The sequence below is a fragment of the Massilibacillus massiliensis genome (assembly GCF_900086705.1).
GTDB classification, from domain to species: domain Bacteria; phylum Bacillota; class Negativicutes; order FLKF01; family FLKF01; genus Massilibacillus; species Massilibacillus massiliensis.
This window is the reverse complement of record NZ_LT575483.1, coordinates 3145872-3203542: the sequence shown is the minus strand read 5'-3', so window position 1 is coordinate 3203542 and position 57671 is coordinate 3145872. Positions and strand designations below refer to the sequence as shown.

53 protein-coding genes and 1 riboswitch (2 of these 54 cut by a window edge) are annotated in these 57671 nt (G+C 38.5%); of the genes, 13 read left to right on the top strand and 40 right to left on the bottom strand.

Translation table 11 applies throughout. From position 1 onward, the window contains the following. From nifH to BN6559_RS15235, 16 genes are all read right to left on the bottom strand, one after another. Positions 1 to 233 carry the beginning of a nitrogenase iron protein gene (nifH, locus tag BN6559_RS15310; protein ID WP_199884226.1) on the bottom strand. It extends 607 nt beyond the left edge of the window, so the window shows 233 of its 840 coding nt (coding positions 1-233); its start codon is at positions 231 to 233; the stop codon falls past the left edge of the window. A 21-nt stretch (positions 234 to 254) separates the two neighbouring features. Continuing rightward, complete coding sequence (locus BN6559_RS15305; RefSeq protein WP_110955535.1) at positions 255 to 635, bottom strand: NifB/NifX family molybdenum-iron cluster-binding protein; 381 nt, start codon at positions 633 to 635, stop codon at positions 255 to 257. A gap of 18 nt (positions 636 to 653) precedes the next feature. Beyond that, on the bottom strand, positions 654 to 1925 hold the full coding sequence (locus BN6559_RS15300) for a nitrogenase component 1 (protein ID WP_234407941.1): 1272 nt from the start codon (positions 1923 to 1925) through the stop codon (positions 654 to 656). 82 nt (positions 1926 to 2007) lie between these two features. Continuing rightward, a complete protein-coding gene (locus BN6559_RS15295; RefSeq protein WP_110955534.1) occupies positions 2008 to 3477 on the bottom strand; it encodes a nitrogenase component 1 in 1470 nt (489 codons plus the stop codon). Positions 3478 to 3513: 36 nt separating this feature from the next. Continuing rightward, positions 3514 to 4458: an ABC transporter permease gene (locus tag BN6559_RS15290; RefSeq protein WP_110955533.1), complete on the bottom strand. Its 945-nt coding sequence runs from the start codon at positions 4456 to 4458 to the stop codon at positions 3514 to 3516. Then, positions 4455 to 5255: an ABC transporter ATP-binding protein gene (locus BN6559_RS15285; protein ID WP_110955532.1), complete on the bottom strand. Its 801-nt coding sequence runs from the start codon at positions 5253 to 5255 to the stop codon at positions 4455 to 4457. Before BN6559_RS15285 ends, BN6559_RS15290 begins: the two co-directional genes overlap by 4 nt. 33 nt (positions 5256 to 5288) lie before the next feature. Continuing rightward, positions 5289 to 6356 (bottom strand): ABC transporter substrate-binding protein, encoded by a 1068-nt coding sequence (locus tag BN6559_RS15280; protein WP_110955531.1) that lies wholly within the window; start codon positions 6354 to 6356, stop codon positions 5289 to 5291. Between the two features lie 68 nt (positions 6357 to 6424). Then, positions 6425 to 7789 (bottom strand): nitrogenase component 1, encoded by a 1365-nt coding sequence (locus BN6559_RS15275; RefSeq protein WP_110955530.1) that lies wholly within the window; start codon positions 7787 to 7789, stop codon positions 6425 to 6427. Positions 7790 to 7802: 13 nt separating this feature from the next. Continuing rightward, positions 7803 to 9335, bottom strand: a complete 1533-nt coding sequence (locus BN6559_RS15270) for a nitrogenase component 1 (RefSeq protein WP_110955529.1) — start codon at positions 9333 to 9335, stop codon at positions 7803 to 7805. Positions 9336 to 9383: 48 nt separating this feature from the next. Beyond that, entirely contained in the window at positions 9384 to 10253 is an 870-nt protein-coding gene (locus BN6559_RS15265) for a radical SAM protein (protein WP_110955528.1), read from the bottom strand. Position 10254: 1 nt separating this feature from the next. Further along, positions 10255 to 10638, bottom strand: coding sequence for a NifB/NifX family molybdenum-iron cluster-binding protein (locus BN6559_RS15260; protein WP_110955527.1), 384 nt, complete (start codon positions 10636 to 10638; stop codon positions 10255 to 10257). 159 nt (positions 10639 to 10797) lie between these two features. Further along, complete coding sequence (locus BN6559_RS15255; protein ID WP_110955526.1) at positions 10798 to 12081, bottom strand: homocysteine synthase; 1284 nt, start codon at positions 12079 to 12081, stop codon at positions 10798 to 10800. A 228-nt stretch (positions 12082 to 12309) separates the two neighbouring features. Continuing rightward, positions 12310 to 14124 carry a DUF342 domain-containing protein gene (locus BN6559_RS15250; RefSeq protein WP_199884057.1) on the bottom strand — a complete coding sequence of 605 codons (1815 nt, stop codon included), beginning with the start codon at positions 14122 to 14124 and terminating at the stop codon, positions 12310 to 12312. 544 nt (positions 14125 to 14668) lie between these two features. After that, positions 14669 to 15565, bottom strand: coding sequence for a dihydrodipicolinate synthase family protein (locus BN6559_RS15245; protein WP_110955524.1), 897 nt, complete (start codon positions 15563 to 15565; stop codon positions 14669 to 14671). Positions 15566 to 15648: 83 nt separating this feature from the next. After that, entirely contained in the window at positions 15649 to 17376 is a 1728-nt protein-coding gene (gene ilvD / locus BN6559_RS15240) for a dihydroxy-acid dehydratase (protein ID WP_110955523.1), read from the bottom strand. Between the two features lie 255 nt (positions 17377 to 17631). Continuing rightward, complete coding sequence (locus tag BN6559_RS15235) at positions 17632 to 18402, bottom strand: IclR family transcriptional regulator (protein ID WP_110955522.1); 771 nt, start codon at positions 18400 to 18402, stop codon at positions 17632 to 17634. 521 nt (positions 18403 to 18923) lie between these two features. Between BN6559_RS15235 and BN6559_RS15230 the strand changes: the two genes are divergently transcribed. Continuing rightward, a complete protein-coding gene (locus BN6559_RS15230; RefSeq protein WP_110955521.1) occupies positions 18924 to 20492 on the top strand; it encodes a ClC family H(+)/Cl(-) exchange transporter in 1569 nt (522 codons plus the stop codon). 69 nt (positions 20493 to 20561) lie between these two features. Here BN6559_RS15230 and BN6559_RS15225 read toward each other — a convergent pair whose 3' ends face one another. The 3 genes from BN6559_RS15225 to BN6559_RS15215 all read right to left on the bottom strand — a co-directional run bounded on the left by BN6559_RS15225 (position 20562) and on the right by BN6559_RS15215 (position 24296). Next, positions 20562 to 21863 carry a pyrimidine-nucleoside phosphorylase gene (locus BN6559_RS15225; RefSeq protein ID WP_110955520.1) on the bottom strand — a complete coding sequence of 434 codons (1302 nt, stop codon included), beginning with the start codon at positions 21861 to 21863 and terminating at the stop codon, positions 20562 to 20564. 18 nt (positions 21864 to 21881) lie between these two features. Next, entirely contained in the window at positions 21882 to 23066 is a 1185-nt protein-coding gene (gene deoB / locus BN6559_RS15220; protein ID WP_110955519.1) for a phosphopentomutase, read from the bottom strand. Between the two features lie 276 nt (positions 23067 to 23342). Next, positions 23343 to 24296 carry an AEC family transporter gene (locus BN6559_RS15215; protein WP_110955518.1) on the bottom strand — a complete coding sequence of 318 codons (954 nt, stop codon included), beginning with the start codon at positions 24294 to 24296 and terminating at the stop codon, positions 23343 to 23345. Between the two features lie 258 nt (positions 24297 to 24554). Here BN6559_RS15215 and BN6559_RS15210 point away from each other — a divergent pair, with 258 nt between their 5' ends. Genes BN6559_RS15210 through BN6559_RS15195 form a run of 4 tightly spaced genes read left to right on the top strand, consistent with a single transcriptional unit; the run spans position 24555 to position 28708 of the window. Further along, positions 24555 to 26180 (top strand): spore germination protein, encoded by a 1626-nt coding sequence (locus BN6559_RS15210; protein ID WP_110955517.1) that lies wholly within the window; start codon positions 24555 to 24557, stop codon positions 26178 to 26180. A gap of 48 nt (positions 26181 to 26228) precedes the next feature. Beyond that, positions 26229 to 27332, top strand: a complete 1104-nt coding sequence (locus BN6559_RS15205; protein WP_110955516.1) for a GerAB/ArcD/ProY family transporter — start codon at positions 26229 to 26231, stop codon at positions 27330 to 27332. Then, positions 27305 to 28480 (top strand): Ger(x)C family spore germination protein, encoded by a 1176-nt coding sequence (locus tag BN6559_RS15200; RefSeq protein WP_110955515.1) that lies wholly within the window; start codon positions 27305 to 27307, stop codon positions 28478 to 28480. Before BN6559_RS15205 ends, BN6559_RS15200 begins: the two co-directional genes overlap by 28 nt. Before the next feature lie 21 nt (positions 28481 to 28501). Next, complete coding sequence (locus BN6559_RS15195; RefSeq protein WP_110955514.1) at positions 28502 to 28708, top strand: hypothetical protein; 207 nt, start codon at positions 28502 to 28504, stop codon at positions 28706 to 28708. 34 nt (positions 28709 to 28742) lie between these two features. Here BN6559_RS15195 and BN6559_RS15190 read toward each other — a convergent pair whose 3' ends face one another. Beyond that, a complete protein-coding gene (locus BN6559_RS15190; protein ID WP_110955513.1) occupies positions 28743 to 29504 on the bottom strand; it encodes a DeoR/GlpR family DNA-binding transcription regulator in 762 nt (253 codons plus the stop codon). A 246-nt stretch (positions 29505 to 29750) separates the two neighbouring features. On the opposite strand from BN6559_RS15190, the gene BN6559_RS15185 reads away from it, so the two are divergent. The 3 genes from BN6559_RS15185 (at position 29751) to BN6559_RS15175 (ending at position 32070) form a co-directional block, all read left to right on the top strand. Further along, positions 29751 to 30140 carry a PTS sugar transporter subunit IIA gene (locus BN6559_RS15185; RefSeq protein WP_110955512.1) on the top strand — a complete coding sequence of 130 codons (390 nt, stop codon included), beginning with the start codon at positions 29751 to 29753 and terminating at the stop codon, positions 30138 to 30140. Between the two features lie 110 nt (positions 30141 to 30250). Beyond that, positions 30251 to 31348 (top strand): MGDG synthase family glycosyltransferase, encoded by a 1098-nt coding sequence (locus BN6559_RS15180; protein ID WP_199884055.1) that lies wholly within the window; start codon positions 30251 to 30253, stop codon positions 31346 to 31348. Then, entirely contained in the window at positions 31345 to 32070 is a 726-nt protein-coding gene (locus BN6559_RS15175) for a zinc dependent phospholipase C family protein (RefSeq protein WP_110955510.1), read from the top strand. Before BN6559_RS15180 ends, BN6559_RS15175 begins: the two co-directional genes overlap by 4 nt. Before the next feature lie 24 nt (positions 32071 to 32094). On the opposite strand, the gene BN6559_RS15170 is transcribed toward BN6559_RS15175, so the two are convergent. The 4 genes from BN6559_RS15170 to BN6559_RS15155 form a co-directional block, all read right to left on the bottom strand. Beyond that, the gene (locus BN6559_RS15170; protein ID WP_110955509.1) at positions 32095 to 33420 is read right to left on the bottom strand and encodes a dicarboxylate/amino acid:cation symporter; all 1326 of its coding nucleotides are present in this window, start codon (positions 33418 to 33420) and stop codon (positions 32095 to 32097) included. A 414-nt stretch (positions 33421 to 33834) separates the two neighbouring features. Further along, positions 33835 to 35961, bottom strand: a complete 2127-nt coding sequence (gene cooS, locus BN6559_RS15165) for an anaerobic carbon-monoxide dehydrogenase catalytic subunit (RefSeq protein ID WP_110955508.1) — start codon at positions 35959 to 35961, stop codon at positions 33835 to 33837. Between the two features lie 207 nt (positions 35962 to 36168). After that, positions 36169 to 36504 (bottom strand): L,D-transpeptidase, encoded by a 336-nt coding sequence (locus BN6559_RS15160; RefSeq protein ID WP_110955507.1) that lies wholly within the window; start codon positions 36502 to 36504, stop codon positions 36169 to 36171. A 90-nt stretch (positions 36505 to 36594) separates the two neighbouring features. Next, positions 36595 to 37635 (bottom strand): MFS transporter, encoded by a 1041-nt coding sequence (locus tag BN6559_RS15155; RefSeq protein WP_110955506.1) that lies wholly within the window; start codon positions 37633 to 37635, stop codon positions 36595 to 36597. Between the two features lie 209 nt (positions 37636 to 37844). Here BN6559_RS15155 and BN6559_RS15150 point away from each other — a divergent pair, with 209 nt between their 5' ends. Further along, positions 37845 to 39065: an IS110 family RNA-guided transposase gene (locus tag BN6559_RS15150; protein ID WP_110953917.1), complete on the top strand. Its 1221-nt coding sequence runs from the start codon at positions 37845 to 37847 to the stop codon at positions 39063 to 39065. An 80-nt stretch (positions 39066 to 39145) separates the two neighbouring features. Here the strand turns inward: BN6559_RS15150 and BN6559_RS15145 are convergent, their stop codons facing one another. Continuing rightward, a complete protein-coding gene (locus BN6559_RS15145) occupies positions 39146 to 39352 on the bottom strand; it encodes a hypothetical protein (RefSeq protein WP_110955505.1) in 207 nt (68 codons plus the stop codon). A gap of 132 nt (positions 39353 to 39484) precedes the next feature. On the opposite strand from BN6559_RS15145, the gene BN6559_RS15140 reads away from it, so the two are divergent. After that, complete coding sequence (locus BN6559_RS15140; RefSeq protein WP_110955504.1) at positions 39485 to 40360, top strand: LysR family transcriptional regulator; 876 nt, start codon at positions 39485 to 39487, stop codon at positions 40358 to 40360. A 100-nt stretch (positions 40361 to 40460) separates the two neighbouring features. Here the strand turns inward: BN6559_RS15140 and BN6559_RS15135 are convergent, their stop codons facing one another. The 3 genes from BN6559_RS15135 to BN6559_RS15125 all read right to left on the bottom strand — a co-directional run bounded on the left by BN6559_RS15135 (position 40461) and on the right by BN6559_RS15125 (position 44592). Continuing rightward, positions 40461 to 41750 carry a lactate racemase domain-containing protein gene (locus tag BN6559_RS15135; protein WP_110955503.1) on the bottom strand — a complete coding sequence of 430 codons (1290 nt, stop codon included), beginning with the start codon at positions 41748 to 41750 and terminating at the stop codon, positions 40461 to 40463. A gap of 25 nt (positions 41751 to 41775) precedes the next feature. After that, entirely contained in the window at positions 41776 to 42741 is a 966-nt protein-coding gene (locus BN6559_RS15130; protein ID WP_199884054.1) for a bile acid:sodium symporter family protein, read from the bottom strand. 471 nt (positions 42742 to 43212) lie between these two features. Then, complete coding sequence (locus tag BN6559_RS15125) at positions 43213 to 44592, bottom strand: amino acid permease (protein WP_110955501.1); 1380 nt, start codon at positions 44590 to 44592, stop codon at positions 43213 to 43215. Positions 44593 to 45073: 481 nt separating this feature from the next. Next, a riboswitch (cyclic di-AMP (ydaO/yuaA leader) is annotated at positions 45074 to 45210 on the top strand. Between the two features lie 6 nt (positions 45211 to 45216). Between BN6559_RS15125 and BN6559_RS15120 the strand changes: the two genes are divergently transcribed. After that, entirely contained in the window at positions 45217 to 45987 is a 771-nt protein-coding gene (locus tag BN6559_RS15120; RefSeq protein ID WP_110955500.1) for a 4-hydroxy-tetrahydrodipicolinate reductase, read from the top strand. 41 nt (positions 45988 to 46028) lie between these two features. Here the strand turns inward: BN6559_RS15120 and BN6559_RS15115 are convergent, their stop codons facing one another. Next, positions 46029 to 46805: a hypothetical protein gene (locus BN6559_RS15115; protein WP_110955499.1), complete on the bottom strand. Its 777-nt coding sequence runs from the start codon at positions 46803 to 46805 to the stop codon at positions 46029 to 46031. 265 nt (positions 46806 to 47070) lie between these two features. Here BN6559_RS15115 and BN6559_RS15110 point away from each other — a divergent pair, with 265 nt between their 5' ends. Then, positions 47071 to 47652 carry a DJ-1/PfpI family protein gene (locus BN6559_RS15110; RefSeq protein ID WP_110955498.1) on the top strand — a complete coding sequence of 194 codons (582 nt, stop codon included), beginning with the start codon at positions 47071 to 47073 and terminating at the stop codon, positions 47650 to 47652. A 134-nt stretch (positions 47653 to 47786) separates the two neighbouring features. Here the strand turns inward: BN6559_RS15110 and pdxR are convergent, their stop codons facing one another. Together pdxR and BN6559_RS15100 are read right to left on the bottom strand one after the other, a co-directional pair. After that, positions 47787 to 49193, bottom strand: coding sequence for a MocR-like pyridoxine biosynthesis transcription factor PdxR (gene pdxR, locus BN6559_RS15105; protein ID WP_110955497.1), 1407 nt, complete (start codon positions 49191 to 49193; stop codon positions 47787 to 47789). A gap of 130 nt (positions 49194 to 49323) precedes the next feature. Beyond that, positions 49324 to 49521 carry a hypothetical protein gene (locus BN6559_RS15100; RefSeq protein ID WP_110955496.1) on the bottom strand — a complete coding sequence of 66 codons (198 nt, stop codon included), beginning with the start codon at positions 49519 to 49521 and terminating at the stop codon, positions 49324 to 49326. Positions 49522 to 50013: 492 nt separating this feature from the next. On the opposite strand from BN6559_RS15100, the gene BN6559_RS15095 reads away from it, so the two are divergent. Continuing rightward, positions 50014 to 50499 (top strand): hypothetical protein, encoded by a 486-nt coding sequence (locus BN6559_RS15095; RefSeq protein ID WP_110955495.1) that lies wholly within the window; start codon positions 50014 to 50016, stop codon positions 50497 to 50499. 168 nt (positions 50500 to 50667) lie between these two features. Here BN6559_RS15095 and BN6559_RS15090 read toward each other — a convergent pair whose 3' ends face one another. From BN6559_RS15090 to BN6559_RS15055, 9 genes are all read right to left on the bottom strand, one after another. Further along, entirely contained in the window at positions 50668 to 51330 is a 663-nt protein-coding gene (locus BN6559_RS15090) for an ABC transporter ATP-binding protein (RefSeq protein WP_199884053.1), read from the bottom strand. 13 nt (positions 51331 to 51343) lie between these two features. Beyond that, positions 51344 to 52543, bottom strand: a complete 1200-nt coding sequence (locus tag BN6559_RS15085) for an ABC transporter permease (protein WP_199884052.1) — start codon at positions 52541 to 52543, stop codon at positions 51344 to 51346. A gap of 4 nt (positions 52544 to 52547) precedes the next feature. Further along, complete coding sequence (locus BN6559_RS15080) at positions 52548 to 52946, bottom strand: DUF4418 family protein (RefSeq protein ID WP_199884051.1); 399 nt, start codon at positions 52944 to 52946, stop codon at positions 52548 to 52550. A gap of 20 nt (positions 52947 to 52966) precedes the next feature. Further along, positions 52967 to 53119 carry a hypothetical protein gene (locus BN6559_RS19325; protein WP_199884050.1) on the bottom strand — a complete coding sequence of 51 codons (153 nt, stop codon included), beginning with the start codon at positions 53117 to 53119 and terminating at the stop codon, positions 52967 to 52969. A 256-nt stretch (positions 53120 to 53375) separates the two neighbouring features. After that, positions 53376 to 54377 carry an ABC transporter substrate-binding protein gene (locus BN6559_RS15075; RefSeq protein ID WP_110955491.1) on the bottom strand — a complete coding sequence of 334 codons (1002 nt, stop codon included), beginning with the start codon at positions 54375 to 54377 and terminating at the stop codon, positions 53376 to 53378. A 13-nt stretch (positions 54378 to 54390) separates the two neighbouring features. Next, positions 54391 to 55170, bottom strand: a complete 780-nt coding sequence (locus BN6559_RS15070) for an ABC transporter ATP-binding protein (protein WP_110955490.1) — start codon at positions 55168 to 55170, stop codon at positions 54391 to 54393. Further along, positions 55164 to 56114 (bottom strand): ABC transporter permease, encoded by a 951-nt coding sequence (locus BN6559_RS15065; protein WP_199884049.1) that lies wholly within the window; start codon positions 56112 to 56114, stop codon positions 55164 to 55166. The genes BN6559_RS15070 and BN6559_RS15065 overlap by 7 nt, the downstream gene beginning before the upstream one ends. A gap of 455 nt (positions 56115 to 56569) precedes the next feature. Then, positions 56570 to 57391, bottom strand: coding sequence for a TonB family protein (locus BN6559_RS15060; RefSeq protein WP_110955488.1), 822 nt, complete (start codon positions 57389 to 57391; stop codon positions 56570 to 56572). A 9-nt stretch (positions 57392 to 57400) separates the two neighbouring features. Continuing rightward, positions 57401 to 57671: the 3' portion of an ExbD/TolR family protein gene (locus tag BN6559_RS15055; protein ID WP_110955487.1), read on the bottom strand. 134 nt of this gene lie beyond the right edge of the window; the window shows 271 of its 405 coding nt (coding positions 135-405); the start codon falls outside the window, past its right edge — the gene reads right to left on this strand; it ends in the stop codon at positions 57401 to 57403.

The window sequence follows — 57671 nt, the reverse complement described above, 5'->3', positions numbered from 1 at the left end:
TTATAACCTGGTTTCATAATTTTATCTAATTCAACATCTTCACCTTGCTCACGGAGGGTATCAAGCACAGTCTTTTGTGCCAATCCCCCTAAAAGAAGCCTTGTCGAATCGGCTTTGGGATCACAACCTACAACCATAATATGCTTACCTAATTCACTTAAACCAGCTGTTAGATTCTGTGTCGTCGTAGATTTACCGATACCACCTTTACCGTAAATTGCAATTTGTCTCAATTTATGTTCTGCCATAGATTTTCATCTTCCTTTTCTTATCAAATTTTTATGATATTGATTGAGTTTTTCAATTGCCGCGGGGAGATCAAACGATACTTCCAGCGGTGTAATGCCTGCCCTTTTTAATGCAGCATACGGATGTTTTCCTATTTTACCAGTTAAAAGATACGTACAATCCGCAAGCAGATTGACCGATTCTTCAATCGAATTATGCTTATGCCCGCTGCAAGAGGAAGCACATAGAACGAGAATATTTTTATCGACCGTGGCACTTCTTGTGTCGATTTTTTTCCAAGCATTCTTTTGTTCATCAATTTCAATGATTGTAAATTGCTCAGCTTGCCCAAAATGCTGGTCAATCGCTTCTCCATCCGATGAAGTAACTGCAATTCTATAAGTCATAGAAAAATCTCCTAACAATTAATTTGTAAATAACTGCGTTCTTGAGGTCGTTGTTTTTCGCTTAAATAAGCTGGAATAAAGATCTTCAATTAAGCGTAACCCACCCGTATATCCCGCATAGGAACGATTTAAAATTACCGTTTCATTTAATGGCAAACTCAAATAACAATACAAATTATTCGTCTCTTCTGCTAAGAATTTTTCCCATGAGCTGCCAAGTATGATCGCTTTTCTGGAGCCCCCTAACCTTTGACGAATATCGGCTTCTATGAGTCCACCATCCGCCTCAATTTTAAATGTATTTTTAAACATATCACTGCGTGAAAAAATAAAACTCTGCAACATTGGCTGCATAGATTCCGCAGGATCATCAATCACATAAATTCCTTTAGGAATAAAACCAAGTTCATTCACAAGAAAACTACTTACGCCAATCGCATATGTGCTGTCAGCAACCGTATAAAGCTCAACTGGCAGATTATTTCTATATTCAGAAATAAAGTCAGAAATTGAAATAAAGTACTCATAGAAGCGTTTCTCTTCCCGTTCAATGACAAGTTCCACTTTCTTTTTTTCAAGTGAAGCAAATGACGCCACTTCCCGCAAAAAACGACTCGACTCCTGTGCGCCAACAGGAAATACAGGATAATGCAAAAACGGGGTATTATATTTTTGCTCCAATAACTTTACCGTACTTAATCCAACCCACGGAGAAAGAAGCAAATTAAACCTCGCATGCGGAATTTGCAGCCATTCATCAATCCCCGCTGAAGATTCGCCAAACAAAATATTAACCTTCAGACCTATTTTTTCTAACAAATTTTTGATTTCTTCCAAATCGCCTCGCCAATAAGGATCTTGATAAGGCACTACCGAAAATACATTCACAAGGTTCTCTTCTACCTGCGGCGAGACATCGCCGATCAGTTGCTCTATAATTGCATTTACTACAACCTCATGCCCATAATAAGAATTGCCTTTAAATCCCGCTGTCTCTACGCCTACGACAGGATATCCTTCTTTGGCAAATTCTCTTGCTACAGCAATAGAATCATCGCCAACAATATCCGAAGTACAGCCAGTTAACACAACGAATAAATCACCCTTTAAAATCTGCAGCGCACCTTCAATCGTATCATGAAGCCTGTTTTCTCCTCCAAAAACAACTTCTTGTTCACTGGAATTGGTGCAAGAAACATGCGAGCCTCCCGCGTAACCTTCCCCCTGAAAGCCCGCCCCAAAAGCCGCAAATCCAAAAGCCTTGGAGGAACAGCCGGGCCCAGCATGAATGATTGGATCGCATTTGGAATTGCCAAAACAGTTTGCTGCGCCGCTAATGCGCAGGCATACCTCGGTTGTTCAATAATTGTACTCACAATTTCTCTCCTCTTTCAAAATAAAATGGATCTTCCTGACTCAGCCACCAATCAGAATAAGGAAGTTTCGTATGCGCTGCAATCGTTTCAACTAATTTTTTTGTTTGCAGTGCTTCGTAAAATCTCCGTCCCATTTTCACGACACCATCATAACCGATACTATAATTGGCATCGCCTTCGAATAAGGTCGGAATCCCCAATTTTGTACCAAGTGATGTCAGATTCATATGCCGTACGATAAGCAAATCCGGTTGAATCCTCTTTAAGATTTTAATCATTTGATAGGGCTGCTTGTTGCAGACAGTGAAATTTTCTATATTGCCATTACTCTGAATCAACGCTTCCAGCGTATTTGCCTGTAGCGGATTATCGGTATGCAAATCATGATGCAGTGTATTGACCCCTGCAAGTGCGAGCCCCAAATCCTTTGCAATATTGGCAATATTATGTGCGAAAGAATCACCTGAAAGGACATACACTTTTTTGCCTTTCAGCTTTTCTCTAAGTTCTTTGAGTTCAGGTGCTATTTTAGCGTGTTCTGCTTTAATGACTTGCTCCGCCAAAGCCTCCCTATCGGTAAATCTAGCAATTTCTCTCAGCCATTCATCCGTCCAATCTATTCCAAAAGGAGGCGGTACCTTTACTTCCGGAATACCGTATTTTTCTTCTAACGCCGAAGCAATATAGGTGGCCAGCGTTTCACAAATATGTGCTGTACATGCGGCCTCTGTAAGTGTCTCAATTTGTTCGATCGTTGCCAGCGGAATAAGATAATTCACCCGTAAATTTAGCTTTTTTAAGAATGGAATAAATAAATCCGAGCCTTCAAAATTGAAGATATTCACAAGATCCTTTTGCTTTTGCTTCGGCTCTTTTATCATGCGTCGCAAAATTCCATGAAATGCCGCATCAAACCCCGTCGACCATATTTTTGATTTAAAGCCTTCACAATACACGGGAACAATAGGATACCCTAATTCCTCTTCGGTTTCACTTGCAATACTTTCTAGATCTTCACCGATAATACCGGATGCACAAGATGCTTGAATAAAAATCAGTTTTGGTTTAAATCGTTTATCTGCTTCATAAATTGCCGTTTTCAACTTTTCTGCCGCACCATATACAGTATCTTTCTCCTGAATATTACTGCTGATCATATGCACTTTATGCATTGGAAGCCCACGTGCACTAGATACGGCGCGCCCTAAGATATGATGGTTGGAAACATTCACACTACAGCCAACCGGTGCATGACTCACGACTGCGGAACCAATTACATGATACGTAATGGTTTCTGCACAGCCCTCCGCACAGTCACCGCATTGACCATAATATCTAACTTTACAGCCAAGTTCTTTTCGCTTAGATTTTTCATGTAAATCATAGGCATCCCCTTGATAGGAAAGTGTTGAATGCAATCGTCTCTCTCTGACCTCGACTTCTGTTGATTCCTTGAATATTCCCATATACGCAGCGCTCCTTTAGTTCGAAATTTCTCTTTCTTACTTCCAACGAATGATCTTCTTTTCAATAGATGCAATACATAAATTTATCATGGATACAACAAATCCGATTAAGATAATACCTGCAACAACTCTTGTATAATCCGAAAAATCCGAATAGTATTTGACAAACCACCCAAGTCCGGAAGTAGCACCAATCATTTCGGCTGCTGTCAATACCATAAAAGCATTGGCTATACAAATCGGCAAGCCTTTCAATACTTGCGGCAGGCAATAAGGAAACAAGATATCCCATAGCATGGTTGTCGATTTAACATTTAATGTTTTTGCCGATTCTAATATTTTTTTATCGATACTAGAAACACTTAAAATCATGCTAATAAATACAGACCAAAAAATACTGCTGAAAATAACAAATATGGATGCCAGCTGAAAGCTAGGCAGCAGTGCAACAGCATAAGGTGTATAAATAATGGGTGGAATTGGACTGATTACTTTTGCTACAGGAAATACTGCTTCACGTATTCTGTTAAACCATCCTGCAATCATGCCGAATACAACGCCTAAAAACAACGCCGATAAAAAACCGGTCAGCAATAAATACATGGAACTCCCGATGCCCGTAATAATTTTTCGCCAATCGGAAAAATAAATAGCAAATACATTTTCCGGCACAGGATATAACATAAGATTTGAATTTGGTATCTTGGTCGTACTGAACTCCCAGAAAGCAAGAAAAGCAAATATAAAGAATACAATGTCATGCGCCGCTTTTGATTTATGCTTTATGAAAAGTACGATTTCAATCACCATGACCACACCAAACAGAACCCATTTATTTTTTATTTCTGGAATCGAAGGCATAAAAATTAAACTTACAACAATAAAAAATAAAACATGCGGTGCCAAACGAGTGATTGGAGAAACGCCTGATCTAAACTGTACAAACTTTGTAAATTGAGGCGCTTGAAACAACGATCTCATATGATCACCTCGTCACCGCCGATATTCTCTTTCACCACTTGATAAAAAAGTCCCATAATTTTTTTTCTAAGTTCGCTATATTCTGCTGTATTAAAAATATTCTCCCTTTGCCTCGGGCGGCTAAACGGAATCAGAATCTCTTCCATAATTTTTTTATTGTTCATAAACAGCACTCTGTCAGATAGAAGAATTGCTTCGTCAACATCATGCGTAACAAATATAATCGTCTTCTTCTCCTCATCCTTTTGCAGCAGTTCTAATAAAAGCTCCTGCAAAACAATTTTATTTTTTGCATCGACAGCCCCAAATGGTTCATCCATCAAAAGAATTTCTGGCTGCATCGCCAACGTTCTTGCAATCGCAACCCTTTGCTGCATACCACCTGACAACTGATAAGGATACTTATTTTCAACCCCCTCCAGTCCTACTCTTTTCAGATATTTATTTGCAATCTGTTCAATTTCGTGTCTGCCTAATTCATTTTGCGCTTGCTGTATACCAAAACTTACGTTTTTTTTCGATGTCATCCAAGGAAATAAGGAATAATGTTGAAACACAACACCTCGATTTTTTCCTGTCCCGACAGATTTTTTACCATCAATAAGCAACGTTCCTCTGGTGGGATTTTTCAAGCCTGCCAACACACTAAGCGTTGTACTTTTTCCGCACCCACTTGAACCTATCACGCTGACAAACTCACCTGCTTCGACTGAAAAATCCAGATCCTCCAATGCATGGAATACGTTGCCATTATCCCGATACTCCAATGACACATGGTTTAATTGAATCTTACTCATGCCCCACCCCGCCTAAACTATCAATCTATTGATTTACGACTTTTGCGTTTCTTCAAAATCCTTTTTTAACTCCAAAAAGGTTGCATCGTCTGGTTCTTCCTTTAACAAAGAATTCAAGGCTTCTTCAAAGAGCGAAGTATCAATATAGTCATCTATATTTTTTTTACCTTCCACATAGCCAATCAATTTCATCCCTTTATAAAAATCTTCAATTTTACTTTTTGCCGGATTTGGATTGAGCCCTAAATGTCCATATTCATACAATTGACTGCGCAATATTTTTTCATCAATTTCAACGAATTTCTTAGCATAGTCAAGTGTTTTTTCTGGATCTGTTTTATATAACCGATACGCTTTAATCTGCGCCCTCATCAATTTCACAAAATCTGTCCTATGATCTGACAACATCTTTTTCGTTGTTGTCAAACGGCAGCAGATAAAACCTGGCGCAACGTCATCAATGTGCTTCGCCACTTTCAAACCTTGTTCTTCTGCAGTTTCACGAAAAGTCATAAACACGATCCCCGCATCGATCATGCCTTTTTTTATCGCTTCAATAATGGTCGGACAAGATCCAAGCTCGACAAATTCTACCGTTTTTAAGTCAATGCCTTGCTTAGCCAGTGCTGCCCTAAAAGCAATGTCCCCACTCTGCGCTCTCGTCACCCCGATTTTTTTGCCCTTAATTCCTTCGGGCGTAATGTTTTTCCACTCATCGACTCTCTCAGGTAAGGTAAATAAAGCTGCACCTTCTGTCATCAGTCCGCCAATTAACATGAGATCATTGCCATCTTCAATCAAGTTCAGCGGTGCTGTTGATCCACCTCCTGCCGCCAGCACTTTTCCTGAGGTAAGTGCACTAAAAGAATCCGCATTATTATTAGAAATATTAATATTTACGTCCAAGCCTTCCTCTTCATAAAAACCTGCCGCTTTTGGCAAAAATGCCAATACATGTGCAACTGAATTATTACCTGCGGCAATTTCAATCTTCTTCAATTCTTTATTCCCTGTTGTTACATTTGAGCCACACCCCGTTATAAGTAAAAGACTTGCAACGGAAACTAATAAAAAAACACACCATTTATTCATTTTTTTCATATGCGCTCTCTCCTGCTTACTTATTTAACGCGTATTTGTCGTCATTTTTATTGCAAGGTATGACTTTCTTACGCGCTTTTACTAATTGCTGTTGTAAATATTTTTTCAATTAATGTTAATGCACCATAATACCCGATATAACTTCTATTCATCACCACTTCATAAGACGCCGGAAAACCAACTTCTACAATATGCCCTTTTAAATCTCTTGCCGTATCTCTTTCCCAAGTCGTCCCGAAAATAATCGGTGGCTTATGTCCAAAATCAGTTTTACGGAGAATCTCTCCAACAATATAGCCATCTTCAACAAAATCGACCGTAGTAGATACGTCACTGGCAATTTTTTCATATTGCCGGGCAATTTCTTCACGATATTTTTGCGGTGCATTATCGGTAATAATTTGTTTTTTAGGAATTAGCCCCAGCTGATTGACTAAAAATTTATTTAAGGCCAGATTATATGCACTATCACCCACTACTGCATAAGTTGCAGGAAGCCCCCACCAATATTCGGCATAAAAATCAGTAAAATGTTCCAAGTAATCATAATATGTTTTCTCTTCCTGTTGAATAAACTGAGCGGCACGTACGTCATCAAGCCCTGCAAATATTACAACTTCTCGAATAAACTCAGCGGTTTGTTTTGCGCCAATTGGTAAAACAGGAATATGTAAATACGGTTGTTGATATTTTTCTTCTAAATATTTTGCCGTTTTTAACCCCAGCCAAGGAGAAACTACTAAATTAAATTGTGCATTCGGGATTGTTTTCCATTCCTTAACACCACCGGAGCTATGGCCAAATAAAATATTGACACGAAACCCCGCACCTTCTAAAATTCTCTTCAGCTCAATCAGATCACCACGCCAAAATGTATTTTGAAATGGAAGCTCACTCCATACATTGATGAGTCCTTTTTCTTTTTTATCTTTATGCAGCGCATATTTATCAACATATTGCTCAATAATTGCTTCAACAATAATTTCGTGCCCAATAAAATTACTGCCCTTAAATCCGCCGGTTTCAGCATATACAATTGGAACATCATCGGCTTGAAATTGACTGACCACCTCACTCACATCATCGCCTACAATTTCACCAATGCAGCCATTTAATACAACAAACAATTCCGCCTCCATAATTTTCAGACTCGCTTTAATTAAATTTTCTAATCGCTTTTCACCGCCAAATATGACTTCATTTTCGCCAAGATTGGAACTTGGCGTGACTGCACCACCAGCATAACCGCCGCCTTGAAACCCATTATAAAAAGCAAGACTCGAATATTGCTTATCTACACAACCAGGCCCGCAGTGGGCAATTGGCATTGCCCCTGGAATCGCAACGACACTGTGTAGAGCCCCAAGCGCACAACCATAACGAACTTGATTAATAGAATTTGTCTGCCCATTTGAATCTTTTGGTATTGTCATGTTAGCCACCCTCCTATCTTTCTCCATCAATTAATTCTGGCTGCTTAGCCAAAATGTAAGGATCTTTTTGCTCAAGCCACCACTTTTTATAAGGCAACTTAATATGCGCTTTAATATCTTCATGAAATTTTTTATGCGCAAGTACATCTAAAATCGCTTCACCTAAATGAATCATACCGTCATAGCCGACTGCGATATGTTCATCCCCCAAAGGTGCCGCAGGGATGCCAAGTCTGGATGCCAGCGGTGCTAAACCATTATGACGAATCAAAATAAAGTCCGGTTTCACTTCTTGTAAAAATCCATAAAATTGATATTGCTGCCGATTGCTTACATTAAACGACTGCACATCCCCATAATGTTCAATTAAATGACCTAAGGAATCTTCCCTCGGATCACCGCTGTCATATACAGGATCATGGTGAAATACCAATGATCCATTGACTTCCACCCCTAATTCTCTTAGCACTTGAATTAATCCATGTGCATATGCAGAACCGGTAGCAACATAGCCTTTTATGCCTTTGAGTTTTTCTTTCAGTTCATCAATTCTAGGTTGTACGCGTTTATGTTCTGCAGCAATAAATTTTTCTGCTAGCTCTTCTCGATGCGTGACTTTGGCAATTTCTCGCAGCCACGCATCCGTACCGGCAAATCCATATGGCATAGGTGCTTTGACTTCCGGAACACCAAATTCTTGTTCGAGTGCAGCCGCCATATAAGAAGAAAGTGTATAACAAAAACCAACCGTTGCGGCAGCTGCAGACAATTGCTCCAAATCCGCTACGGAGGCCAAATCTATCACATAATTTACACGTAGATTCAGCTGCGCTAGCATTGGCGAGAACACATCCGATCCCCATAAATTAATTACATTCACTAAGTCCTCTTGTTTTTCAGGATCTTTTTTAACGATCTGCCTTAAAATACCATGTTGTGTCGCATCAAATCCCGTACTCCAATGTTTCGAGCGAAATCCCTCACACGCCATCGGGATAACAGGTATTCCTAATGCAATCTCTTTTTCCCGAGCAACACTTTCCATATCTTCCCCAATAATCCCCGTTGCGCAGGATGTGCCCAAGAAAATAGCGGCAGGCTGATATCTTTCCCAAGCATCGTCAATCGACTGTTTCAATTTATCAAGTGCGCCAAATACCATATCACTTTCTAAGAGATTGGTGTTGATAATACGAATATTTTCCACTTTATGATTTCGCATCGCCAAACCATTCCGATAAATAGAGTTATATGGGACTTGCCCTGCACCGCAGCCAATTGGAGCATGTTGAATCAAAACTGCATCTCTTACATTTCCAGCCTGACATTCAACCATTTGCTCACTACAGACAGATCCTTGCGTAAACGGCCCTTTCACTTCGCAAAGCCTGCAACCGCCACGATTTCCTTTACAACTGCGGCTTCTTGCTTCATAAGAAGATTGCTTATGCAAGTCGGAAGCTTTGCCTTCCCATCCAATAATCGTTCCAAGACGATGTTCACGGCTTTCTACTTCTGTTAACTCCAGATTGATTCTTTTTGCCATTTCATGCGCTCCCTCTTATTCAAATTCAGCTGAACTTCTATCGTAAATTCATCCATGTGAAAAAGTATCTTTTACCTGCAATCTTTTTAAATAAATTTGATCACCAAAATCTTTTTGTCCCGGTATGCCAACTGCATCAGCACGACAACGCTGACAATGCCGAAATACTTCAATGTATTTTTCTGCCTCATACCTTGCACCATCAATGTCCTTACATGCCGGTGCAATACAATCTCGAAATTTATGCTGTGGAATCAAAGGAATAATATTATATAGTTTTGCACCATAGGAACGAACCACTCGAGCAATTTCTCTGATATGGAAGCGGTTAATTTCATTGATCAGTACTGTATTTACCTTAATCGTAATACCGGCCTCCGCAATTTTTTTTATTCCTGCAAGCTGATTTTCAATTAAAATAGCTGCGGCTTCCTCACCTTCATAACGTTTGCCATGATACAGAATATCTGAAATAATTCTTGCTTGTATAGACGCATCTACCGCATTAACCGTTACCGTCAATGAATCTACTCCAACATCTACAATTTCCTGTGCTCGCTCATTTAATAGCAAACCATTTGTACTCATGCATTTTAACAATTGCGGAAACCGCTTTCCTAGTAAATCAAAGGTTTGGAGTGCAGAATCTGTTGCCAGTGTATCTCCCGGTCCGGCAATTCCCGCAACTGTAATTTCCGGACAAAGTGCCAATGCCCGTTCTACTGCATCCACGGCTTCCTCAGGTTTTAATATCACCGAAGCAACACCTGGCCGATCTTCGTAATCATTCATTCGCCGATCACAGAAATTACAAGCAATATTACACCCGGGCGATACAGGTAAATGTATTCTTCCTTTGTTTGGCTTTGCTGCCCCAAAGCAAGGATGCAAGTTTTTGATTTTTTCATCTCGTTCCATTTTAAACTCCCCCCTTCGAAGTACGCACAGCATCATAATCAAGCAATTGTTGTTTTTCATCATGCAGCATAATTTGCGCAAGCGCCTCATGAATAAATGCCGCAATGGCAAACACCTGAATTTTGTTTTTCTCCAGCATCTCTCTTGCCCCATTGCCAATTTGCGCACAGAGCACATACTTACAATCCGCTAATGCACGCACTGCATTTTCCAAAGTATTCTCCTCGTGTTCACCAAAACTACAAGGTGCCTTTACTTTTCTTTCTTTTAAAAACTGGTAATGCTGATTTTGCTCAACTTCCACGATGATAAATTTCTCGGTATGCCCAAAATGCTGATTTACAAATTTCCCATCCGTCGAAGAAATTGCGATATTGTATGACACAGCTATCACTCCCTCAAAATAAAAAGCCAACCAAATTTATCACGCTGCTGCGTTACTAAATTTGGTTGGCTTTAGTTTTATCTTCTAATCACCAACTACAAGAAATATGAAATTTAATTGAATCTGTTATTATATCAAATATCTTTGCTCCACATCTGTTTATACTTTAGCCAAAGCTTGCTCTAAATCATCAATCAGATCATCCACGCCTTCAATGCCGATCGATAAACGAATTAGATCCGGCGTAATACCAGCCGCACTTTGCGCAGCTTCATCTAATTCAGCATGCGTTGTGCTAGATGGATGAATCACCAAAGATTTTGCATCTCCAACATTTGCGAGCAAGGAGAATAATTCGACATGATTAATAAACGCTTTGCCTGCCTCTAAACCGCCTTTAATACCAAAAGTAAAAATAGAACCTGCACCTTTAGGCAAATATTTTTCTGCTAAGTTATGATATGGACTCCCCTCTAATTCAGGGTAGCTTACCCAAGAAACTTTTGGATGCGCTTTTAAATACGCTACAACTTTTCTGGTATTTTCAATATGACGTTCCATGCGCAATGACAAAGTCTCAAGACCTTGTAAGAGTAAAAAAGCACTGTTCGGACTTAAGGTTGCACCGGTATTTCTGAGTAACTGCACACGCGCTTTTAATATATAAGCCAATTCTCCCAAATCCTGTGCATATCTCAATCCCCCGTAACTTTTATCCGGTGTTGTAAAATCAGGAAATTTACCGCTTCCAATCCAGTCAAATTTACCGGAGTCAACAATAATTCCTCCTAAAGTTGTGCCATGTCCGCCAATAAATTTTGTTGCCGAATGAACAACAATATCTGCCCCATAGGCAAATGGACGGAGAAGATATGGAGAAGCAAATGTATTATCAAGAATCAGCGGAATCTTATTCTCATGTGCGATTTTTGCAACTGCTTCAATATCCAGTACATTAATACGCGGATTTCCAATTGTTTCACCATACAAAGCTTTTGTCTTATTGGTAATTGCTTTTCTAAAGTTTTCCGGGTCATCTGGATTTACTAAAATAACCTTAATCCCAATCTTCTTCAACGTAACAGTAAATAATTCATACGTTCCGCCATAAAGTGTACTCGCTGCTACAATTTCATCGCCTGCATTTGCTATATTAAGAATCGCATATAAAATAGCGGATGAACCAGATGCTGTTGCTAAGGCCCCGACACCGCCCTCCAATTCTGCTACTCTTTTCTCTAAAACATCCGTAGTCGGATTCATAATTCTAGAATATACATTGCCAGGCTCTTTTAACTGAAATAAATTTGCAGCATGATCGGCATTATGGAATACATATGAAGTCGTCTGATAAATAGGAACTGCTCTGGAACCTGTTGTAGGGTCAGGTTCTTGCCCTGCATGTACTTGTAAAGTTTCAAAGCTGAATTTTTTTTCGCCCATTTTGATTACTCCTTTAACTTTGCTTAAAATTTATAAAACAAAAAAGGCAAAGAAAACTCTTTTGAGTCATCTTTGCCTTCAGTTATCTGATCAGCCTATATAATATGGTTATAAAATTATCATATATTTTTTACGTTGTCAAGAAAAATTTACTCGATTTCTCGGCGATTTACCAGCCTGCAAACCCCATATTCTAACTGTGTCGCAATGTATCGCATCAAATTAAATTTAATGCAATGTATTAAATTTAATTTCACCCGCTTGTGCATAAAAAGAAACATACTTCATTTCATCTTTGAGCACCTTATTCACAGTTCCTATTGCGATCCTTGTTCCTGGATAAATAGACTCTGCAATGCGGACTCGCCCTGGTTTTTTTGAATTTAAAAGTCCTTCAATATCCACGATACGCTGTTTATTTTCTTCGATACGTTCAGGTAAGTTATTAAATTCTTCTTCTTCTTTTTTATAACGCTCCAACTTTACACCGGCAAGTTTTTCTACACCTAATCTTCGCGCATAGTCCAAAGATAATTTTAATTTTTCATATAACTTTACATCTGTACCTACGCTTTCACGTAAAGCAACTAACTCGTCCTTTAAGAAAGGATTCACGGAAACTTCAAGCTCTGTAATAATACCTGATCTATTTCCAACTGTTACAGCACGAATAAGTTCACCCGCTGATATTCTCCCACCTCTTATTAAGCCGCGCCCACCTTCTAAAATCACTCTGCTTCCAGCAAATACGTTGCTATTCATAATGAAATCCTCTACAACAATATCTGCATCAGAATATACGGTCGCATTATTAATAAAATTTGCAACAAGCCGTTCACGTGCTTTCACTACGCCTCGGTTCATTCCCTGAATGCCATTTCGAACAATAATATTATTCGCTTCTACTGTACCGCCACAAATACTGCCGCAAACTTCAACATTTCCGCCCGCTTTCACACTAAAATCTGGTTGTATCGAACCTTTTACCGTGACACTGCCTTTAAAATCTATATTACCTGTGTTAAAATCCACATCACCTTCAATGACAATCACAGGGATTACATTAATACGCTTTTTCAAGAAAACATGCAAATGTCCGTCAATTGCAGCATAAAGCTTCAAATTATCCAGACAAACTACGTTTTTCCCTAATGGCATTGCTACATCTTTACCTGCCTTCGGCAAAATTTCCTTGCCAAATACATCAATCCCAGATACACCTATGGTTGCAGGAATTTTCTCAACGAGCAAAGCACCTTTTTCTACGCAAAGGAATGTATTGGTTTCTTTAAAATCAACACGGCCATCTTCTTGCTCTTCCGGGCGCCCCTGACACTCTACATCAACATGATATTTTAAATATGCTGTGTCGCCTTCACGTGGCGGAATGCCTTGTGCACAAACAATATTTTTGGCTAGCCTTGATTTAGATAACGTCTCCAATACCACTTTATCTATTCCATATACTACACCTGCATTTTTCAAATGCTCAATTAGCTGTGTAACAGTAACAGCGGGAGCTGCCGCCGGCACCGATATATCCACCATTGCTTCGAGTCTATTGCTGCTCACTCTGACCCGTATGGTAGCTTCCGGTATCTTTGTTTTCAAATTAATAATAAATGAAGGTTGTCCTGTTGCTTCTTTTATAATAGAATAAATAAAATTTTCATCAAAATCATTGAGTTGTTTATCGGTTAAATCTTCTATAATTTGTTTTTTTGTTACCGATTTTCCACCGTTTCGCGGAGACCAAACTGTTAAAAAAACTTCGGTATCGGTCATTGTAATTTCATATCTGCCATCTTTTTTAGGCAAAGAATTCATAATGAGTGTAGGCGTTCCAAGTGCTTCCTTTATCACTTGAAAAACAAACATTCTGTCAAAGTCAACTAAATTTCTATCATTTAGTTCCTTTATAATGTTTGTTTTCGATACTGGATTTCCACCATTCGCAGGTGGCCAAACACTAAGAAAAACTTCTGTATCCGTTACAGCAATTTCATATCTACCATCCTTAGCTGGAGAATTTATTTTATCCATAAAATACCGCCTCATATTCATTTGTCATATATTTTTACAAACACTTCCATATAAATGTAAAAAAACTAAGAATTATATAACTATTGTTTCCTCGTAATAAATTCACTTTTTATTAATAGGACTTTATGCTTTTTTTCACACGACTTAAAAATTAATATTTTGATATAAATCGACTAAAATAAAATAGTATTTTTTCATATATTTACTAATTATTTATTGTTTTTTTGTCAATTTAACTCATAATTTTATTCGCTGCACAGGAACAATATTCCTCTATTGAGAAAAAAGTCCTATAATTTTTATCCAATAAAATCCATCTGTTAAGCGCATTTCTAATCTGAATTTTTTAAACGATGTCGTATAAAATAGAAAACCGACTTAAGTTAAAAAACTGTTTACATATACAGGAAACAGTTTTTAACAAGTCGGTTTTTAAATAGCTTGCGAGTCTGATGTCTATGCGTCTAAATAGTTCAATACCGCAATGGTTTGTTTACGAACTCTATCTTTGCTGTATAGATAAAATAATGACAGCCCAGCTTATTTACTCAATTTTCTTTACTTTCTCCAATAATACAGAAATTTGTACTTTTTGATCTTCCGTTAAATCTCCCGACGGTTCCCGCACATAGGCACCAATTCCTACCCCTTGTGCAGCAACAGCCCCTTTAATAGCAGCAACAAATGGCTGTGAAATATCATATAAATGCATCAGCATCGATATTTTTTTCTGTGCCGTGGTGACCGCCTTAAAATCTTGATTCTTATATGCCTTTAAAATTCCTGAAAAAACATCCGGTACTACATTACTCATGCCACCAATTACGCCATCTCCTCCCGCCATGAGATTTGGAATCAAGTATTCATCATATCCTGATAAAATAGCAAATTCCGGACGTGCATCTTTTACTAGATGAATTAAATTACGCGTATGACTAATCGTATCCACCGTATCTTTAATTGCTACGATATGGTTAAATTCTTTCGCTAATTTTAATACCAGCTGAGGCTCAAGGTTGACTGCTGTTCTATCAGGGAAATTATAAATCATAATTGGCATGGTCGTACTCCGCGCTAAGTTGGCATAATAACGATATAATGTATCACTATCCAATTTAAAATAATATGGTGATATTACTACAACACCATCAGCTCCTGCCGTTTCCGCAAAATGTGTCAGAGCAATAACATCTTCTTGTATCGTACCGCCCGTTCCAATTAATACGGGAACTCTTTTATCTACTGTTTGTACGACAAAACGAATAAATTCTTTTTTTTCATCCATTGTGAAAGCAAAAAATTCTCCAATACTGCCTAAAAATAAAAGACCATTCACGCCTTGATCAATCAATCGATGAATCACAAGTTTATTTCCTTCAAAGTCCAATTTTCCTTGTTGATCCAAAACAGTAATGACAGGGGTAATCACACCTTTAAGCATAAGCATTCTCTCCTTTTTACTTATCTTATAATCAGATGATTCTTTTTAGACCCAGTAGAACAAAACTACGTGAATCAAAAACATTATTCCAAATACCCGCCACGCATTCCGGAGGCAGCATGCTCCGTATACCTCTTTAAAATTCCATGGCGTTTTTCGCCTTTTGGTTTTACCCAGCGCGCTTTCCTCATCGCTAAAACTTCTGCCACTTTTTCTGCTGTGCATTTTTCACCTGCGATCCCGATAATCTCTAAGCGGCGGTTTTCAAGATCAAGCTCAATTAAATCGCCATCCTCTACAAATGCGATAGGGCCACCTACGGCAGCTTCCGGCGATACATGCCCAACGCAAGGCCCTCTTGTCGCTCCAGAAAACCGTCCGTCAGTGATTAAAACAGTAGATGCGTTTATATTCGGATCTGCCATAATTGCTTCTGTCGTCATAAACATCTCGGGCATCCCCGATCCACGAGGACCTTCATATCGAATAAACATCACCATACCCGGTTCAATTTTCTTTTCTACCACTGCTTGATTACAAGCTTCTTCCGAATTAAATACTTTCGCAGGTCCAATATGTTGTTTCATTTTTTCCGGAACTGCTGAATATTTAATAACCGCACCTTCTGGCGCTAGATTACCTTTCAATATTGCAACAGTTCCATACGTGCTGGTTTCACGAATCGGATGAATAATATCTTCGCGTTTTAATTGATAGTTCCGCAAATAACCTTCCACCCTTTCAAAAAAACCATCTCGCTGCAAATCACTTAAATTTTCTCCTAATGTTTTGCCGGTAACAGTCATGACATCCAGATCTAAATAATCTTTTAAGATCCATTGCACCATAGGAATTCCGCCAGCAAACCACAATGTTTCTGTCGGATACCTGCCGCTTGGATTGATATTACAAATATGAGGAACAATTCGATTGATTTCATCAAACATTCGAATATCCAACGCATATTCCATCTCATGGGCAATTGCCGGCAAATGCAGAAATGCATTCGTAGAACCACCAATTGCGGCATGCACAACAATCGCATTCTTAAAAGCAGCTGGCGTAAGAATCTTTCGAACAGTGAGCTGCCGTTCAATCAAGGTAGTAATTTGACGGCCCGCTTTTCTTGACAATGCCAAAATGTCCCGCATCGTTGCCGGAATCAGTGCTGAGGTTGGCAATGCCAAACCAAGCGCTTCTGCTATACACTGCATCGTACTGGCGGTACCCATGAACTGGCATGCTCCGCAAGAAGGACAGCCCGTTTTTTTATAATGCATGACTTCTTGTGAGCTGATTGTATGTTGTTTTTCTCTGAGTGAAACTTCACCTGCTTTTCCGGATGTGCCCATATCCGGAGCTGGGCGCATACTGCCGCCAGGAATAAAAATTGTCGGCAAATCCAGCCTCGCTGCTGCCATTAAATGCGCAGGAATTGCTTTATCGCAAGATGAAATTAGAACGAGTCCATCCCAGGGAATACAAGAAGCATGGATTTCAACCATATCTGCAATAACGCCCCGAGATGCCAGCACATAGTTCATTCCGCTCGTTCCCTGCGCCCATCCATCACAAATATCTGTGACATGAAAAGTTGCCGGACGTCCACCTTTTTCATATACTCCAATTACAGCTTGATTGGTAAGAGAATCTAAATGATAACTGCCAGGATGACTTTCACCAAATACATCATCAATCAATATTTGCGGTTTATCAATGTCTTCTTCATCCCAGTCCATGCCCATTTTTAACGAGTCACTCTGCGCCCAAATTTTTCTTGCTTCTGTACACTTCGGAATCATAGCTACCATGTGTATCACTCCTTACATAGATTATAAAAGCATCCTAACACTGTAGCATTCTTACCTTCTGTCTGGATAAATCCCTACTCACCTCGCATAACATTTTAAAGAAACAAAGTTCGCATTATTCATTATTTTCAAACTTTTTAACATATTCTTATTTTGTTCTTGTATGTGAACTTAGTTCATTGTATTAGTTGTTTTTAGTATATCGTAATTTTAAAAATTTTTCTAGTACCTTTCATTCAGATCTGCATATTTTATTTAAACATTTCCTAATCGAATCGAAACATACCTAGCCATGGCACAGACAGCCTGTATGGCCTCGTCACGGAATGTATCGTTCAATCGTGTTAAAGGGAACGTTGCACTGATCGATGCAATAATTCGACTGCCTTTATCATAAATTGGTGCAGCTACGCATATCCCGCCCGGAATCACTTCCTGGTTGTCAATGGCATATCCATTCTTCGTAATCGTCAATAAATTTTCCTTTAAGACCGAAAAAGATACAATTGTTTTTTCTGTATAACGTTCCAATGTACGATCTTTGAAACGCATTTCTAAATCTTCCGAAGTTAAACCTGATAATAACACTTTACCGACAGCAGTGGCATGTGCAGGAATCCGATACCCTATATTTGTAACTAAACTCAAATCAGTTGTACTTTGCGCCTTTGCAATATACACTACGAACCTGCCATCTAAAATCGCAGCATGCGCGGTTGCTTTTAAATCATCACTTAATTTTTTTGTTGCCAAAGCAATTTCTCTAGATATATCCGTATTGTTTATACTGGCAGCTCCTAACTGCAGCAATTTAAGCCCTGGATAATACACTTTGCTTTCTAAATCACTATTAATATAATTGCGTGTAATTAAATCTTGTAAAAGATAAGAAAGTGAACTTTTTGGTATATCGAGCGCATCTCGAATCATACGAAAAGTTGGTGCCTTTGGTGAATTTACGATATATTCAAGAACATCCAGTACACGCGATGCAGATTTTACATTTATGTTTTTTTTCTCCGTCATACTACCTCCAGCTTATTCAGAAACATACATAGAACAGTGAATGTTTATCCATCGTCCTTGCATTCCCTTTTAACTTTACGAGTTTCTATTACTTGTTAAGAACTAATTGAGAAGAATCTTTAAATAACCGTCCGATTTTAACGTATTTAATTTTTAAACTAAATCTCAAATAAATAAAATTTCTTACAAAAAATTATACATTACAGAATTTGAAATAGCAATTCTATGCCTTTTCTATTAAACCTATAGCGAACACGATGAAAAATATAGAGTCGATCCAAAGTGAATATACCATTCATGCATTTATTTCATGCAGAATCGCTTGCTTTCACTTTCTATATTGAAACAAATTTACTGTCAACTTCCGCCTTGTTGACAAAGCTTTTATTTGTTTCTAGAATAAATAGGGGTTTGTCAATTTATTCGCATTCCTCCTTGCGTTTCTATTGCATTCTTCTGATATGAAGTACATAAAGCAGTAACAATTTATATTTATCTATCTAAACGAGGAGAATTATCTCATGCATAAACAAAAATTAAGTCAAGCCTACTACGCATTAACACACTGGCGTGATTTTAGGCTAAAATTATTTGGTGAAGGCATTCTTATTGGTTTCTTTGTTGGATTTGTCATCGTTGCCTTCCGTTACGCTCTTGAACAAGCAGAAATACTACGCACCATTTTATATCAGCATCTTCAAACAGATTTATGGATTTATTCAGTTCTTTGGTTTTTCGCTCTATTTTTAATCGCATATGTATTACATCGGTTTATTAAACTGGAACCAATGTCATCCGGTAGTGGTATTCCCCAGGTAAAAGGCATTATCTTAGGTTTAATGAAAATGCGATGGCTTAGTGTATTGATCACTAAATTTATAAGTGGTGTTTTAGCAATCGGTGCAGGTTTGTCTTTGGGGCGTGAAGGTCCGTCAGTCCAACTAGGAGCCGCTGTAGGCCAAGGAATCAGCCGTCAATTCGGCAGATCCAAATTAGAAGAAAACTATCTTCTAACCAGCGGCGCCAGCGCAGGTTTAGCTGCCGCTTTCAATGCACCTTTGGCAGGTGTTATTTTTTCTTTAGAAGAGCTTCACAAAAACTTTTCACCTGCTGTTTTGATGTCGGCAGTTGCTGCCGCATTAACCGCAGTAATGGTTTCACAACACTTTTTTGGCTACAATCCGGTATTTAATTTCGTCGGATTACCAGTCCTGCCTACAGAAAATTATTGGATTGTTCTCCTACTAGGGTTACTTATGGGGATATTAGGGATCGGATTCAATCGCTGTCTGATATTTTCATTATCCTGTTACGATCACATCCCGTTTTCTAACACTTTTAAAATAGCTTTGCCACTAATGTTCGCAGGCATACTAGGTTTTCTTCTCCCCGAAGTATTGGGCGGTGGCAACCATTTGGTGGATGAACTGGCCGAAAACTCCTTTTCTTTCATATTTCTTATCATCTTGTTCACTGCAAAATTCTTTTTTACTATGCTTAGTTTTGGTAGTGGAGTGCCTGGAGGTATATTTTTGCCCATGCTGGTGATCGGTGCCTTGGGTGGTAGCGTATTCAGCCACAGTTTGAATTTTCTCGGACAACTTGACTCATACTATAACACGACAATTATCGTATTTTCTATGGCTGCATACTTCTCAGCGATCGTAAAATCCCCAATTACTGGAAGCATTTTAATTATGGAGATGACCGGATCTTTCCAGCATATGTTCCCCTTAATCATCGTATCTATGGCGGCCTATCTCGTAACCGATATAGCAAAAGTCAAGCCTATTTATGAACAACTTCTAGAGCGGTCTTTACTAAAACAGGGAAAGATAGCGGCCCCGCTCTCTACGAATGACAAAATTATAATTGAAGTAGTCGTTGGTATAAACTCTGCATTAAATGGAAAACAAATAAAAAATATTATTTGGCCGCCTAATAGCTTATTGATTAGCATTAAACGAGGAGATCTTGAAATCATACCAAAAGGAAATACAAAGCTAATGATCGGTGACTACCTTTATATATTGGGAGCTCCTGAACAAGCACAACAACTTCATACACTAGCTGATACACCTCCTAATTGAGGTAAACGAAAAGACACAAAAATCTTCCTTTTTCAAAAAAGATTTTTGTGTCTTTTAATTTCAATCATATTACCTATCCACAATCTCATGAATCAACTTTGGCACATTGGCTTTGCAATCTATTCGTATGCTCTGATAAATTTTTTCAATGACATCTTCGACATTTTCTCGGTTTGCATGAATTGTAGCCAGCGCTTCTCCTTTTTGTACCTGATCGCCGATCTTTTTATGCAATATTACTCCCACCGACAAATCAATTTCTGAATCCTTTGTCACGCGTCCGGCACCAAGCATCATAGCTGCCGTGCCAACAGCATCCGCAATGATCTCTGATACCACACCATCTTCTTTTGCCTGAATATCAAACTGAAACGCGGCTTGGGGCAGTTTTTCCGGATGACTTATGACGTCTGGATCCCCACCTTGATTTTCCACAAATTCTTTAAATTTTGCCAAAGCTTTACCATTTTTCATTGCCTCTTGCAACATGTCTCTAGCCATTTCTACAGACGATGCCTTTTGTGCTAAATACACCATTTGACTGCCCAGCGTTAAACAAAGCTCTTCTAAATCTTTAGGCCCTTTCCCTTGCAAGGTATCAATCGCTTCTTTTACTTCCAAGGCATTTCCAATAGCAAAGCCCAGTGGCTGACTCATATCAGAAATTACCGCAATCGTTTTCCGACCAATACGATTGCCGATCTGCACCATAGCCTCTGCCAATTTTTTTGCATCTTCTTCTGTTTTCATAAATGCACCGGCGCCTGTTTTTACATCCAAGACAATTGCATCAGCACCTGCGGCAATTTTCTTGCTCATGATGGAACTTGCAATTAAAGGGATCGAATTCACCGTGCCTGTAACATCACGCAGCGCGTACAGCTTCTTATCCGCCGGTGTCAAATTACCGCTTTGTCCAATAACCGCAATTTTATTGCGATTTACCAATTCAATGAACGCGGACTTTGTTATTTCTGTATGAAATCCGGCGATAGATTCCAGCTTGTCAATCGTTCCTCCCGTATGGCCCAAACCACGGCCCGACATTTTAGCAACCGGAACACCAAGTGCCGCCACAAGCGGTGCTAATACCAACGTGGTCGTATCGCCTACACCACCTGTAGAGTGTTTATCTACCTTGATCCCTTCAACAGCCGATAAATCAACGGAATCTCCCGATCGCACCATTGCCATCGTTAAATCAGCACATTCTTTTTCCGTCATGTCTTGAAAGAAAATCGCCATGGCCATCGCACTTACTTGATAATCCGGAATTTGATCTTTGGTATATCCCTCAATCATAAAATCAATTTCTGCTGTTGCAAGCTCTTTTCCATCGCGCTTTTTCTCAATTAAATCTACCATTCTCATATAGGATTCACCCTCCAATCAATTCAGGTTTTTTAGAAAACTCGTACCGTAGGCTGGCATTTTCACTGCAAAATTAGCGGCAACTGTTGCACCAATATCAGCGAAGGTATTTCTGGTATCTAAATTTCCAGACTCTTTAAAACGGGGTGAATACACAAGCAGTGGAATATACTCACGCGTATGATCTGTACCTTTGTAAGTCGGATCATTTCCATGATCAGCCGTGATCAACAGTACATCCTCTTCCGTTAATTTATCAAGCACTTTCGATAATTCTGCATCAAATTCTTCGATTGCTCGGCCGTAGCCTTCAGGATCACGCCGATGTCCATATTTTGCGTCAAAATCTACTAAATTCATAAAACTCAGCCCTGAAAAGGATTCATCTAATAAATCAATAAACTTTGCCATACCATCTTGATTAGATGTCGTGCGAATTGATCGCGTAATTCCCTCACCATCATAAATATCTGCAATCTTTCCAATTGAGATCACATCAAACTTTGCATCTTTCAACGCATTTAACACAGTTGGTCCCAACGGTTTGAGTGCATAGTCATGACGATTGGCCGTACGTGTAAAACTTCCTTGCTTGCCCAAAAATGGACGGGCAATAATTCTCCCTACTTTATAAGGTTCATCCAAGGTTATTTCCCTGCAATATTTACAAATTTCATAAAGTTCCTCAAGTGGTACAACTTCTTCATGCGCGGCAATCTGCAATACTGAATCAGCAGATGTATAGACAATAATCGCGCCTGTTTCCATATGCTTTGCCCCAAGTTCATCGATAATCGCTGTTCCACTGGCCACTTTGTTGCCAATTACCTTGCGTCCTGATTTTTGCTCTATACGTTCAATCAATTCTGCCGGGAATCCTTCTGGAAAAACACGAAATGGCTTTTCAATATAAAGCCCCATCAACTCCCAATGTCCTGTCATCGTATCTTTACCATTAGAAATCTCTTTTGCTTTCCCGTAATAAGCCAAAGGTTTTTCAACGGGAGGAACGCCCTTCAACGTACGAATATTCCCAATCCCCAGCCTCGTCAAATTCGGAATCTTTAATGGGTTGCAAACTTCTGCAATATGCCCAAACGTATCCGCACCAATATCATCAAACTTCCCTGCATCCGGAGCTTCGCCAATCCCTAATGAATCTAACACAATGATATGCACTCGTTTAAATGACATATTTTTCATCTCCTTGATACCTCCAACCGTTTTTTAATTTTATTATACTAGAAAAATAAGTTAGAAGCATAAATACATTTAAGATAAATCTCCATTTTATTATGGTTAATATACCACTAGCTCCTAGAATTCATTCTACGCGACCTTTACATTACATGCCATTTAAGAATTATGCGAAAAACCGTCCTGATGTTCAGAACGGTTTTTCAATGCGTTTTGGTAATGCGGCAATCAAATGACGTCTTTAACTGCAATTTCTTGGTTTTTGGTTTATTTAAAGTTTATTCAAAACAAATTGCCTGTTTTAATGTAAAGAAATAACCCGGGAAATACAAATAGTAAATAAATAGCCGTTGTCAAAATAAAGGCAGCAATCGATAAATCAACATTGAGTTTGAAAAGTTTTGCTGTAACAACTGCATTAATTGCCGTAGGCGTCACTGCCAGCACCATAATGGTCCCTATTAAAACTTGATCGGTGAACAAAAATCGAATCATAAAATAGGTAATAAAGGGTGTAGCAATAAACTTAATGGGGAGCAGTTTCCAAATGGAAAGATAATATTTTTTCGCCTGCTTAAAATCGATCAAAAAACCAACTGGAAGTAATGCAAGCCATGCACCAATATGAATCAAGCTATCAAAAAACATTGACAAAGCAATCGGGCGTGGAACCTCATATATGGATAAAAACATCCCAACGATCATCCCTGCTACCGGCAACTGGTTCCAACTCAAAAACATCTGCCTTAAACTAAATTTTATCTTCTTTTTTTTCGCTGAACTTTCATGACCTTGATAAAAATATTGTGCCAAGGGAAAGCAGAATAAAACCAATACGAGATTTTGAAAAATCCCCACCATCTGTGCATAGGCAAAACCGATTTCGCCATACAAAATGAACGCACACAGCCCTCCTAATGTACCAATGTTTGAAAGAATCGCCGAAGATAAATAGCTGCCTCGTTCTAATGGATTCTCATATTGTCTCCCACCGAAAAAATACCCTATAACGCCTGGGATTACACAAAGAATAATACCAAAAAACGGAAGCCAAACTAGTTCAAAATTAAGTGGTAATACCCAGAAACTCAAAATAGATAAAATCGTACAAATAACAACTATATTAAAAGAAATCAACTTATTGCACAATTCATCACGCATCCAGTTTCCCTTCTGCAAATAATATCCTACAAGCAATGGCAATATTAAATCTGTGAGTACATATAAAATTCGCAAATTGCTCTCACTCCTTCGAAATAATACAACATCCTATTCACCATAAACTTTAATGTGTCGTTAAAATATCTTAAATTGGTTCTCTTGTTATTCTACACTATTTTTAACTTTATGAAAAATTACATATTTTTCAATATCAAATGGAAAATATGTCTTATTTAACGTTTAAATTTTACTGGTTTGGATAAACTAACATCTAGCTAAGGTACTATCATCTTAATGGTAGATATAAAGTTTAACTGATTGGCAGGAAAATTTATGTGGAAAAATTTCTTCGGCAAACTATTCTATAGCTTAAAACCTTCGCAAAAGAAGCGAAAGCTTAGACCCATACATAAAAAAGAAGGCACCGAATTTTATAATCTATCGGATGACGATCCAGTTCCTAATACTTCAACCATTGCAAAAGATTTATCTGTCAATTTACTCGCGATAAAAGATATCTTTAAAGATTGCAGTGATATCATCATCCGAGAATTCAAAGCTGGCACAAAACAAGAATTAGATGTTTTTGTTGTCATGATCGATGGATTAGTTGAAACAAGACTTGTAAATGAAAATCTAATAAAAGCTTTACTTTTATCCCGTCTTCCCATCCATAAGAGTAATGCCTTGCCAGTCATAGAAACCTCCATCTTACCGGTCACTTCTATAAAGAAAACAAACTATCTAAATGAAGCCGTTGATGCAGTATTATCTGGTGATACCATGTTGTTCATCGACGGGTCGGAGGTAGCAATCATTGCCTCTATTCGAGGTTGGGAATCAAGAAACGTCGAAGAACCTGACACCGAAGCCGTTGTTAGAGGACCGCGTCAAGGTTTTATTGAAACCTTGCGCAACAATACTGCACTATTGCGTCGATATATTAAAACACCGAATCTAAAAACAGAGTCTATCGATATTGGAACGCAAACAAAAACAGAAATTTGCGTCATGTATATTAAAGGAATTGCGAACGAAAAAATTGTTCAAGAAGTAAAAAGAAGATTATCCAGAATAGAAATTGATTCTATCCTAGAATCGGGTTATATTGAGGCCTTTATTGAAGATGCACCGTATTCTCCTTTTCCGACAGTTGGCAACAGTGAAAAGCCCGATGTCGTCAGCGGAAAGTTACTCGAAGGGCGAATCGCTATTTTAGTCGATGGTACTCCATTTGTTCTTACTGTTCCTTATCTTTTCGTTGAAGCATTCCAATCAAGTGAAGATTATTATCTTCGTCCATATTATACAAATTTTATCCGACCAATGCGTTGGTTAGCGTTTTATATCTCAACTTTTTTGCCAGCGCTTTACGTTGCCATTACGACTTTTCATCAAGAAATATTGCCGCCGCCTTTATTATTAAGCATTGCGGCGGCACAAGAAGGCACACCATTTCCATCAGTTATTGAAGCCATCTTAATGCAAATTATCTATGAAATTTTAAAAGAAGCCGGTGTACGACTTCCTAGACCGATCGGACAAGCGATTAGCATTGTTGGTGCGCTCGTTATCGGTGAAGCCGCGGTCTCTGCTGGACTTATTGGCGCGCCGATGGTTGTTATCGTAGCCCTCACTGCAATTGCCTCGTTTGTTGTTCCATCTTTGGGAGATGTCAATGTTCTCGCCAGACTTGGTCTTTTAATTTTATCGGGATTTGCCGGACTTTATGGTGTTATCATGGGGTTTGTCTTCGCACTGATTCACCAATGTTCTCTGCGGTCTTTCGGCGTACCGTATATGTCACCGATCGCCCCTTTCAATCTATCCGGAATGAAAGATGTTTTTATTAGAGTGCCTTGGTGGACCATGATTTCAAGACCCAACAGCTTAGACGGCGAAAATCTGCAAAGACAAAAGCATGATCAAATTCCGCATCCACCGAATAACGAAAACTAGAATACATACAAAAGAAAAGGGGGGCTTTCTACGCTAGAGGATGGCAAAATCAGTGCAAGGCAATTGCTTTTACTCATATTCATTTTTAGAGAAATCGTAAATTTAACATATTTCCCATTATTAAGTGCGCCACCGGAAAATCAAGATTTATGGATGTCTATCTTGATTGCTTTGCCTATTCAGTTAGCATTAACTGCTCCAGTTTACTTTTTATGGAGAAGATTTCCCAACAAAACAATTATTCAATACAGTTCAATTATTGCTGGAAAATTCGGCAAAATCATAGGCTTTATTTATGTATGCTTTTTTATTCATTTAACAGCTGTGCTTATGGTTGAATTTTGTTACTTTTTAGTCATTGTGATCATGCCCGAAACCCCCATCACATTTTTTCTCATTTCTTTTATGCTTGTCTGTGCGTATGCAGTGAAAAAGGGCATTGAAGTCATTGTCCGTTTAACAGAAATTTTTGTACCGGTTACAATCCTTGCTGTTATTGTCATCACTGTATTCATGCTCAAATTTATGGATTTCAAAGCATTGTTACCATTTATGGAGGACGGACTTTTACCGATCTTTTATGGCGGAGTTGCTGTGGCAAGCCGCTCTGTAGAAATTTTGGCTATAGCAATGCTTTTGCCATTTTTAAATGACTTTCGAAAAGTTAAATCTACAATTTTTTTCACTTATCTTTTAATTGATCTGAATGTTTTGCTCATTTCCATATCCATTCTGGCAATTTTTGGTGCGGCGGATGCCAAAATACATCTGTTTCCCTTCTATGAAGCAATTAAGTTAGTAAGCATCGGTGATTTTTTAGAACATATCGAAGTCGTTCATTTAGCCGTATGGTTATGCGGGATCGTAGTACAAGTTTCTATGCTCTATTATTTAGCTGCCTTGAGTATAGGCCAGCTATTCCAGTTAAAAGATTATAAACCTGTGGTATTACCATTAGGTACAATCATCGTTGCTTTAGCTATTTTTATCGCCCCAAATGTAGTTCAACAATTTGAATTTTTGAATTACAAAATTTTCATTTGGTACAGCCTGTTTGCTATCTTACTTATTCCAGCTCTTCTTTTACTACTATCTATTATTCGTAAAAAAGGAGAAAAGACATCATGTCCAGACAAAAAATCATTCACATAATCTTACTCGTAATACTCTGTCTCCTCCTAAGTGGCTGCTGGAATCGCCGTGAGCTGGGCAATCTAAGTATTGTGCAGGGCATCGGTATTGATAAAACAGAAGATGATCAGATAAATATTACAGTTCAAATTCTTAAGCCGGGTGCAATGAAATCAAAAACGGGGGAAGAATCGAATGAAAAAGCGATTTTTACTCTTTCAACTACCGGGAGAACAATGCAAGAAGCACTACGCTCTGCAACGACAGAATCAGATCGAAAACTTTACTTAGGACAAATGAAAATTATCGTCATCGGCGAGGAAGCGGCAAAAATGGGCTTTGCTCCACTGCTAGATCTATTCGACCGAGACCAAGAAGATAGGCGCACACGCTATATATTTATCGCACATGGTAAAGCAAAAGAGGTATTAGAAGCAGAGCACCCCCAAGAAAAACTTCCTGCAAAAGCAATTGAAAGCTTAGCAAAAGCAACTGTGGCTACATCTCAAATCGCAAAAATAACGACGCACGATGTTTTAAAAACACTTTCCAATAAAACCAGTGCGCCTTTTATTCCGGGGATTCGGGTTATAGAAGAAAAAAAGGATGAAAAAGTTAAGAAAAAATTAAGACTTGAAGGTACTGCAGTTTTCAATGAAGACAAGCTGATCGGTTGGCTGGATAAAAAAGAAACCCGCGGTTTACTTTGGATCCTAGGTCAAGTAAAAAGCGGTTCTTTAATCGTTGGCTCCCCCGGCGATGAAACTAAACCTGTCGGACTAGAGATCATAAAAGCTTCAAGTAATGTTGAAGCAAAGCACATCAACGAGAAATACGTTATGCATGTTAAAATTACTGAAATGGGTAATATTTCCGAACAATGGACAGATTTGCGCTTAACTACGCCCGAAATCTTTAAAGAAATAGAGGCCAAACAAGCAATCGTTATACGAGAAGAAATCGACGCTGCGATTGATAAAGCGCAAAAAGAATTAGGGGCGGATGTTTTTAAATTTGGTGAAGAAATTCATCGCGAGTACCCAAAAGAATGGAAAGAGCTAAAAACTCGCTGGCCAGAAGAATTTCAAAAATTAGAGATCGACGTAGAAATTAAGGCAAAACTTCGCAATATCGGTATGACTACACGAACAGAAAAAACGGCAGAATAACGAAAGGGCGTGCACATAAAAATGAAACTATTTCTATTAATCTGTGCTTTCATTTTTATCGGGTTAGTCGAACTTCCCCCCTTATTGAAGAAAAAACAACGCGGTGAGCTAATTGCTTTCCTCGTATTATTTTTCATCGGATTCACACTCAACTTACTCTATGTACTCGATGTGAATGTACCCAATCCGAATAAAGGCATCGAATATTTAATTAAACTTATGTACTAATAAACGTATCTACCAAAAATGATCCATCTATTATTCAAACGAGAAAAACTTCTACCCCTTGTTTTTTTATTTCTTCAATCATTTCGATATCCGCTTCTTTATCCGTAACAATTGTATCAATCTCTTGTAAAGAAGCGACTGTCATAAAGGATCCATACCCTAATTTGGTGTGGTCAATCACGAGGACAACCCTTCTCGCCTGTTTGACTAAAGATCGCTTAGTTTCACCGTCCATGATATCGGGGCTAGTAGCACCTCGAAGTATATCTAAACCATCCGCGCCAAGAAACAATATATCGATTCTAAAATTACTGATAAAGGCACTTGTCATTTGCCCAAAAAAACCTTGAGGTTTTTCACGAAATATGCCTGGCAGCATGATCAACTTAATGTTTTTTGCTGCGCTGAGTATATTCGCAGCCGGCAAAGAATTTGTCATAACGACAATATTTTTCTTTTGTAAAATAGCTTCCGCAATTTCTTTTGTCGTTGACCCGCAATCAATAAAAATAGCAGATCCTTCATGAATCAAGTTCGCGCAAAAATTCGCAATATAATTTTTCTCTTTGCGTAATTTTTCCTCTCTAAACGCCATATTGTGGATCAGTGTTGCCCCATGATTCAGCACTGCTCCACCGTGAACTAGTGTAACAATTCCTTGTTCCGCAAATAGATTCAAATCGCGACGAACAGTCATAGAAGACACATTTAAAATTTCTGCTAACTCCGTTATATTTACGGAGTTATTTTTTTTTAAATAATCTAAAATCTCATTCCTCCGCTTTAATGTTTTCATTCTTATATACCTCAAAAATTATTTATAATATAACATTTATTTTTGTTATATTTTTGTTAATTTAATAGTTTTTAGTTAGACAATATAACATTTAAATGTTATATTGCTAGATTTTTAACATAATTTTAACAAAATTCATTGACTTTTCATCTCTTAACCGAGTATTATACAGACATGAAATCGATTTTTCTTAAACAAATTCAGCCCGCTGATTTTTAATTCAGAATTTAGTTAGGAGTGAATGTCATGAACTTATTAACTGTATCCAATGGAAATCTGGCCGAAGAAATTTATAATTCCATGAAAAGATTCTATTCTAATCCTGATATTGATTATATCATGCTAACAGATGCAAATAAACAACAATACATAGGCATGATCGAGCAGTACTTGGAAACATATACAGAAAATCTCTTAATTCTCTGCGATATCTACGGCAGTACTGCTTTTAATGAAGTTGCAATTTTACTCAATAAACTAAACCGCTTGCATAACACCGCTTTAATATGCGGAATGAATTTACCTATGGTATTTAAACTCTACGGGATGAAGGATAATTGGGATATACAAAGTATCAAATCATTTTACGCTGACTCTGAAAAAAACGGCGTTATCGTTTACGCTCCCAGCATATAAATATGCTGTTTAAAACTTAACAAAAAAATAATCTGGCCTTAATCCTTCACTTTTTTTCCTAAGCTATAATGGAGACAAATACACGAATGATTAAGTGCGAGGTGTTTAGAATGCATACCATATTGATTTTAACTGTTTCGATTGGCAACGGTCATAATCAGGCAGCTTTCAACATGAATCAAGCGCTGCATTCTCTCGGATATACAGTAAAGGTAATCGATTTTCTGCAAATTGAACCTTATCATATCAACTATTTTTTAAGCAAAGCATATCAAAAATTACTTGACTATAAGCCTGCCTTTTTCCGTCAAATTTGCAAAATCAGTGAAACAGAATCATTTGATAATATTCACAACCTCCTTGCAAAAATGAATCGGCGAATCATTGCCAGATTGGTAGAGCAAGAGCATCCCGCTATGGTAATTTGTACACATTTTTTCCCTTTAGCCGCGGCGGCAGCCTACAAACAAAAATATCATGCACCTTTTAAACTGGTCGGCATTGTAACAGACTATACCATACATCCTGTCTGGGACGTTGCGAATGTTGACCAGTATTTTGTTGCGCATCCCTCTTTAGTTTCTCAAATCAAGCATAATAGGCCGCCTATTCACTCCGTAATCCCAAGTGGAATTCCTATTGGTTCAAATTTCACGCCTTCTGCTTCTAGGCAACATAATTTAAATAAAATTTTGGTTATGACAAGCGGTCAAACAGCTAGTAGTATGTCAGACCTCCTTCAAGTACTACAGAGCTTACCACCGCATATCGAAATTACCTTTATTACGGGAAAAGATCATGAACGGCAGAAACAATTAGAAAAGTTTGCCGCCGACAAAAAAAACTTTCACGTGTATGGATATACTGATCAAATTGCTTTTTATATGAAAGACACCGATTTGCTTATTACAAAACCGGGAGGACTCACGATAACAGAAGCACTCGCAACAGCTACACCCTTGCTATTATTTTCACCAATTCCAGGCATTGAAGAAGAAAATGCCAAATTCTTAGAAACGCAAAAATTGGCGTATTGGGCACATAATAAACATCAATTGTTCGCGCACATCACACAACTGATCAATTCTCCTGCAAAACGGGCCGCGCTTTCGGAAAAAATGTTTAAACTCCCGAATTCACAAGCAACGACTGCGATATGCAGCCACCTAACAAATAGCTTAGAGCCAGAGCGGAGGATGGCCTTATGACAATCACCTCTGCACGTTATTTAAATCTCGGTCTTTCTATACTTGGTACTTTCTCCGCCCCTTTGCAATACCTTTTAGATGTCCCCCAAAACCCTAAACTTATTTGTCAGACACATAAATTTTGCAATTTGCAGGCACTTTCGATCCTTAATCAACAGGGTCGTCATACAGAGCACATTGATATGCTGACGAATCATCTACCAGCCCTGCAAGAAGGTGTTGTCTGGGCAGATTTGCAATTCAAGAATATCAATCATTTTTTCAACCCTGTTACTAAAAAAGGGTTGTGGCACTTTTCGCCTGGGGTATACGATTTCTCTGTTTATCTTACAAAGGCATGCCGGCTAGCAAAAAAACAAGATTTAAACAATAGCTTTTTCTTTCTAGGTGCAGCTGCACATCTCTTGCAAGATATGTCAGTACCCCATCATGTCTGTGGTTATTTATTTCATGGGCATAAAAAATTTGAACGTTGGGTTGAGAACCATCTTGAAGAATTCTCACTTTATACACCTTCAATGAAACCAATTAAATCTCCAATTGACCTATTGTACAGCGATGCAATGATCGCGCGCGACTTCATGTCCCAAGTTGAAGAATCCTCCTCTGAAAAACAATACCGTTACGCAGCTGAGACTTTACTTCCATTGGCTTGTATAAGCTCTGCTCAATTATTTGAATGGTTTATAGAGACGAAAATGAAAGGAGTGCCGCATTTTTAATGCAGCACTCCTTTCATTCATGGTTTATATTGTAGACTCGTGCGAATCTTGGACATTCTCTAGATCCGCTGCATCTTCTGCAGCCTCTGCATCTTCCGGATTGTACATCACACGTTCTAACGTTTCCATATCAAGTTCATTTTCCCATTTGGCCATTACAATTGCGGCAATGCCATTCCCAATGAGATTCGTTAATGCCCGACCCTGTGTCATAAAACGGTCGACTCCAAAAATTAGGGCAAGAGCACCTACTGGTATCATCGGCATCGTTGCTAACGTTGCTGCTAAAATGATAAAACCACTTCCGGTAACGCCTGAAGCACCTTTTGAAGTCAAGAGCAAAACAGCTACAATCGTAAGCTGCTGAATCAGTGTAAGATCCGTATTTGTCGCTTGCGCCAAAAAAATGGCTGCCATTGTCAAGTAAATGGAAGTACCATCAAGATTAAAAGAATACCCAGTTGGAATGACAAGTCCCACAATAGATTTAGAACAACCGGCTTTTTCGAGTTTTTCCATCATACGCGGCAAAACGCTTTCTGAAGAAGCTGTGCCAAATACAACCAATAACTCTTCTTTAAAATAAGCAATATATTTCTTAAAACGAATACCTGCCCATTTTGCAATCGGCCAGATAACACAAACGATAAAAATAAAACAAGTAAAATAAAAGGTACCTAATAGTTTTAATAAGGATTCCAGAGATCCAATACCATATTTACCAACCGTAAATGCCATGGCGCCAAACGTACCCAGTGGTGCCAATTTCATAATAATATCAACTAATTTAAATAAAACGTGTGATACGTCGCCAATAAGATCTAAAAGTCTTTGACCTTTCGCTCCAAACTTGGACAATGCCCACCCGAACATTACAGAAAATAATAAAATTTGTAGTATTTCACCTTTTGCAAAGGCATCAATTACTGTGTTTGGAATAATATTCATGAAAAAATCTACTCCATGATGACTCTGCTGCGCTCCATTTGTATACATTGCAACAGCTGCCGGATCCAGACTATTGACATCAATATTCATCCCCGCTCCCGGCTGTAACCAATTTACTAAGATCAACCCAAATAAGAAAGCAAATGTCGTAACTACTTCGAAATAAAGTAATGCCTTTCCACCGACTCTGCCGACCTTTTTCATATCTCCCATACCTGCAATACCACAAACAATTGTACAGAAAATAATTGGTCCTATAATCATTTTTATTAATTTGATAAAAGCATCGCCAAACGGTTTCATGCTCTCGCCGAATGCAGGAAACCAATAGCCTGCTAAAATACCCAGAATAATAGAAGCAAAAACTTGGAAATGTAGTGATTTAAAAAGCTCTTTTTTCAATATTTACACCTACTTTAATTTTGTGATCCATTTTCGAATAAATACATCTTTGTTGCGATGCCTATTCTATTCTAACATCATTATTATTACTTTCAAACATAATACTCCGAAAAATAATGTATACATATAAAATTATACAGTATTTTTTAAAATAAAAATAGACTAATTTATTTAATTTTAAAGCATTTATTTATATATCCCGTGATTAATAAGCAAATATTTGTTTTTTAAATTTTTTCTATAATAAATATAAATGATGATGATGCCTATAGTTCATAATGAGTCAAAACACAGTTTATTTTGATTTTTTGAGCAAATGCTTTTACATTTAAAAACAGACAACTTGCAATCAGAAAATTGATTACATCGTTGCCTGCTCTATAGCTAGCTCGTATCAAACTACGCGGATTTAATTTATATTCCCAGTTCTTTTCGTTTATTTTCTATATGATCCACGTAAATTTGAACGGTCTTATCCGCGCTGGTTTCCACCGTTAATTTACCAAGTCCCAGCGTTTCTGTTGTTTCAGTCAACGTTTTTACGACCAGATCACTACCAGTCACTGAAGGAACTGGTGCAACATGCACTAGCCAGCCAAGTGCAATTGCTGTACAAGCATCTGCAACTGCCTTTTGCTCTAAATATTCAGGTGCCCCAATAACCAATGGCAGCATATTGGTATCTACATCTAAAGCTTCGGCGATTTCTTTCGCCGTTTGTGTCATTTTTCCGATGTCCACACAAGCGCCATAAGATAATACCGGAGGAATTCCTAACGCTTTGCATACTTCTTTTAATCCATCACCAGCTTCGTCAGCAGCTTTAGGATTCGTTAATCCGCTATACTGCATTACCGAAGAGGTACAGCCACCTGACAGAACTAATATATTGTTTTCAATCAATCCTTTTGTAATTCTAAAGATATTGCTGCCACCCTGTCCATAGCGCGCTGTTGTACAACCGACTACAGTTGCGATACCACGAATTTTACCTGCAACAATCGCATCAATCAAAGGTTTCCAAGAACCGCCTAAAGCAGCCTTTACTGACTCTGTACTAAAGCCAACCATACACTCTGATACATATTGCGGAATGTAAATTTCCCGATTTTCGGCTTTGCGCTTTGCATACGCTTCAATTGCCATCGTCAAAACTTTTTCAGCCTGGGCTTGCATTTCTTCCGGCTTGAACTCTATAACTTCAGTCCCCGGCATACGAATCACTTCATGCGTACTAACCATCGTTGTCCCAAACCGTTTAGCGTATAAAGGAAGCGTCGGAATTGTACAATTATAATCAAACATAAATAAATCAATCGCACCCGTCGCCAGCAGATACTCTTCCGACAGCCATTCCCCTTCTTGTCCGCCATAAGCACTCATTTGCCCAGTTGCCTCATAGTTGAGCAATTGTTGTCCTTCACATACATGTCCAAGAATTTGAAGCCCACTCGCTCCTGCCTTACGAGCTTTTTCTTGCCATTCTGGTGTTGAAGCCAATTCAATCACAACATGAGCAGTTAACGGCATATGTCCATTGGTAATAATATTTACCATATCTTTTTTCAATAAACCCATATTTTGTTTTGCAGTCCTTATTTTCTGTGTTCCCATCAAGATTTCCTGTAAAATATCAAGTGCAAATAACCCTTGATATTCATTTGCAATACCTAATCTTACAGAGGTAAGTAGAAAATCCACAGGATCAGCATTTAGATTGGTCATGCACTTTGTCTGCGCCAGTGCAACTTCACTAAATCCACCGCCGGGGAATAAATTTAACTTACGCCATAATTCTTGCCGTTTTTTTGGCGCAAAAGCTTTTGTCATTGTAGATTCTTCCCAATAGGCTCTGCTTATATCTTTTAGCACCCAATCGGCAAATTGAACTGCAACGGTATTGATATCCCCATGATGATTTAAGCCCGCCATTTTAGCATATTTGAGCAGTTTTTCTTTATCGCGAATTTTCAATCCACTCTGTGGGCTTTCTGCCGCTGCTTTTAATGTACGTGCGGCCTGTTGCGCATGAAAAATATTAGCCGAAGTTCCGATCGTAACATGCCGATAAACAAAATTCCTCGCCACCATTACATCTGCATCTACGCCACAATTTCCTCTTGGTGTTTTGGCATTGATACGGCACGGACCATTTGCACATAATTGGCAAGATAAGCCAGATGAACAAAAATTACAGCGAATTTTTTCTTGTTGCTCAAACCGATCAAATACATTGGTAAGCCCTTGCTCATGAACATGCTGATACATTTCACGCATCGCCGGATCCAAGATAACATTTAAAGGATAACCTTCTTTTCCTTGGTCATGTGTCTGAATATGCTGACGCTGCCATTTATGAACCGCTTCCATGGACTCCGGTGATTTTTCAATATCATAAAATTTTTTCGCATTTTCATGTACATCAAAATGGCGATCTGGATTGTTTGTCCCACAAGCATCACCTCGGCCTGCGATAGACTCCACATCGCCACGATTCGTTTCATCTTGACTCGGAATTAAAGAATTTTTATCGTGCGTCACTTACATTCCTCCTTTTTTTCTTAGTATCAACATTCCATAGAAGATTATGTAAAAGAATTGTCAAAATCACGCAAAATTATCATTGTATGTGTTTTTACGTTTTTCAAAGATTTTATTTTTCTTATACAGATATAAAACAAAAAGGATTTTCCGCTGTCAATACAGTTCGAAAATCCCTTTTTACTAACGATGCAATTTTAAAAATTTCTATTGTGTAATTGTTACAACTGTCCCAATTGGCACAATCCGAGATAACTCAAGTACATCTTTATTGTACATACGAATACATCCGCGCGATACGACTTTGCCAATCGAGGACGGATTATTCGTTCCATGGATACCATAATGCGGTTTACTTAATCCCATCCACAGATCGCCAAAAGCCCCTCCGGGATTTGGTACTTTATTGATAATCGTATAAGTACCGATCGGCGTCGGCGTAAGTACTTTGCCAATACCGACAGGATAAGATTTCTCCATAGCACCATCCCGATAAAGCATCAGTCTTCTTTCCTGCCGATTGACAATAATTTTATATGCCATCCCATCGCCTCCTATTTTATTTTATGCGGTATGAAAACAGGAGTGCCGCATTTTATATGCAACACCCCACCTTGTATAGCCTTCATTAAATTATATCGTTGCACCTGTTTGTTTTTGACAAGTCACGTAATTACCTCTAATTTGAAAAAATAATAAAACGGCAACCAATAAAAATAAACCTGCCGTAATCCAAAAGATAGCGGTCATCCCCAACACCATAGACATGACACCTGCAGAAATTGGACCAAATACATTTCCCATGAGTGACGCACCACTCGTAATACCAAATGCCGCACCACGCTTATCTTCCGGGATTAAATAAGCAATAATTGTATTGGAACTTGGAATCATCGCACCAACACAAAGTCCATTCATCGCTCGCAGTATAGACAAAGTCATAATGTCATGTGCGACGATCTGCCCCACAAAAGATATTCCCCCAAGAAAAGCAGCCACAATCAAAATTCGTTTATGAGAAAAATATTTGCTTAACAATCCCATACTCGCCGAAGCAATTGCACTTGTTATCCCGCCAATTGCAATAATCGTACCAGAAATACTGGCAAGATTTTCATGATTAGGCACCATGGATAAAATATAGATAGGTAAAATCGGCCCAATACTTTGAATTGCAAACTGCGCTAAAAATTGCACAAGCAACATCAATTTTAAGTCTCCCAACGACCAAATGTAGTGAAACACTGTTTTCAATGATGGTTTCTCACGGCTAGTAATGGGCTTAAATGTTTCTTTCACTGCGAAATGACTCACAACCAACGCCAAAATGCATAAGCCGCCAAATACGAGGAATGGAGCACGATAACTAAAAGAATCTGCAATCATTCCACCAAGCATTGGTCCTACTGCACCGCCGACAATTAAGGCCGTTTGCAGCATACCTACAGTAAAAGGAATTTTTTCATTCGGTGACATGCTCACCGCCAGCGCAGTCGAAGCAGCAACAAATCCACCGCAAAATCCCTGCAACATACGTAAAATCAATAGCTGATATACATTTGATGCGTACCCCATGATAATCATAATCAACCCAAACATCAATAATACCTTTTCAACCATAGGTTTGCGCCCTTTTCGATCGGCGATTGCCCCCCAAAATAAGATGCAACGCAAGCGGTAGCATCACCATGAACGAAAACAATGATGTATAATTAAAGTATGGCATAAGGTCGATTCTTTTTGAGTCAAGAACTCGACCCCAAAATTGATATGATTTCCTGCTTGCACCACATATTGTCCAGCCCCTTCGGGCGAAAGGACGTGTAGTAAAGTAATAACTTACAGGAAGTCACGCCATATTTTATCTACAAGGGGATGGTATTGTGGACATAACTTATGAGCGTTGTTGTGGGATTGATGTACACAAAAAGATGATAGTTGCCTGTCTAATCTGTGGTGGAAAGCAGCAACTTCGTCAGTTTGGTACAACGACAAAAGAACTGAGAGATTTATCAGCTTGGTTAGTTGACGCCGGTTGTCAAATGATTGCCATGGAAAGTACCGCTTCCTACTGGAAACCATTGTACAATATCTTTGAGCTTTCCGATCTCAATGCCATGGTAGTAAATGCCCAGCACATGAAAGCTTTGCCTGGTCGTAAGACCGACGTCAAAGATGCAGAATGGATTGCCGATCTTCTTCGACATGGGTTACTAAAAGCAAGCTATATTCCAGACCGTGAACAACGGGAACTACGGGAAATCTCTCGCTATCGCAAGAGCTTGATTGATGAGCGAAGCCGAGAGCTGAACCGATTGCAGAAAATGCTAGAAGGAGCCAATGTGAAACTATCCAGTGTAGTAAGTGCCATCAACGGCAAGAGTTCCAGGCGACTTTTGGAAAGCATTGTCCAAGATAAAAAGCTTGATGAAGACGAGATTTTAAGGCTGCTTCATCCTAGTATGCACGCTAAACTCAATGAAATCATGGCTTGCGTTGATGGAATTATTTCGCCCTTGCAACGCAGATTGCTTCGTAATGTCTTGGATCATATTGACGATATGACAAAACGTATCGAAGATATGGACAAACTAATCAAAGACTACTTGAACAAATATGAAGAAGCCATCGCAGCCATAGATGAAATACCGGGTGTTGGGAGAATCAGTGCAGAAACAATCTTAGCGGAAATCGGATTAAATATGAATCGGTTTCCAACCGAAAGACATATTAGTTCTTGGGCTGGTGTGGCGCCAGGTAACCATGAGAGTGCAGGGAAACGAAAGAGTGGAAAAACTACGCATGGAAATACAACATTAAAAGCTATGTTAGTACAATGTGCTAAGGCTGCGCAAAAGACGAAGGGAAGCTTTTTTTCAGCTCAATATCAACGGATTGCAGCGCGAAGAGGAAAAAGCAGAGCCGCCGTAGCTGTGGCTCATTCCATACTAATCGCTATTTACTACATACTAAAAGCAAAAGTTCCTTATCGAGAGTTAGGTTCGGAATATTACAATCAATTTAACCGAGAGAAGAAAATACAATCCTATTTGAAGAAATTAGCGGCTTTGGGTTGGGAGCGCCCCACCACAGCTACAACCTGATTGTCTATATACGATATTTTTTGTCCTGAATTATAGGGCTTGTCTTTGTGCGTCCTTTTTCTAGGATATAGAAGAGGTTTTCATAGTAAAGGATTTGAAATCGCGGCACAAAGAGATGCCGCTCCCATCAATACACCCGACCATAAAGCCATTCTCGCCTCACTTGTAATTCCCAAATGACCTACGTAGAGCGGTAAGAACGAAATCACCCCCGTAATCGCACACATTCCAATAAATTGAACCGACCATAAAATAGCCAAATTCTTTTTCCATCGTTCAATTAACATTCAAGTTCCTTCTTTCAAGATACATTGCAATAACTATAGTAGGTTTCTTGCATTATAGCATAGACAAAACTATAATAAAATTATCAAAAAAGTATGTCTTGTATATCAAATTATTATAGTTAGGAGCTCAATATGGATATTAGAGATATGAAATATTTTTACACAATTGCCGAAGAAGGAAATATCAGCAATGCGGCTAAACGATTAAATATCGCCCAACCAGCCCTTAGCCGGCAAATCAAACAATTTGAAGAACATTTAGGCGTACAATTATTTGAACGCGGCAGCCGTAGAATTAAGCTCACCGAAGCCGGACATTTAATGCATGAACGCGTGGAACACATTTTAGAATTAGTAGAAGGAACTAAAAAAGAAATTAAAGAACTACACTCTGGGCTTGTTGGAACCATTTCTATCGGTACAGTTACCACTTCGGGAGCCATACTGCTGCCAAATTTAATTCATCAATTTCATCAATTGTACCCTGCCGTCACATTTCAATTATGGGAAGGTGACGGTTTCCGTATTTTAGAACTTCTAAATAAAGGCATTATCGAAGTGGGCATCATTCGAACACCATTTGATGCAGACACGTATGAATCGATTACCCTTCCGCCTGAACCATTAGTATTGGCGATGAAAAAAGGCGCTTGTTATTGTGGTGAAGATCCTGCAAGTGTACACATCATCGAACTGGAGCATCAACCACTTATCGTTCCAATCCGCTGGAAATCCATGCTGATCAACTGGTGCAACAAAGCCGGATTTACGCCAAATATCATCTGCTCCTGCGACGGTATTATTATGAATATCCTCTGTGCAAAAATGGGCTTTGGTATGGCTCTCGTTCCTAAATCAACAGAAGGGCTTATTGAAGATGCGACGTTGACCTACAAAACGATTATTGATCCCACTGTATCCACTCAAACGGTTGTTGCTTGGCTAAGAAACCGCCGACTCTCGGCCAGCAGCCAGCATTTTTTATCACTATTAAAAGGAATGAACTAACAAAGGGCAAAAACTTAAAAAAAGACAAGGACGAGAATCAAAATGGAGGTGTCGCATTAAAATGCGATACCTCCATTTTGAAAGATTGGACAGTTTTCCGTTATTTTACCCTTGGCAGAGTATTCGCTGCATGTGGCATCACATGAACGGTATGATAAACTTGCCCTTTGCTGTGTGCAAGCTGCATTGCCGCATCCAACGTTTTTACAATTTGAATCTTTGCTTTTGCTAACAAATTTTCTTCTAATGAGGAAACCAAAATCAAATTATACTTTTCCGCTGTTTCGCAAAAATAATACGCTACATATTTAGAAATACTATAATCCGCTCGCAATGCATCTTCACGTTCTAAAACCGTATCATAATTTAAAATCATATCCTGCACATCAGCATTGCCGCCCAAACCTTCCGGACATTCTGTTAGCATAATGATCGTTCCACCAGGATTTGCCGCCTCTCGTGCATTAATCAAAGTTTTAATCGATTGATATAAATTCACATCTTTGGGACTGCCGCCTGCAGACGCAACCACAAGATCTGCTCTTTCTTCAATGCTGACACCATCAATCGCATCTACCATATTCCGCCCTGCTTCATGCGCCGCAATATAGTTTCCTGCTACAGCACCAGCAATTCTATTTTCGGCTATGATCACATTAAACATAAATGTTGGCCTTACAAAACTAGCCGCTTCGAGCATATCCAAGTGCAAAAGATTATTTTCTATATTGCCTGAGCGTACATCTGGCTGCGGACCCTTGCCTCGTTCAGGGTTTAAAGATAAACTGTGATTTGCCATTACCGTTTCATAAGAAGATATCCCCGGCAAAATATACTTTCGTCCGCCTGCCCATCCTGCCAGAAAATGATAAACAATACCGCCTGCCAAAACAATATGATCACAGTCCATTGCCGTCTTATTTATCCACACCGGTGTCCCATACGTTGTTTTTCCTAAATATTTTAATTTATCTTTATCATAACAGTCGTGATCAACCACAGTAAATCGATCCGCCAATGCAGGGCCCAACAGCATCCTATGTTCTTCGGCAGTTTGACCACGATGTGTGCCCAACGCACAGATAAACACAATATCCTCATCTTGAATGCCGCCTTGCTCAAGTTCCTCAATAAGTTTCGGCAAATAAAAACTCGTTTTTTGCCAAGCACGTGTTACATCTGGGATTACAATACATACTTTTTCACCGCGATGCACCAACTCACTTAACCTTGCACTGCCAATCGGCTGTGCAAGCGCATCGGCAAGAATCTCCTCCTCTGTTTTTTCAAACGTAACTGGATTGCTTTCTATCACTTGCAATACTTTTTCTTTTTCTATACGCAGAACCATTTCACCGGCACCATAGCGTAATACATAGTCTTGTAACATTCTTTTTATCCTTTCTTCTTTTAAATTATACTAATATTTGACTTTCTTCTGCTTCACTGCTTTCTTCTGTTTGACGATTGCCCCAGTAGCTGGCAAGAAGGCTGCCTGTAACATATTCCCATACTGACATAACCGCAGCCGGTAGTGCCGCTATCGGATCTAAATGCGCCAAAGCCAAGGCCACAGCAAGGCCCGAATTCTCCATACCAATTTCAAATGTAACAGCTCTGGATTTTCGCTCTGACATTCCAACCGTTTTTCCGGCGTAATAACCAAGCACTAGCCCAACAATATTATGAACTGCCACTGCCAAACATAAAATGAGTGCCATTGTTGCCATCTTTTCCGCATTTAATGCTACCACGGATGCCATGATTGCAATGATAAAAATCACCGAAACAGCCGGTACAACTTTGGTAATTTTCTCAATTAATTTAGGTGCAGCTGTATGAAGAGCAACCCCTAAGCCAACTGGGACTAAAACAATTTTAATAATATCGAGCAGCAAGGCACCAACATCGATCGGAATCATAGAACCGGCAAGCCAGGAAAAAATATAGGTGGTAAGCACAGGCGCCAATATCGTATTGACACTCGATATCGTAACTGACAAGGCTGTATCACCTTTTGCAATATAGGTCATCACATTCGACCCTGTTCCACTTGGACACGCGCCCAAGAGAACCATACCGGCAGCCAACGCCGGCGATAATCCCAATACTTTCGCAACACCATACCCAACCAACGGCATGATCAAATACCGAAAAAACACGCCATAAAATACATCTTTAGGTTGCGTTAAAATCAATTGAAAATCCCGCACCGACATGGTCAGCCCCATGCCCAGCATGATGACGCCCAGCATATAAGAAATATACGGCCCTATAGGTTTAAAGGGTGCTGGATTGAAAAACGCAATTCCTGAAATTACAACCACCCACAATGTCATGTACTTACAAATAAATTGCGCCGTTTTTTCTAAAAAATTCATCACTTGAATCCTCCTTGGTTTTTACCTTTACTTATACGCTTAATCATCAAAGCTACTGTGTTTTATCAATAAGAAATCTTGCTTTTACAAAAACAAAAAACCTCCTGCCCCCTTAAGCCAATAGACTTAAAGGGGCAAGAGGTATATCTCTCACGGTACCACCCTTTTTACAGATCAAAATGATCCATATCTCTCATCAGGTCCAACAACCTTAGCAGGATAACGACTGCACTCTTTAGAGTAGAGATCGGCGCAGCTTACTTCATTCAGCCTTGCTGTTCAGGAGTGATTCTCGTATCTCTAGCGCTACCGATTCGCACCATTACCACCGGCTCTCTGAAACGCATCCAAACACGACGTTCTCCCTCATCACATTTATAGATATATATTTTTAAAACACAATTGTTTTTATCTACTATACTGGTTTTAAATAAATTTGTCAACATGTAAATAACAATTGTAAATAACTTCTTAATCGTTATCCATCTGTTTTTCTATTGAACGTTTCTGTATTCCAAGACTATAATAGCAAATCGTAATAAAAACGCAAAATGCCGCTCCGGCAATTAATCCACCTCTTGTATCTTCATTAAACCACATGCCGACCAAGACAAGCAGCAAAAAAATTAATGTAATATAATTGCTGATCGGAAAAAAGACCGATTTAAAAGGATGCTTTGGCATTGCCGTTTTCCACTTTCTGCGAAATTTAATCTGGCTTATACATAATACGATCCACGAAGCCATCCCCGGAAGAATGCTTGCACTATATATGTAGACAAACAATTTAGAATTTGGATACATATAGTTGAAAAATACGCCGATCAACAAACAGCCGATTGTTATTTTAATACTATTACTTGGAACACCTTTCGATGATACTTCACCTAAAAATTTTGGTGCTTGTCCGTTTTTAGCTAACGTGTACAACATTCTACCAGCACTGTAAATTCCACTGTTACACCCGGACATTGCAGCAGTTAGTACAACAAAATTAATAATACCAGCGGCTGAAGCAATGCCTACTTTAGCAAAGGTCATAACAAAAGGGCTGCCAATTGTACCAATTTGATTCCAAGGATAAATGGATAAAATCACAAAGATCGCACCGACATAGAAAAGTAAAATACGCCAAATAATATTTTGAATTGCTTTACGTAGTGTATTCTTAGGATCTTTGGCTTCACCAGCGGTAATCCCAACAAGCTCTACGCCTTGATATGATGCCGTCACAAGACATAATGCAAAAATAAATCCTTCTAGCCCGCCGGTAAAAAATCCACCATGTTGAAATAAATTTCCAACGCCCATAGCAACTCCATCGTTTCCAATGCCAAAAAAGATTACACCAAATCCGACAACCAGCATAGCTACGATCGTAGTTACTTTAATGAGTGCAAACCAAAATTCAAATTCTCCATAATATTTAACCGAAACTAAATTTGCCAACGCCACAATTCCAACTCCGATTAATGCCGGAATCCACTGAGCCAAATCAGGAAACCAGTAATTCATATAAATGCCAATTGCCGTTACCTCAGACATTCCCACCGTCACCCATAAAAACCAATAACACCACGCAGTTAGATAACCTGCGAAAGGACTTATATACTTGTGCGCATAAGTAGCAAACGATCCTGTAACTGGCTCCAAATAAAGCATTTCCCCCATAATACGCATAACAAAAAACATAATAATTCCCGCTAGCCCATATGCAATCATCACAGATGGCCCCGCCCATTTAATCGTACTTGCTGATCCCATAAACAAACCGACACCAATCGTACCACCTAAAGCAATTAACTCGATATGCCGTGCTTTCAACCCACGATCTAGTTCTTTTTCTTTCACAACGCCTTACCCCTTCTCCAAGCACCTAAACTACATGTTGTAGTTTATATTCATAATACAAAACTCTCAAAGATTATATCATCATTTTCCAAAAACACCAAATAGACTCCCAACAACTTATATCCGCCTTTTTCTTGACAGGTTTAAAGCATGTATTTTATAATAATAGTAACAAAATGCATACTTTAGAAGGAGCCCAGTATCATGGCTTCTTTCTTTATTTCCCTTGCATTCATACGAAATAAAACTATAAAATTGTAGCAAAAGATCAAGCAGTAACTTTCTTCTTTGCTACAATTTTTTTCTATCTTGCGATGTTGTTTTTTTATCCATTGTAAAGTTTTTTGTATATATCTGCATTCTTCCACATTGTTTTATGCATCTACTAGACAAGTAATATCTATACGGAAAGCGTTTAAGCTCACCCCACTGACTCCGATATTACTAGGCACTAGATGATTCATATAAAAACTAAGTCATTTTATCGTAGACGCCGAATTTCATTTTCGAAAACGGAGGATCCAATCTTTGGGGTGAATCCTGTTACTTAATCAGGTAGGGCAATGTTCTTTCTGTCCGAATCCGTCAGCTAACTTCGTAGGCGTTGAAAGAGGAGGAAATCACATGGATAAGATTAAAATTGGCATTTGGGGATTTGGTAAAACTGGTAAAATCATTGCCAGCGAAATTTTACATGACCCTTCATTCTCGTTGCAGTGGGTAGTTCGTAAAAATACTGTAGATCATGAAAAATACGCAAGCCGTTTATTAGGTTACGAATATGATGCCGGGAAGATTTTTGCAGCAGCTGACATTGACGATGATTTTTTTTCTGAAAATCCAGTCGATGCAATCGTCGATTTCTCCCACTCAAAGGGTGTTCAATTGTATTGTAATAAAGTTGCGCTGAGAGGGATTCCCATCATATCCGCAATCTCAAACTATGAACCTGAAGATATGACATTGCTGCAATCTTTAGCAAAATCCACCCCCGTTTTATACTCACCTAATATCACGCTTGGGATTAATGTCTTAATGGTAGCTGCACAAATTTTACAGAAGATCACACCACATGCTGATATTGAAATCGTCGAAGAACACTTTAAAGGAAAACCCGAGGTATCCGGAACAGCCAAGAAAATTGCCAATGTACTTGGGCTTTCTGTAGCTGATCACTTAAATTCGATCCGCGTTGGCGGAATCGTTGGCCGTCATGAAATCATTTTCGGGATGCCAAACCAAATCATACGATTATCTCACGAAAGCATCAGCCGTGCCGCTTTTGGCCAAGGTGCCATTTTCGCGATCAAATCACTAATTGGCAAACCGGCTGGCATGTATACAATGGAAGCAATTATCGCAGAAATGTTTAAGAAAAACATTCCTGTGTACTAACGTTCCTCATTAAATAATGATAAACCCGCGTTAAGGATCTATTACAAATCCTTACGCGGGTTTTTTATTTTTATTCCAGATGAAGTCCAGTCAGCAGTACGCAGCATTTTTTCAGTCATCTTATCCCAAAACTTCCGATCATATCCGGAATTTAAAACACCAAATACATATATTTCAGAATTTTTCTGAATTAAATATACTTTTACCGCAAAAGGCCGTACCAGCTTAAAATTCCGAACTACCAGATTTGCACCACCACTAATGACTTGAACCTCTTCATTTTTAAACTGTTTCAAAGGATAAAAATCCAAAATTTCGATATCAAAGGTGTCTTTCAATCCTGTTTCTTTCTCATATATGTCTTTCATCGTCTTAAGAATAAGTGTATGTATCTCCTCTTGTTTTTTCCGATCGGTATGTTTCAATACATCAAAAAAATCTATACCATTCGCATTATACTGTGCAGGAATTTTCCCTGCAAATCCAAATGCGGTATTATAACTTCCTTTATCCTTAAATGCAAATTGATAAACACCAATATAATTCTGATCAAACGCTTTTTCAATCTCTTCGTATGGGTTTGCCTTAAATTCAGAACGCAAAATTTTATTTTTGTTTTTATTTTTTTCTATTTCCTCACCATATTTTACGAACGCAAACATTACATCCTTTCCATCAATAATTTCTAACTGCTCTGGCACTTGCAGCGTCCCTAAAAACGGAATTTCCCATGCTTTAGTTGCTGAAGCATTGACAATTCCTGCGCTACCAATCACCAAAACAATCACCATGGCAGAAATCATTCTTTTTAAATCCATATAAACGCCCTCCTATACTGTAAACTATTTTATATCATACCATTTTCGTCATTATGATACAATATTTTACTTTATTCCCAATAAAACTCCCTTTTTCTTGCATATCAACACGCTATAAGGTACTTTATTATGTTCATCTTTTGTTTATAAAAATAATCTGGCATCTATTGCGTATTTAGAATTGGCTCTTTTTTTCTGTTCATACCTATGGTGTAATAAAAACAACGTGTGCACATGATAATTTTAGTCAATGGAGGAATAACGAATGAACACAACAACAATTAAAATAGGCATATTATTATTTAAAGATGCATGTCCAATGGATTTTGTCGGTCCATATGAAGCATTTTCGGTTTTAAATTACGCTGATTCACCTCGTTGTGAAATTTTCACTGTTAGTGAAGTCAAAGGAGACATTCATACCTTTGACTTAACAATTAAAGCAAACTACGACTTTACCGATTGTCCACAGGCAGATATCATCATCATCCCGGGCGGTAAAACGCCACAAATATTAGACAACGCTGCTATCATTCAGTGGCTGCAAGCACAAAGCAAAAAAACAGAGCTTCTCTTCTCTGTTTGCAACGGTGCATTGTTATTAGCTAAGGCAGGCTTACTAAAAGGATTACCTGCCACTACACACCATAAATTTTATGCTGCACTCCTTGAGGTTGATTCTACGATTCAACTGCAAAAAAAAGCACGCTTTATTGATAATGGCAGCATTGTAACCTCTGCCGGAATCTCTGCCGGAATTGATGCAGCATTATATATTATTGATAAAAAGCTTGGAAAAGAAGCCTACCTCCACTCATGTGAGATATTAGAGTATGGCGATGCATGAAAATGATACAAAACAATATCGATTAAAAGCATTTTCTCATCATAGAAAACGACCTTCTTTCTAAATTATAGGCTAGAAAGAAGGTCGTTTTTTTAAACCGCTTGAAAACTCATCTACCGCTTTACACAATAAACTTAAACTGCATTACATTTAAACCAAACTTTTTTAAGAAGCTCAACCGCTGGGGCAATATCATCGAGTGCAATTGCACCAAATCCTAACAATACATAAGGATCAGAACGCGGTGTAAATTCAATCCATAATTTATGGTTTTCAGAAATGGCAATACCTGCCTCACATGCCCGTTGAATCAATGCTTCCGAAGAAAGCACACAATGAACTTGCAATAAAATATGTAGTCCTGCATTCATCCCAGAAATCGTAATTCGATCGCCAAATGTTTCATGAAGAACAGCGACAAGTCTATCATGTTTTTTCTTAAGATGCTGTGTCATTTTCCGTACATGACTTTCAAAATATCCTTCTTTCAAGAAAATTTCCAGTGGTTTTTGCATGAGAAAAGGAACAGGACACACATTATATTCTGACTGTTGCTGCAACTTTTCTGCCAATTTTTTAGGAAGTACCATATACGCAACACGCAGTGAAGGCAAAAGAACCTTTGAAAAACTTCCCACATAAACTACCCGATCAGGTGCCAAGCCCTGCAAAGAAGAAATCGGTTTGACATTGTACCGCAAATAACTGCTATAATCATCTTCAATAATATATGCATCCTTTTTATCAGCCCATTCAATCAAAGCCAGCCGTCTTGTAATCGACATAATCGTGCCTGTAGGAAACTGATGCGAAGGTGTTATATACACAGCCTTCGCCGAAGAAGCATCTAATGCTTTTACATCGATACCGTGATGATTTATAGACACAGGAGTTACACCAAATCCATGTGCTTTGAATGCAAAGTAAGCACCCTGAAAACCAGGATCTTCGATCGCTATATCCGCAGTAAAAGATTGCAGCAGCTGACAAGCGATGCTGATACATTGTTTTGTTCCCGAAGTAATTAAAATCTGATCCACTGTACAATTTACATCACGATATGCACGTAGATATTTTACAATTTCTCTACGAAGTCCGAATTCTCCCATACTCGAGCCATAACGCAGCATTTCAGCCTCATGTTCACGAAGACATAGATTCGTCAAACGCTGCCATTTTGAAAAAGGAAACGTATCAACAGGAAGACTCCCATACATAAAATTATATAGGGTGTTCTTCTCCGTTCCGCTGCACATCACTGGAGGCTCTTCCTCACTTAGCGCAGCATCTGCATTTACCTGATGCATCACTGGCTCAACATAATAACCGCTTCTTGCTTTACCGACAACATAGCCTTCCGCCAAAAGCTGTTGGTACGCTGTATCTACAGTATTTCGACTCACATGAAGTTCCACAGATCGCTGCCTGCTTGAAATAAGCTTTGTCTTAGGAGAAATTTCACCACATAGAATTTTCATACGCAATTGTTGATATAGCTGCCTATAAAGTGGCGTCTTACTCCGGGGATCTAATAAAATCATAAATTTCTCCTCTTGCCTTTTCTACAGAGCTCCTACACTATATATCATAATTTATTTTTCTTTTCATCAAAAAATAGCGAGAGGATACTCCCCTCGCTATTATTATACTAAAATGAATGAACTAGAACAATTATAGAATTGGCAATCCTAACTGAATTAAAATGAATACTTCCAAGAAAGCAATCCCAATAAATAACAACGAACGAAAAAGATACTTTTTCCAGTTCTTTTGCATACTCGGTATAATCATACTAACACAAAACAAAAATAAATAAACTAATCCAATGACTGCGCAAACAACACCGCTATAATTTAAAAAATCTGACATAAAATCCCCCTAAATATTATTTTTTACTATAAATATGTAATTTAAGTAAATGTTTCATCATTCATGATATGAAATTCGTAGAACTTTGTCAAATCACAATTAAGAATATTTATGTATTCCATTTGCAATAAACGCTAAACAGATAATCCCAGCGCTCAGTTTTCATCTGTATCATTCAACAAGTTACAGTTTGGCGACGTATACAAAGCTAAACAACATGGCCTCAAAAATTTAGCTAAAATAATCAATATCCAAAATATAAATTTTTCGCCAGTTGTGTAACAATATAGTATAAATTACTCAATTGACAACTTTCTGCAAATTGCATAATATATTAATAAATAGTTATTTTCTACTTAAATTTAATAAGTTTTGCTTATCATTTCTTTTTTTAATCATTGGAATCATAGGACTTTATATGAAAATGTAATGTTCTGCGCTCCGTTCAAGTATAGAGACTAGAGAATTTAGCACAATTGGGAGGATACACATTTGAACAAAAAAATATTTGCAGTATTGGCCATTTTCGTATTAGTTATTGTTGCCGGCTGTGGCAACTCAGTCAAAAGCGATTTAGACGAATACATGAAATTCCAGCAAACATCAAGCGCTGAAGCAGGCCCGATCATAGCTGATTTTAACAGTAAAGCCAGCCAAATTATGAGCAATCGCCAATCCATGAATAGCAAAGAAGAAAAACTAGCTGCACTTAATGATGTAGTACAGAAATTTACAACAATAGCTGACAAACAAAAAGCCTATAAACCTAAAACAAAAGAAGTGCAAGATCTGCACGACAAAGCGATAAAACAAATGGATATGACATTAGAAGAACTCAATAAAATCATTCAAGCCGTTCAAACAGATTCATTTGATCAATCAACGCTTGATGATATTAATAAAAAACGACAAGAATTGCAACAAGTTGCAAAAGAATATAATGACGATTTAAAAGTTTTACAAGAAAAATACAAATAATAATGCTATTTTTCTTATCTTAAAAATACATATCAGCTAAGTTCTCTAGTCTGTAGACATGATCTACCATCGCTAGAACTTTTCTCTATAAAAAAACAACTGATTTTTTATTTCAGTTGTTTTTATTTTTGTAGAACATATAAATACATCGGAACCTACAATTGTCTTTTATTTCTTTTGTTCATACAATCTCCCCTCTTTTAACTCAACCAAACGCTCCGCACGACAAGCATAGTTTTGGTCGTGTGTTACTAAAACCACTGCGGCACCGTTATCTCTGGCCATTTTTAAATGCTCAAAAACAAGATTTGCAGTATCAGAATCCAAATCATTGGTGGGTTCATCCGCCAAAATAATTTTAGGATTTAACAAAAGTGCTCGTGCCAGCGCAACTCGCCGCATTTGACCAATACTTAATTTTTCTGGCAAAAAATCAAGACGGTTCTGTAAGCCAAGTTTTATAAGCAAGTCTTTTGCTCGTTTTTCCAATGAATTTTTGTGCGATAAGAGCCATGCAGGTAAAAGAACGTTTTCAATGGCTGTAAGAGCGCCTACCAACCTAGCTCGCTGAAAAACAAAACCAATATATGTACTGCGAAGTTTAGCTTTCGCCTCTGTATTCAATCCCACCGTATTTACGCCATCAATTACGACTTGCCCATCCGTAGGATTTTGTAATAACCCCATAAGGGAAAGCATTGTTGTCTTTCCGCTTCCAGATTGCCCAACGATAGATACCAGTTCGCCTTCTTTAACTTCTAAATTACACCCTGCTAAGATAATTTCTTTCTCATAATATTTTTTTACACTTTCTATCTTCAATATCGCCACAAGCATGCTCCCTTCAATCGTATTCTCCACGTACCATAACGGAATTTGGTTCAATATGACTGCTGCGATAGGCAGGAATTAATGCGGCAATTGCGCCAATCAATGTCCACGCACCAAAAATACCAGCCCCCAGTAGCACTACCGTAGCAGCATTGGAATAGACGAAAGGAAAGGCCTGATGTACCATAATGAAATCAATCAACCAGACATATAAACCATAACCAAGCACTAGCCCAGCCAGCGAACCGATTCCGCACAACAATACCGCTTCTGTTATAATAATCGTCAAAATCGTCTTAGGCACAGCCCCCAACGCTAAATACAGTCCAAATTCGCTCTGCCGTTCTAAGATCAAAGAATATAATCGAGAAAATAGCTGAATTAGGGAAACAAGCATTGTTAAAAAGGCCACTGCCAATAAAAGCCCGGTAAGAATAACAATCTGACCATAGATCTGCTGTTTTGTTTCTACTGCTGAAAAAGCGTGTACATTATCAATTGCCTCTATCTGCTTACGAACAGAAGAAACATTGGCATCTGCTTCTGTTTCAACCAACACCGCCGAAAGCAAATCAATTGGTGCGCCTTGAACATCAAAAACTTCTTGTAAACTGGCAGATTTTCCAGCGAGAGCACGCGCCTCCTCGATATTCATTAAAATAGATTGATCCATCCCAGTACCACTTGGTTCCATAACTGCTGCAACTCGAAAAATCTTTCCTAAAATGAAAATTTTTTGTGATGAAAAGCCAGACGCCTTTGCCCCAACAATGACTTCGTCATTTTCCAGCTGAAGCTTCCCGATATTTTTAAGCCATGGCTGTACAAGCCAATCTGTTTCCGGGTCAAATCCAACCAAACGAACTGGTTCACCAATATTACAACATTCTTCATCAAGTGTTTGCGAGTAAAACTGCGCTGTAACACGCTTTACGCCCGCAATTGTTGCAATTTTTTGTTCAATATCTTTTTCCATATAAATATTTTGCGGTGATCCACCATACAAAATTTCACCTGGTTCTATCGTTGCGCTGTCAGGAACAACCAAGAGATCCGCACCAAGTCGCTGCTTTGCCTTCTCCATTCCTTCCGACACCCCATATTGCACTAAAGCTACAGAAAAAACCATGCAGATTCCCACGGCAATTGAACATAATAAGGCGATATTTTGAACACGTCGATGCCATAAAGATTTTAAGATTAAATGCATCATTTTATTATGCCTCATCGGAAACTGGATTCTTACGTACAGCAATCCATGCACCAATTACACTTAAAACTATACTTATCCCTTTAGTCAACGCAGCTGTTAGGTGACAAGGACTATCGTTATGTCCACAAATACCAAGACTCCATGAAAAAGGCAAAATAAAAATTATAATACCAATAAAGAATAAGAAACTGCCGCTCAGCCTTTTTGCTTCACTCTCCGTAGTAAAAAATAAACTAATCGCTATGATAAAGGAAAGCAAAGCAAATAGAAATTCTGATTGAAATGTAAAAAAGCACCGCATTGGCTTTGCCTCGATCGGACAGATAGGAACAATAGCTGGCAAAGCAAGTAAAATTCCACTTGTAAGAATTGCTAACCAATAAAATGCTTTATCTAACTTCATTTTTACCCCGCCTTTCATTGTCAATTTTTATTGCTGTCATGATGATGCACCTCTTGTCCGGTTTCCAATACAGGCGGTTTATCCATCGCTGGATGATTTATCCCTGTGTAAAAACCAAATATAGCAAGGATAAAAACAATACAAGCAATAACAAAATATTTGTTTAGATTCATAACGCATTCTCCTATCTTAATCCATACCTTTTGAGGTTTTAAATGCTCACTCTAAAACACTTACGTTCTTTTCCTCCACTGGATTACGAAGCTTTAATTTAATTTATATATAAAAAAGGCTAAAGGAATCTCGTTAAGAAATTCCTTTAGCCTTCAGTCATCTGATCAGCTCATAACAGTATATATTTTATTGCGAAAACAAAATTTATACGTTTCAGTAAAATACTGCTCATGCTTCATTGCAAAATAAACCGTTTTATTGGATTCCTTGATCTTTTAATAGAAGAAAACTGTTTTTTTGCAAGGCATCTGTATCAACCCCTTTATCGATCATCCCTACTTGCTGTAATTGTTTCGCTGTTATGCCAAATGCATCATAAGCGCCCTGCGCTGAAGGAACATAATTGTAAGTTTTTAACACGGATGCATTAAATACAGGATCTCCCGGCACCCACTTTTTCTCAACCTGAATTTTAGCAGTTTCATCCTGATTCTTTGCGATCCACGCACTTGCCTTTTGCATAGCACGCGTATATTTAGCCGCAATTTCCGGTGAATCACTTGCAATATTATCACGAACATAAGCTGCACAGCAATATTGTTCATTGTACGGTTTAGTTACTGCTGAATCAACCAAAGTAATCAGACTATTTTCTTTTATGGCTACCGATGCAGTTGGATCATTCATCGCCAGTGCATCTACTGCTCCTCTTTCTAATGCCAGTGGTAACTCCGAAGGACTAAACACAACAAATTCAACTTCAGGATTTTGCTGTGAAACATTGACACCTGCATCAGCAAGCGCACGTTTGGCAAAAATAATTGGACTGCTGTTCATACTAGGAACACCAATACGTTTTCCTTTCAAATCCGTAAGCGTTTTTATGTTTGAACCATTTGATACCAATACCTTATCACAACCGGTATGCAAACCGGTCGTAACTTTGATCGGCAAACCATTTGACAAAGGTTGGACTAAGCTTGCCAAAAGACCAAATCCTGCATCCACCTGTCCTGCTGTTACAGCTTCAAAAGCAGTCCCTGGTGCCAATTTTATTAAATCTACCTTCAAACCTTCCTCTTCAAAAAAGCCTTTTTCTAAAGCAATATGCACCGGTGCTTCGCATAAGCTGCCACTATAACCGACTTTTAAGACCAAATCTTCCTTTTTCTCGGTCGCAGCTTGCTGACCTCCGCAAGCTGTCATCAGTAATGAAATAATAAGCATCATAGAAATCCATACCAATCTTTTTTTCATCAGAATCCTCTCCTTATAAGTAATAGTCCAATTCTTTTTCATTTCCAGCCAAATCTAATATCTTCAAAATTGCGGTACGCAAATTTAAGAACTCCGGATTACTGCGATCTCTCGGTCTTGCAAGTTGTACTTCAATACACTTTTCAACTTTTGCCGGGCGCGGTGTCATCACAATAATACGATCAGAGAGGTAAATCGCTTCATCTACATCGTGTGTTACCATAATCATCGTAGTCTGTCTTTCTTTCCAGATACGAATTAACTCATCCTGCATATTCATACGAGTAAATGCATCTAAAGCGCCCAACGGCTCATCTAAAAGCAATACTTTAGGATGATTCACCAATGCACGTGCTAATGACACACGTTGTGCCATTCCGCCCGACAGCTGATGCGGATACGATTTATGAAATGCTGACAAACCCACTAAATCAATGAATCTTTCCACTTCTGCCTTCTTTTCTTTATATACATTGCGCGCTTTTAACCCAAAAGCAACATTATGATATACATTGAGCCAAGGAAAAAGCATCGGATTTTGAAATACCAAACCTCGTTCATAAGATGGCTTAACGATTTCCTCTCCATCGATAAAAAGTTTTCCTTCATCCGCACAATTCAAGCCCGCAATCAACCGCAGCAATGTTGATTTTCCACAACCTGATGCACCAATAAATGACACAAATTCTCCGGCTTTAATGGTAAGATCAACTCCACTTAGTGCAATGATTACCTTTCCATCTTGCTGCGTAAATCGTTTTACAACCCTATCAACCTTGATTTCACCTACCATTTTATGACTCCTTTCTGCCAAACAAGTACATAATCACGCACTTTAAACAATAGCGTTATCAGAATCGAAAAGGTGACTGCGATGATAATAAGCCCCGCATATACATTGGCGTATGCCATCATATCCTTCTGCCAATTTATATACCAGCCAATTCCATTTTTAACGCCCAGCATTTCAGCCGTCATCAATGTAATAAAAGAAGCACAAGTCCCATTAAATAAGCCAATAAACATATGCGGCATCGCTGCCGGAACACCAACTTTAAAAATTTGATATAATCTTCCTGCCCCAAGCGTGCTGGAAACCTCGAAATACGCATTCTGTACATTTAATATGCCGCTGCTGGTCATGACTGCAGTCGGGAACCATACTGCAAGAGCAATCAAAAAACTGCTGGCAGAAAAGGTGGTAGGAAAGCTAATCAATACAATAGGAATCCATGCTGTTGCTGGAATGGGACCGAGCGTTCGAATCAACGGATTCACCCAATAGGCCGCTCGTTTACTAAAACCAACTGCAATACCTGTAATAAAACCGGCTACCGCTCCATAAATGTACCCTGTAAACAGCAGTTTCCCCGAAGAAGTCAAGCATGTCAGTAAAAATTCCCAATCCTCAAACATAACACTCAAAATTTTATCCGGTGATGGGAAAAAAATCACAGGTAATAATGCAAATTTTTTCGTAACGATATTTAGTAAATTTAAACTTAAAATAGCAACAGCCGTAAACAACGCACTCTCTTCAGCCCAACTCTTCATTTTGCCATTAAAGTAAGCTGCGATTGCAATTGACGCATAGAACAAACCAATTGCAATCAGGAAATACAATAAATATGGCTGTTTCGTAATCGTATGCTTGCTGGAATTTGTTAAGAAAACTTCAATTATAATTGCAAAAATTACCGAAAGAACTGGCAACCAGACATTTATTTTTTTCATCATCACGCTCTCCTTCATAACATTAAATAACTACATCAAGTACTCCCTCGTTTATCTTATGCACATTTTAAACACCTCTCTTGCCATTTTGCTAAAAGAAAAAAGGTCATATTTTACCCATTTCATTAAGAAATAAGTGAAATATGACCTTTAGGTAAATTTCCTAATCAGTCGCAACAATATTAGCATAAACCACATTTTTGATTTAATAAAAAAATGAAAAAGAGACCTTTCCTTTTAAAGGAATTGGTCTCTAGTTTTCTAGTCAACCGCATACATGCATTTAGAATATACAACTTCTTTGTATAATACATATTAATCCTATATGTTATATTTGTCAATATCTATTTTAAGTTTTTGTTTCTTCTAAATTCATAATATTTTAAAGAAAACTCTACTGCCACTGTAGCTCAATTAGAGCTTTCTTTGCTTATACAGCATTTAAGATTCTATGTATTTTATTGCGGTTGAAAATGAATCGTTTTAATAAAATACATCTTAATATTGTGATTTTTATAATAAATCGGTGCAAACTGCATATTACGTAAAGCTCGTACTGCCGATTCTCTAAAACCAAGATTAGGTGCAGAATTCAATATTTCCACCTGCTCCACGCCGCCGTCTAAGCCAACCAAAATTTTAGCTTGTACACTGACTTTACGACTATAACCAATAGAACGAGCCTCATCCGGATAAGCAGCTTCGGCATCCTGAAGAATCCTGTAAGAGATTCCATCCGCACTTAATGCGGTATACGTACCATCTCCATTGGCAGAAAATCCTCCGCCATCAAAAATTCCCTCTCCACTGCCGCTTCCGGTACCGCTATTGCCGTCATTGCCACTGCTATTTTCTCCGCCATTTCCACTGCTCGCACTTGTATCCGTATTTCCAGACGCGGCTGTGCGTTGATTACTAGTTGACTGTTTTTCAGTGAATTGCGCTGATTGCCCAACATCCTCTTGCAGAGTTTCCTGTTCACCCTCCAAAGGATTGGTATTTTGCATAGAAAATTCTTTCTCTTGCAATGGCATACTCTTACTTGTTTGCGGCGCTGCAATCGGTACTGTATTTTCGCCAAAACTTGCGCCTGCATCTCCTCCGCCACCACCGCTTTGCCCTGCATCCTTGCTGTCAACAAATTCTACACTTAATGCACTGGCAGGTACTATTTTATCCATTGGAAAATGCAAATCAGCCAAAAGAATCAATACAACAAAGATACCATGAACGCCTAACGATGCGGAAAAATATTTTTTCCAAGGTTCTCTTTTATACATTACAATCACCTATTGACTGTCCGTGGCTATAGATACTTTTGCGATTCCAACCTTTTTAACCGTATCCATAACACGGACGATTTTACCATAAGAAGAAGCCTCATCACCTCTTAGAATAACACTGACTTCTTTATTTTCCCGTTTCTCAAGAACCAGTTTCTTTTCCAGTTCATTGATCGAAATCGCATCACGTTCCCAATAAACCTGTCCCTCTTTCGTAATTGTGATTGGAATTGTTTTCGCTGTATTGACCTGTGCAGATTCGGCTGCCGGCAAAGTT

Coding starts and splice junctions, on each gene's coding strand:
- BN6559_RS15115 (WP_110955499.1), bottom strand. CDS start 46,805: ATGGATTTAAAAAGAATGATTTCTGCCATGGTGATTGTTTTGGTGATT.
- BN6559_RS15230 (WP_110955521.1), top strand. CDS start 18,924: ATGCATAAACAAAAATTAAGTCAAGCCTACTACGCATTAACACACTGG.
- BN6559_RS15200 (WP_110955515.1), top strand. CDS start 27,305: ATGTCCAGACAAAAAATCATTCACATAATCTTACTCGTAATACTCTGT.
- BN6559_RS15250 (WP_199884057.1), bottom strand. CDS start 14,124: ATGGATAAAATAAATTCTCCAGCTAAGGATGGTAGATATGAAATTGCT.
- BN6559_RS15100 (WP_110955496.1), bottom strand. CDS start 49,521: ATGTCAGATTTTTTAAATTATAGCGGTGTTGTTTGCGCAGTCATTGGA.
- BN6559_RS15180 (WP_199884055.1), top strand. CDS start 30,251: ATGCATACCATATTGATTTTAACTGTTTCGATTGGCAACGGTCATAAT.
- BN6559_RS15075 (WP_110955491.1), bottom strand. CDS start 54,377: ATGAAAAAAAGATTGGTATGGATTTCTATGATGCTTATTATTTCATTA.
- BN6559_RS15130 (WP_199884054.1), bottom strand. CDS start 42,741: ATGAATTTTTTAGAAAAAACGGCGCAATTTATTTGTAAGTACATGACA.
- BN6559_RS15275 (WP_110955530.1), bottom strand. CDS start 7,789: ATGACAATACCAAAAGATTCAAATGGGCAGACAAATTCTATTAATCAA.
- BN6559_RS15120 (WP_110955500.1), top strand. CDS start 45,217: ATGGATAAGATTAAAATTGGCATTTGGGGATTTGGTAAAACTGGTAAA.
- BN6559_RS15305 (WP_110955535.1), bottom strand. CDS start 635: ATGACTTATAGAATTGCAGTTACTTCATCGGATGGAGAAGCGATTGAC.
- BN6559_RS15110 (WP_110955498.1), top strand. CDS start 47,071: ATGAACACAACAACAATTAAAATAGGCATATTATTATTTAAAGATGCA.
- BN6559_RS15255 (WP_110955526.1), bottom strand. CDS start 12,081: ATGGGCGAAAAAAAATTCAGCTTTGAAACTTTACAAGTACATGCAGGG.
- BN6559_RS15195 (WP_110955514.1), top strand. CDS start 28,502: ATGAAACTATTTCTATTAATCTGTGCTTTCATTTTTATCGGGTTAGTC.
- BN6559_RS15185 (WP_110955512.1), top strand. CDS start 29,751: ATGAACTTATTAACTGTATCCAATGGAAATCTGGCCGAAGAAATTTAT.
- BN6559_RS15270 (WP_110955529.1), bottom strand. CDS start 9,335: ATGGCAAAAAGAATCAATCTGGAGTTAACAGAAGTAGAAAGCCGTGAA.
- BN6559_RS19325 (WP_199884050.1), bottom strand. CDS start 53,119: ATGAATCTAAACAAATATTTTGTTATTGCTTGTATTGTTTTTATCCTT.
- BN6559_RS15265 (WP_110955528.1), bottom strand. CDS start 10,253: ATGGAACGAGATGAAAAAATCAAAAACTTGCATCCTTGCTTTGGGGCA.
- BN6559_RS15210 (WP_110955517.1), top strand. CDS start 24,555: ATGTGGAAAAATTTCTTCGGCAAACTATTCTATAGCTTAAAACCTTCG.
- BN6559_RS15080 (WP_199884051.1), bottom strand. CDS start 52,946: ATGAAGTTAGATAAAGCATTTTATTGGTTAGCAATTCTTACAAGTGGA.
- BN6559_RS15085 (WP_199884052.1), bottom strand. CDS start 52,543: ATGATGCATTTAATCTTAAAATCTTTATGGCATCGACGTGTTCAAAAT.
- BN6559_RS15065 (WP_199884049.1), bottom strand. CDS start 56,114: ATGATGAAAAAAATAAATGTCTGGTTGCCAGTTCTTTCGGTAATTTTT.
- BN6559_RS15070 (WP_110955490.1), bottom strand. CDS start 55,170: ATGGTAGGTGAAATCAAGGTTGATAGGGTTGTAAAACGATTTACGCAG.
- BN6559_RS15290 (WP_110955533.1), bottom strand. CDS start 4,458: ATGAGATCGTTGTTTCAAGCGCCTCAATTTACAAAGTTTGTACAGTTT.
- BN6559_RS15135 (WP_110955503.1), bottom strand. CDS start 41,750: ATGTTACAAGACTATGTATTACGCTATGGTGCCGGTGAAATGGTTCTG.
- BN6559_RS15225 (WP_110955520.1), bottom strand. CDS start 21,863: ATGAGAATGGTAGATTTAATTGAGAAAAAGCGCGATGGAAAAGAGCTT.
- ilvD (WP_110955523.1), bottom strand. CDS start 17,376: ATGGTAGCTATGATTCCGAAGTGTACAGAAGCAAGAAAAATTTGGGCG.
- pdxR (WP_110955497.1), bottom strand. CDS start 49,193: ATGATTTTATTAGATCCCCGGAGTAAGACGCCACTTTATAGGCAGCTA.
- BN6559_RS15145 (WP_110955505.1), bottom strand. CDS start 39,352: ATGTTAATTGAACGATGGAAAAAGAATTTGGCTATTTTATGGTCGGTT.
- BN6559_RS15235 (WP_110955522.1), bottom strand. CDS start 18,402: ATGACGGAGAAAAAAAACATAAATGTAAAATCTGCATCGCGTGTACTG.
- BN6559_RS15245 (WP_110955524.1), bottom strand. CDS start 15,565: ATGCTTAAAGGTGTGATTACCCCTGTCATTACTGTTTTGGATCAACAA.
- BN6559_RS15280 (WP_110955531.1), bottom strand. CDS start 6,356: ATGAAAAAAATGAATAAATGGTGTGTTTTTTTATTAGTTTCCGTTGCA.
- BN6559_RS15175 (WP_110955510.1), top strand. CDS start 31,345: ATGACAATCACCTCTGCACGTTATTTAAATCTCGGTCTTTCTATACTT.
- BN6559_RS15190 (WP_110955513.1), bottom strand. CDS start 29,504: ATGAAAACATTAAAGCGGAGGAATGAGATTTTAGATTATTTAAAAAAA.
- BN6559_RS15060 (WP_110955488.1), bottom strand. CDS start 57,391: ATGTATAAAAGAGAACCTTGGAAAAAATATTTTTCCGCATCGTTAGGC.
- BN6559_RS15140 (WP_110955504.1), top strand. CDS start 39,485: ATGGATATTAGAGATATGAAATATTTTTACACAATTGCCGAAGAAGGA.
- BN6559_RS15160 (WP_110955507.1), bottom strand. CDS start 36,504: ATGGCATATAAAATTATTGTCAATCGGCAGGAAAGAAGACTGATGCTT.
- deoB (WP_110955519.1), bottom strand. CDS start 23,066: ATGAAAAATATGTCATTTAAACGAGTGCATATCATTGTGTTAGATTCA.
- BN6559_RS15285 (WP_110955532.1), bottom strand. CDS start 5,255: ATGAGTAAGATTCAATTAAACCATGTGTCATTGGAGTATCGGGATAAT.
- BN6559_RS15295 (WP_110955534.1), bottom strand. CDS start 3,477: ATGGGAATATTCAAGGAATCAACAGAAGTCGAGGTCAGAGAGAGACGA.